Source organism: Caulobacter segnis, assembly GCF_023935105.1.
Classification (GTDB): domain Bacteria; phylum Pseudomonadota; class Alphaproteobacteria; order Caulobacterales; family Caulobacteraceae; genus Caulobacter; species Caulobacter segnis_B.
On record NZ_CP096040.1, the window covers coordinates 1619505 to 1674175 of the forward strand.

At 67.6% G+C, this 54671-nt stretch carries 57 protein-coding genes, 2 tRNA genes and 2 pseudogenes (2 of these 61 cut by a window edge); 22 read left to right on the forward strand and 39 right to left on the reverse strand.

Annotation, left to right across the window (positions count from 1 at the left end):
• On the reverse strand, positions 1-65 hold the 5' portion of the coding sequence (locus MZV50_RS07845; protein WP_252633859.1) for a DUF983 domain-containing protein. It extends 328 nt beyond the left edge of the window; the window shows 65 of its 393 coding nt (coding positions 1-65); its start codon is at positions 63-65; its stop codon lies beyond the left edge, outside the window.
• A 272-nt stretch (positions 66-337) separates the two neighbouring features.
• Between MZV50_RS07845 and MZV50_RS07850 the strand changes: the two genes are divergently transcribed.
• On the forward strand, positions 338-505 hold the full coding sequence (locus MZV50_RS07850; RefSeq protein WP_252633860.1) for a hypothetical protein: 168 nt from the start codon (positions 338-340) through the stop codon (positions 503-505).
• 18 nt (positions 506-523) lie between these two features.
• Here MZV50_RS07850 and MZV50_RS07855 read toward each other — a convergent pair whose 3' ends face one another.
• Both MZV50_RS07855 and MZV50_RS07860 read right to left on the reverse strand, forming a co-directional pair.
• Positions 524-661 carry an entericidin A/B family lipoprotein gene (locus tag MZV50_RS07855; RefSeq protein WP_252633861.1) on the reverse strand — a complete coding sequence of 46 codons (138 nt, stop codon included), beginning with the start codon at positions 659-661 and terminating at the stop codon, positions 524-526.
• Positions 662-742: 81 nt separating this feature from the next.
• Positions 743-1141, reverse strand: a complete 399-nt coding sequence (locus tag MZV50_RS07860) for a beta/gamma crystallin family protein (protein ID WP_252633862.1) — start codon at positions 1139-1141, stop codon at positions 743-745.
• A gap of 243 nt (positions 1142-1384) precedes the next feature.
• Here MZV50_RS07860 and MZV50_RS07865 point away from each other — a divergent pair, with 243 nt between their 5' ends.
• The gene (locus MZV50_RS07865) at positions 1385-2152 is read left to right on the forward strand and encodes a class I SAM-dependent methyltransferase (protein ID WP_252633863.1); all 768 of its coding nucleotides are present in this window, start codon (positions 1385-1387) and stop codon (positions 2150-2152) included.
• Positions 2153-2173: 21 nt separating this feature from the next.
• On the opposite strand, the gene MZV50_RS07870 is transcribed toward MZV50_RS07865, so the two are convergent.
• Positions 2174-3259 carry a L,D-transpeptidase family protein gene (locus tag MZV50_RS07870; protein WP_252633864.1) on the reverse strand — a complete coding sequence of 362 codons (1086 nt, stop codon included), beginning with the start codon at positions 3257-3259 and terminating at the stop codon, positions 2174-2176.
• Positions 3260-3336: 77 nt separating this feature from the next.
• Between MZV50_RS07870 and MZV50_RS07875 the strand changes: the two genes are divergently transcribed.
• Positions 3337-3984 (forward strand): peptidoglycan-binding domain-containing protein, encoded by a 648-nt coding sequence (locus MZV50_RS07875; protein WP_252633865.1) that lies wholly within the window; start codon positions 3337-3339, stop codon positions 3982-3984.
• Positions 3978-4412 carry a D-alanyl-D-alanine carboxypeptidase family protein gene (locus MZV50_RS07880; RefSeq protein WP_252633866.1) on the forward strand — a complete coding sequence of 145 codons (435 nt, stop codon included), beginning with the start codon at positions 3978-3980 and terminating at the stop codon, positions 4410-4412. The genes MZV50_RS07875 and MZV50_RS07880 overlap by 7 nt, the downstream gene beginning before the upstream one ends.
• Here the strand turns inward: MZV50_RS07880 and MZV50_RS07885 are convergent.
• Positions 4342-4962, reverse strand: coding sequence for a glutathione S-transferase family protein (locus MZV50_RS07885; RefSeq protein ID WP_252633867.1), 621 nt, complete (start codon positions 4960-4962; stop codon positions 4342-4344). The genes MZV50_RS07880 and MZV50_RS07885 overlap by 71 nt on opposite strands.
• Complete coding sequence (locus MZV50_RS07890; protein ID WP_252633868.1) at positions 4959-5147, reverse strand: hypothetical protein; 189 nt, start codon at positions 5145-5147, stop codon at positions 4959-4961. Before MZV50_RS07890 ends, MZV50_RS07885 begins: the two co-directional genes overlap by 4 nt.
• A gap of 76 nt (positions 5148-5223) precedes the next feature.
• Between MZV50_RS07890 and MZV50_RS07895 the strand changes: the two genes are divergently transcribed.
• Positions 5224-5781: a hypothetical protein gene (locus MZV50_RS07895; protein ID WP_252633869.1), complete on the forward strand. Its 558-nt coding sequence runs from the start codon at positions 5224-5226 to the stop codon at positions 5779-5781.
• A gap of 45 nt (positions 5782-5826) precedes the next feature.
• The gene (locus MZV50_RS07900) at positions 5827-6612 is read left to right on the forward strand and encodes a hypothetical protein (protein WP_252635205.1); all 786 of its coding nucleotides are present in this window, start codon (positions 5827-5829) and stop codon (positions 6610-6612) included.
• A 4-nt stretch (positions 6613-6616) separates the two neighbouring features.
• On the opposite strand, the gene MZV50_RS07905 is transcribed toward MZV50_RS07900, so the two are convergent.
• The 6 genes from MZV50_RS07905 to lepA form a co-directional block, all read right to left on the reverse strand.
• Positions 6617-6769, reverse strand: coding sequence for a hypothetical protein (locus tag MZV50_RS07905; RefSeq protein WP_252633870.1), 153 nt, complete (start codon positions 6767-6769; stop codon positions 6617-6619).
• Positions 6770-6937: 168 nt separating this feature from the next.
• The gene (locus MZV50_RS07910) at positions 6938-9958 is read right to left on the reverse strand and encodes a TonB-dependent receptor (RefSeq protein ID WP_252633871.1); all 3021 of its coding nucleotides are present in this window, start codon (positions 9956-9958) and stop codon (positions 6938-6940) included.
• 369 nt (positions 9959-10327) lie between these two features.
• Positions 10328-10606, reverse strand: coding sequence for a DUF2249 domain-containing protein (locus tag MZV50_RS07915; protein ID WP_252633872.1), 279 nt, complete (start codon positions 10604-10606; stop codon positions 10328-10330).
• A gap of 77 nt (positions 10607-10683) precedes the next feature.
• Positions 10684-11361, reverse strand: coding sequence for a NifU family protein (locus tag MZV50_RS26480; RefSeq protein WP_354668927.1), 678 nt, complete (start codon positions 11359-11361; stop codon positions 10684-10686).
• Between the two features lie 6 nt (positions 11362-11367).
• Entirely contained in the window at positions 11368-11892 is a 525-nt protein-coding gene (locus MZV50_RS07930) for a CopD family protein (protein WP_252633873.1), read from the reverse strand.
• Positions 11893-11993: 101 nt separating this feature from the next.
• Positions 11994-13802 (reverse strand): translation elongation factor 4, encoded by a 1809-nt coding sequence (gene lepA, locus MZV50_RS07935; protein WP_252633874.1) that lies wholly within the window; start codon positions 13800-13802, stop codon positions 11994-11996.
• 160 nt (positions 13803-13962) lie between these two features.
• Here lepA and MZV50_RS07940 point away from each other — a divergent pair, with 160 nt between their 5' ends.
• The gene (locus tag MZV50_RS07940) at positions 13963-14661 is read left to right on the forward strand and encodes a DUF1134 domain-containing protein (RefSeq protein ID WP_252633875.1); all 699 of its coding nucleotides are present in this window, start codon (positions 13963-13965) and stop codon (positions 14659-14661) included.
• 38 nt (positions 14662-14699) lie between these two features.
• Here MZV50_RS07940 and MZV50_RS07945 read toward each other — a convergent pair whose 3' ends face one another.
• From MZV50_RS07945 to infC, 12 genes are all read right to left on the reverse strand, one after another.
• Positions 14700-15227, reverse strand: a complete 528-nt coding sequence (locus MZV50_RS07945) for a TIGR00645 family protein (protein WP_252633876.1) — start codon at positions 15225-15227, stop codon at positions 14700-14702.
• A gap of 151 nt (positions 15228-15378) precedes the next feature.
• Positions 15379-15969 (reverse strand): peptide-methionine (S)-S-oxide reductase MsrA, encoded by a 591-nt coding sequence (gene msrA / locus MZV50_RS07950; protein ID WP_252633877.1) that lies wholly within the window; start codon positions 15967-15969, stop codon positions 15379-15381.
• A 55-nt stretch (positions 15970-16024) separates the two neighbouring features.
• Positions 16025-16312 (reverse strand): hypothetical protein, encoded by a 288-nt coding sequence (locus MZV50_RS07955; protein WP_252633878.1) that lies wholly within the window; start codon positions 16310-16312, stop codon positions 16025-16027.
• Positions 16297-16593 (reverse strand): hypothetical protein, encoded by a 297-nt coding sequence (locus MZV50_RS07960; protein ID WP_252633879.1) that lies wholly within the window; start codon positions 16591-16593, stop codon positions 16297-16299. Before MZV50_RS07960 ends, MZV50_RS07955 begins: the two co-directional genes overlap by 16 nt.
• Positions 16594-16714: 121 nt before the next feature.
• Entirely contained in the window at positions 16715-16867 is a 153-nt protein-coding gene (locus tag MZV50_RS07965) for a hypothetical protein (protein WP_252633880.1), read from the reverse strand.
• A 266-nt stretch (positions 16868-17133) separates the two neighbouring features.
• On the reverse strand, positions 17134-19572 hold the full coding sequence (gene pheT, locus MZV50_RS07970) for a phenylalanine--tRNA ligase subunit beta (RefSeq protein ID WP_252633881.1): 2439 nt from the start codon (positions 19570-19572) through the stop codon (positions 17134-17136).
• 10 nt (positions 19573-19582) lie between these two features.
• Positions 19583-20656, reverse strand: a complete 1074-nt coding sequence (gene pheS, locus MZV50_RS07975; protein ID WP_252633882.1) for a phenylalanine--tRNA ligase subunit alpha — start codon at positions 20654-20656, stop codon at positions 19583-19585.
• Positions 20657-20894: 238 nt separating this feature from the next.
• Positions 20895-21251: a 50S ribosomal protein L20 gene (rplT, locus tag MZV50_RS07980; protein WP_004625089.1), complete on the reverse strand. Its 357-nt coding sequence runs from the start codon at positions 21249-21251 to the stop codon at positions 20895-20897.
• Positions 21252-21266: 15 nt separating this feature from the next.
• Complete coding sequence (gene rpmI, locus MZV50_RS07985) at positions 21267-21467, reverse strand: 50S ribosomal protein L35 (RefSeq protein ID WP_013080314.1); 201 nt, start codon at positions 21465-21467, stop codon at positions 21267-21269.
• Between the two features lie 121 nt (positions 21468-21588).
• On the reverse strand, positions 21589-22782 hold the full coding sequence (locus MZV50_RS07990) for an MFS transporter (RefSeq protein WP_252633883.1): 1194 nt from the start codon (positions 22780-22782) through the stop codon (positions 21589-21591).
• An 89-nt stretch (positions 22783-22871) separates the two neighbouring features.
• Entirely contained in the window at positions 22872-24803 is a 1932-nt protein-coding gene (locus MZV50_RS07995) for an alpha/beta hydrolase family protein (RefSeq protein ID WP_252633884.1), read from the reverse strand.
• A 142-nt stretch (positions 24804-24945) separates the two neighbouring features.
• On the reverse strand, positions 24946-25467 hold the full coding sequence (gene infC, locus MZV50_RS08000; protein ID WP_172263415.1) for a translation initiation factor IF-3: 522 nt from the start codon (positions 25465-25467) through the stop codon (positions 24946-24948).
• A 261-nt stretch (positions 25468-25728) separates the two neighbouring features.
• On the opposite strand from infC, the gene MZV50_RS08005 reads away from it, so the two are divergent.
• The gene (locus tag MZV50_RS08005) at positions 25729-26331 is read left to right on the forward strand and encodes a YitT family protein (RefSeq protein WP_252633885.1); all 603 of its coding nucleotides are present in this window, start codon (positions 25729-25731) and stop codon (positions 26329-26331) included.
• Between the two features lie 9 nt (positions 26332-26340).
• Here MZV50_RS08005 and MZV50_RS08010 read toward each other — a convergent pair whose 3' ends face one another.
• A complete protein-coding gene (locus tag MZV50_RS08010; RefSeq protein ID WP_252633886.1) occupies positions 26341-27306 on the reverse strand; it encodes a glycosyltransferase family 9 protein in 966 nt (321 codons plus the stop codon).
• Positions 27303-28475: a glycosyltransferase family 4 protein gene (locus tag MZV50_RS08015; protein WP_252633887.1), complete on the reverse strand. Its 1173-nt coding sequence runs from the start codon at positions 28473-28475 to the stop codon at positions 27303-27305. The genes MZV50_RS08010 and MZV50_RS08015 overlap by 4 nt, the downstream gene beginning before the upstream one ends.
• Before the next feature lie 55 nt (positions 28476-28530).
• Between MZV50_RS08015 and MZV50_RS08020 the strand changes: the two genes are divergently transcribed.
• Entirely contained in the window at positions 28531-29403 is an 873-nt protein-coding gene (locus MZV50_RS08020; protein ID WP_252633888.1) for an alpha/beta fold hydrolase, read from the forward strand.
• Between the two features lie 2 nt (positions 29404-29405).
• Here the strand turns inward: MZV50_RS08020 and MZV50_RS08025 are convergent, their stop codons facing one another.
• Complete coding sequence (locus MZV50_RS08025; RefSeq protein WP_252635207.1) at positions 29406-30266, reverse strand: SDR family oxidoreductase; 861 nt, start codon at positions 30264-30266, stop codon at positions 29406-29408.
• A 158-nt stretch (positions 30267-30424) separates the two neighbouring features.
• Between MZV50_RS08025 and MZV50_RS08030 the strand changes: the two genes are divergently transcribed.
• From MZV50_RS08030 to MZV50_RS08050, 5 genes and pseudogenes are all read left to right on the forward strand, one after another.
• A tRNA-Gly gene (locus MZV50_RS08030) sits at positions 30425-30499 on the forward strand.
• A 48-nt stretch (positions 30500-30547) separates the two neighbouring features.
• Positions 30548-30622, forward strand: a tRNA-Gly gene (locus MZV50_RS08035).
• Between the two features lie 100 nt (positions 30623-30722).
• Positions 30723-32492, forward strand: coding sequence for a DUF885 domain-containing protein (locus tag MZV50_RS08040; protein ID WP_252633889.1), 1770 nt, complete (start codon positions 30723-30725; stop codon positions 32490-32492).
• A gap of 1 nt (position 32493) precedes the next feature.
• Positions 32494-33435 carry a sugar kinase gene (locus tag MZV50_RS08045; protein WP_252633890.1) on the forward strand — a complete coding sequence of 314 codons (942 nt, stop codon included), beginning with the start codon at positions 32494-32496 and terminating at the stop codon, positions 33433-33435.
• Positions 33436-33647: 212 nt separating this feature from the next.
• Positions 33648-34027, forward strand: a pseudogene (locus tag MZV50_RS08050) (DUF6456 domain-containing protein); the annotation flags it as partial.
• A gap of 10 nt (positions 34028-34037) precedes the next feature.
• Here the strand turns inward: MZV50_RS08050 and MZV50_RS08055 are convergent.
• The 9 genes from MZV50_RS08055 to MZV50_RS08095 all read right to left on the reverse strand — a co-directional run bounded on the left by MZV50_RS08055 (position 34038) and on the right by MZV50_RS08095 (position 42845).
• Positions 34038-34787, reverse strand: coding sequence for a glucose 1-dehydrogenase (locus MZV50_RS08055; protein ID WP_252633891.1), 750 nt, complete (start codon positions 34785-34787; stop codon positions 34038-34040).
• A 760-nt stretch (positions 34788-35547) separates the two neighbouring features.
• Complete coding sequence (locus MZV50_RS08060; RefSeq protein WP_252633892.1) at positions 35548-35982, reverse strand: hypothetical protein; 435 nt, start codon at positions 35980-35982, stop codon at positions 35548-35550.
• 110 nt (positions 35983-36092) lie between these two features.
• Positions 36093-37211 (reverse strand): hypothetical protein, encoded by a 1119-nt coding sequence (locus tag MZV50_RS08065; RefSeq protein WP_252633893.1) that lies wholly within the window; start codon positions 37209-37211, stop codon positions 36093-36095.
• A gap of 813 nt (positions 37212-38024) precedes the next feature.
• On the reverse strand, positions 38025-39020 hold the full coding sequence (locus MZV50_RS08070; protein ID WP_252633894.1) for a HEPN domain-containing protein: 996 nt from the start codon (positions 39018-39020) through the stop codon (positions 38025-38027).
• A 686-nt stretch (positions 39021-39706) separates the two neighbouring features.
• A complete protein-coding gene (locus MZV50_RS08075; protein WP_252633895.1) occupies positions 39707-40024 on the reverse strand; it encodes an ArsR/SmtB family transcription factor in 318 nt (105 codons plus the stop codon).
• Positions 40025-40103: 79 nt separating this feature from the next.
• Positions 40104-40553 carry a PA2169 family four-helix-bundle protein gene (locus MZV50_RS08080; RefSeq protein ID WP_252633896.1) on the reverse strand — a complete coding sequence of 150 codons (450 nt, stop codon included), beginning with the start codon at positions 40551-40553 and terminating at the stop codon, positions 40104-40106.
• A 59-nt stretch (positions 40554-40612) separates the two neighbouring features.
• Positions 40613-41563, reverse strand: coding sequence for an oxygen-dependent tRNA uridine(34) hydroxylase TrhO (gene trhO / locus MZV50_RS08085; RefSeq protein WP_252633897.1), 951 nt, complete (start codon positions 41561-41563; stop codon positions 40613-40615).
• Positions 41556-41996: a SufE family protein gene (locus MZV50_RS08090; protein ID WP_252633898.1), complete on the reverse strand. Its 441-nt coding sequence runs from the start codon at positions 41994-41996 to the stop codon at positions 41556-41558. The genes trhO and MZV50_RS08090 overlap by 8 nt, the downstream gene beginning before the upstream one ends.
• 54 nt (positions 41997-42050) lie before the next feature.
• The gene (locus tag MZV50_RS08095; RefSeq protein WP_252633899.1) at positions 42051-42845 is read right to left on the reverse strand and encodes a sensor histidine kinase; all 795 of its coding nucleotides are present in this window, start codon (positions 42843-42845) and stop codon (positions 42051-42053) included.
• A gap of 197 nt (positions 42846-43042) precedes the next feature.
• Between MZV50_RS08095 and divJ the strand changes: the two are divergent.
• Positions 43043-44802 (forward strand): annotated as a pseudogene (gene divJ / locus MZV50_RS08100) (cell cycle sensor histidine kinase DivJ).
• An 11-nt stretch (positions 44803-44813) separates the two neighbouring features.
• Here divJ and MZV50_RS08105 read toward each other — a convergent pair.
• On the reverse strand, positions 44814-45704 hold the full coding sequence (locus MZV50_RS08105) for a hypothetical protein (RefSeq protein WP_252633900.1): 891 nt from the start codon (positions 45702-45704) through the stop codon (positions 44814-44816).
• A gap of 66 nt (positions 45705-45770) precedes the next feature.
• Here MZV50_RS08105 and MZV50_RS08110 point away from each other — a divergent pair, with 66 nt between their 5' ends.
• Positions 45771-46100: a DUF1491 family protein gene (locus MZV50_RS08110; RefSeq protein ID WP_252633901.1), complete on the forward strand. Its 330-nt coding sequence runs from the start codon at positions 45771-45773 to the stop codon at positions 46098-46100.
• Positions 46101-46239: 139 nt separating this feature from the next.
• A complete protein-coding gene (locus MZV50_RS08115) occupies positions 46240-46620 on the forward strand; it encodes a hypothetical protein (protein WP_252633902.1) in 381 nt (126 codons plus the stop codon).
• A 22-nt stretch (positions 46621-46642) separates the two neighbouring features.
• Here the strand turns inward: MZV50_RS08115 and MZV50_RS08120 are convergent, their stop codons facing one another.
• A complete protein-coding gene (locus tag MZV50_RS08120; protein ID WP_252633903.1) occupies positions 46643-46780 on the reverse strand; it encodes a hypothetical protein in 138 nt (45 codons plus the stop codon).
• 262 nt (positions 46781-47042) lie between these two features.
• On the opposite strand from MZV50_RS08120, the gene MZV50_RS08125 reads away from it, so the two are divergent.
• The 4 genes from MZV50_RS08125 to MZV50_RS08140 all read left to right on the forward strand — a co-directional run bounded on the left by MZV50_RS08125 (position 47043) and on the right by MZV50_RS08140 (position 53124).
• The gene (locus tag MZV50_RS08125) at positions 47043-49424 is read left to right on the forward strand and encodes a TonB-dependent receptor plug domain-containing protein (protein WP_252633904.1); all 2382 of its coding nucleotides are present in this window, start codon (positions 47043-47045) and stop codon (positions 49422-49424) included.
• 248 nt (positions 49425-49672) lie between these two features.
• On the forward strand, positions 49673-51208 hold the full coding sequence (locus MZV50_RS08130) for a tetratricopeptide repeat protein (RefSeq protein ID WP_252633905.1): 1536 nt from the start codon (positions 49673-49675) through the stop codon (positions 51206-51208).
• A gap of 9 nt (positions 51209-51217) precedes the next feature.
• Positions 51218-52816, forward strand: a complete 1599-nt coding sequence (locus MZV50_RS08135) for a peptide chain release factor 3 (protein ID WP_252633906.1) — start codon at positions 51218-51220, stop codon at positions 52814-52816.
• 80 nt (positions 52817-52896) lie between these two features.
• Positions 52897-53124: a DUF6289 family protein gene (locus tag MZV50_RS08140; protein ID WP_252633907.1), complete on the forward strand. Its 228-nt coding sequence runs from the start codon at positions 52897-52899 to the stop codon at positions 53122-53124.
• Positions 53125-53157: 33 nt separating this feature from the next.
• On the opposite strand, the gene MZV50_RS08145 is transcribed toward MZV50_RS08140, so the two are convergent.
• On the reverse strand, positions 53158-54399 hold the full coding sequence (locus tag MZV50_RS08145; RefSeq protein WP_252633908.1) for a pyridoxal phosphate-dependent aminotransferase: 1242 nt from the start codon (positions 54397-54399) through the stop codon (positions 53158-53160).
• Between the two features lie 171 nt (positions 54400-54570).
• On the opposite strand from MZV50_RS08145, the gene MZV50_RS08150 reads away from it, so the two are divergent.
• Positions 54571-54671, forward strand: partial view of a methylglyoxal synthase gene (locus tag MZV50_RS08150; protein ID WP_252633909.1) — the start only. The gene runs 280 nt beyond the window's last position; the window shows 101 of its 381 coding nt (coding positions 1-101); the start codon lies at positions 54571-54573; the stop codon falls past the right edge of the window.

Sequence of the window (54671 nt, forward strand, 5' to 3'; positions counted from 1 at the left end):
AGGAGGCCTCGCTTGAGGCCGGTAAGCAGCGGAGACGCGGAGCTGGGCTCAGACATGACGCTCATATGCGCCTTCGGGCGCTGCGAGAAAAGGGCGACTTGGCGTCGCACGGCGACGTTTTGTCCGGGGTGTCGATAAGTAAAGCTGAACTATTTCGCCACATTCGCGGCGGATTTGGCGTCAAAGCGGCGTTCGCTGATCTTCACGACGATTTCTGGTTAATAAAGGATACCTTTCGGAGCAACGTTCCGGGAATCCAAGTCCTCGATCCGAGGTTTCCGGAACTGCCCGGATCAGCCCAGCGTTGATCGCCTGTTCTACAGAGACGAGGCGAGACATGGCCGAGGCCGTACAGAAGCCGATCGAAGGACCTTTGCGGCCGCCCCGCGCGGGCGAGGCGGCGTCCAAGGCCGAGCACGCTGTCCGCCACGCCCCGGAGGGCGCCGTCGCCGCGCACGAGAAGCGGACGATCGGCGCGGAAACCTCGCGGGAAGAGGACGCCTAGCGTCCGCCCGGAACTCGCCTAGTTCTTGGCGTCGCGAGCGGCGCCGGCGACGGCCTTGCCCGCGGCCGAGACGTCGCGACCAGCGCCTTCGATGGTGTTGCAGGCCGTGACCAGCAGGGCGGCCGCGGCGGCGGCGAGGACGACGATCTTGCGCATGAATTCAAGCTCCACTTCGGAAAAGCGCGGGACCTTAACCGTGGGGGGCGGCGGGCTTCAAGAGCCCGACGCCTCTCGGGATCAGCGAATTCTGCGGATCGAGCTGAAGCGGTCGTTCTGCTTGTTGGGTAGCACCCCCGCGTCGTAGTCGTAGCGCCAGCAGCGCCCCTGGAAGTAGGCGTGTTCGCAGAACTCCCACTGGCCGCGCATGATCCGCAGCGACGAGATGCGGTCGTTGAATCCAATCCGGGTCAGGTCGGGCTCGTCACCCCGGATCGGGCGGGATTCGCCGCCGAAATCGCGATGCTCGAACACCACCAGGTCGGCGCCCCAGCGGCCGCGCCGGTCATCACGCCGGTCGTCGCGGCGCTCATAGCGGTCATCACGCCGGTCGCCGTCCCAGGAGCGGTCCTGGGCGAAAGCGCCGGTGGTCAGCAGGGTGGCGGCCCCACAGGCGATCAGAAAAGCAGTCTTGCGCATCGTATCGTCTCCTTGGCGCCCGGTACGAACTGGTCCGAAGATCCTGGGCATCGTCCAGGTCAGCTAGCCGGCGTCCAACTGAACGGCGGCTGAACGGCCAAGGTCCATCGTCGAACGTTAGACGTCGATTTCGTCGCGCGGGCGGCGCGTTTGGGCGAACCTTGCCGAAACTTCATGATAACGCCGTTCGCCCGGCGCTCGCGGCCTGCTACGACAGGCGCGCAACAGGGAGGAGGCGCGCTCATGGCTCGCAAGCATCTGGTTTCGGTTCTGGCCGTTGGCGTCCTGGCCTTCGGTGCGTCAAGCCTCGGCGGCGCCGCGCTCGCCCAGGTTCCCGCCAACATCGCTAAGGCGCTGGCCGATCCGGCGCGCCCGGCGGCCGACACGGCCCGCGACGCCGCGCGCCATCCGGGCGAGGTCCTGGCCCTGGCCGAGGTGAAGCCGGGCGACACCGTCGTCGACTACATCATGGGCGGTGGTTATTTCACGCGCCTGATCTCCGCCGCCGTCGGCCCGAACGGGACCGTCTACGCCTACCAGCCGGCCGAGTTCATCAAGTTCAAGGCCCAGTACGGTGAGGACCAGAAGGCCGTCGCCGCGGCGCTGTCGAACGTGAAGCCGCTGAATGGTCCGATGACGGCGCTGGACCTGCCCGACAACGCCGATGTCGTAATCACGGTCCAGAACTATCACGACATGCACCTGAAGCCGTTCCCGGTGGACACGGCGGCCAAGGCCAACGCCGAGATCTTCAAGTCGCTGAAGCCGGGCGGGGTGTTCCTGGTCATCGACCACGCCGCCGCCGCCGGCTCGGGGATCACCGCCGCCGACAGTCTGCACCGCATCGACATCGCCGCCGTGAAGAGCGAGGTCGAGGCCGCCGGCTTCAAGCTGGAAGCCGAGAGCCCTCTGCTGGCCAGCAGCGCCGATCCGCATACGGCCAGCGTCTTCGACCCCGCCATTCGCGGCAAGACCGACCAGTTCATCCTGAAGTTCCGCAAGCCGAAATAGCGTCAGGCGGCCAGGGCTTCCCTAGGAGACCCTGGCCTCCGCACCCATGAAGATCACCTTGGCGCCCTTGTTCACCGCCGAACCCAGCTCCTTGGCGTCCCAGTTGGTCAGGCGCACGCAGCCGTGCGAGGCGCGCTTGTTGACCAGCTTGGGGTCGGGGGTGCCGTGGATGCCGTAGGTGTCCTTGGTCAGGTCGATCCAGGTCGAGCCGACCGGGTTGTTGGGCCCGGCCTTGATGGTGAGCTTGGCCTTGGGCTTGCCGAAGGTCAGGCGCGAGGGGTCATAGGTGTAGGTCGGAGCCGGAGCCAGGGTGCGGACCGCCCACTCGCCGGACGGGGCGGGGCGCTCGGTGCTGCCCACGGTGGCCGGATAGACCGCCAGCTCGACGCCGTCCTTGTCGAAGGCGCGGACCTGGCCCAGGGCCTTGTCGATCTCGATGCGGTCGACCTTGCGGTCCAGGGTGTCCGCGCCGGCGGCCGTGACCACGATGTTTGTCCCCGCCGCGCCGAAGTCGACGCCGGGATTGAGCAGCTGTAGCAGCGCTTCGTCCATGTGGAAGCGCTCCGCCAGCATCTCCAGCGGCGTGTGGTAGTTCATGGCCGGCAGCTGGGCCATCGCCTCGTAGTCTTCCTTCGGCAGCTCGGGCGAGAACGGGCCGGCCACGTCCTGGGCGGTGATCTGGTAGTCGACCAGCACGGCGCCGCCATCGGCCGCCGTCAGGGTGTCGACCAGCGCCTTGTCGATCTCGCCGGTGGCGGGCAGGTCGCGCGAGGCCTGGAAGGCCTTGATCGCCAGGGTCAGGTTCGTCCCATCGCGGCCATCGATGACCCCCGGCGAGAAGTGGGCGCGGTCCAGCAGGGTCTGGACCCGGATCAGCAGGTTGCGGTGGGCGTCGGGGTCGCTTGCGGCGGGATCGAAGGTCGCGGCATTGATCGTCTGGGCGATCGGCGAGGCGGCCGCCACGGCCGGCGGCGCGGGAACCACGGGCGTGGGGGCGGGGCTCTTCTGGACGGTCTTGGCGGGCGCGGGCTTGGCCGGCGGGTTGTCGTCACAGGCCGAAAGGGCCAGCACGGCGATCAGGGCGAAACGGGAAACCAGGCCGGTCATGCGGACTCCGAACGGGAACAAGTCTCCTGCTTCAAGGCTTGAGCCATGGCTGAGTTCCACCGTTCGCGAGGATCGACTTGAAGGCGCCGCGCCGTCTGCTCTGGGCTCTGGGCCTGCTGTTGCTGGCCTTTGGCGGCTTCTGGCTGTGGGTGTATTGGCCGTCCGGCGCTCCGTCGCCCAGGCCCGGCCAACCGCATGACGAGACCGGCTACATGCCCTCGCAACACGTGTCGTCGATCGACCCGCCCGGCGCGCCGCCGCCCGTGGTCGGGGCGCCCGAGCGCTGCGATGGAACCGACGCGCCCGACACCGCCGCCGCCGTCAACGCCGCCTCCCTGTCCACCCTGGCCTGGACGCCGTTTGGCAAGCCCGAGACGGGCTGGGAGATCTACGCCCCGCGCATCGCCGCCGAGATCGGCACCACCTGCGGTCCGGGCTCGAACGGCTTCGCCTCGGCCCTGGCGCGGTGGCAGGGCGCGCACGGCCTGCGCCAGACCGGCGTCGTCGATCCCGAGGTGTTCGGCGCCATGCTGGTCCGCTGGCACCTGGCCCGGCCTTTCGTTCGGGTGAACCGCGACGGCGTCTGCCCCGGCGCGCCGCCCGAGGCCAATCTGGCGCTGGCCAAGCCGGAGGAGAGCTACGGCGGCAAGGAAATCCGTCTGCGGCCCGGCGCGCTTGAGGCCTACCGGCGGATGGCCGGCGAGGCGAGGGGGCGGGCGTGCTGACCCGACCGGACGCCCTGCGGATCTTCTCGGGCTTTCGCGCTCCGGACGCCGACGCCCAGCGCTGCGCGCGCGACAGGAACTGCCAGGGGCTGATCCGCACCATCTGCTCGGCCCACCGCACGGGCCTGGCCATGGACGTGGTGATCGACGCCGCGCCCGGCTTCGGTCCCGACAGCTCGGCCGACGCCAACCGGCTGGCCATGGCCCGCTCGCCGCTCTATCGCTGGATGGTCGTCAACGGCGGCCGCTTTGGTTTCGTCAACTATGCCTACGAGCCCTGGCACTGGGAGTGGACGGGCGAGCCCATGCTGCCGGGCGCGCCCATCGCCAGCCTGCCCAAGGCGGGTTCGGAGCCGGTCACGGAACCTCCGGAAGGCTCCAGCGCTGGAAGGCCGGCCGCAGCTTCAGGCGCTCGTAATAAGCGCTGACCGCCGGCCAGGTCTCGCGCTCGATCGGCGAGAACAGCCAGCGGTGCACCGACAGGCCCAGCACGATGTCGGCCAGGGTGAACTGGTCACCGGCGACGTAGCAGCCGGTGTCGACCAGGCGCGCGCTCAGCAGGCCCATGACCGTGTTCCAGGCCGTGATGCTGGCCTGGATCTGCTCGGGATCGGTGAAGCCCGGCGTCTTGCGCACAAGGCCCGCGAAGGCGTAGCGCCAGGCCGTATTCAGTTCGGTCGCCTGCCAGTCCATCCACTGGTCGACCAGGGCGCGCTGGCGCCGATCCTCGGGGAACAGCGGCGTGCCCGCGCCAACGTAGCGGCAGATGGCGTTGCTTTCCCAGATCGGCCCGTGCTGATCGATCAGCACCGGGACCAAGGCGTTGGGATTGAGCTTGAGGAATTTCGGGTCGCTGGTCGACGAAAAGCCATGGCCCCAGTCCTCGCGCTCGTAGGCGACGTGCAACTCGTCCAGGGTCCACAACACCTTGCGGACATTGATGGACGAGGTGCGACCGAGGACCTTTGGGATGGTCATCGAGTCATCCAGGGCTTGGACTTGCCGGTCGGGGCGGCGGCGCTGGCGCGCTCGACCTTGCCGCTGGAGGCCTTGGGCCCGTGGCCGTGCTTGCCCTGGGCGGCCTTCTTCAGGCGCAGGGCGCGCTGCATGGGCGTTTCGCCATCTTTATCTTTGGGCGCGGGAGCGTCGATCTTGTCGGTCATGAACGCGATGTAGGCCCCAAGGAAGGTATTGAGAAGGCGCCTTGAGAAGGTCGCGCTTGAACGTCAATCTGGAAAGATGTCGTTCCGCCGTTCGGTTCCCGTGCTGATCGCCGTCGTCGCCGTGCTGGCGGGGCGGCCCGCGCTCGCGCAGGAGGCGCCCAAGGCCGGCTCCAACGAAGTCTCGCCGGTGCTGATCCTGCCGCCGACCCTGCCGCCCAAGCTGGTCTCGACCTATCCGGCCCAGGACCAGACCGTGGCGCCCGGCGTGCTGATCCTGAAGGTCGCCTTCGATCAGCAGATGTCGCCGGCCAGTTGGAACTACGCGCCGGCCGAAGGGGCGGAGCCGATGGATTGCGTGAAGACGCCGCGGCTGTTGCCCGACCAGAAGACCTTCGTGCTGCTGTGCCGGGTGCTGGCCAACCGGACCTATGGCGTGACGCTGAACGCCCAGCGCGCTGGCGGCTTCGCCAATCTGGGCGACAATCCCGCCCAGACCGCCGCCCTGACCTTCAAGGTCGACTCCGATGACCCGGTCACCACGGTGCGCCGCGCCATGGAGGCGGCCAAGCTGCTGCCGGACCAGATGCCGGTGCAGGACGCGCCGATGGCCGTCGCGTCGGGAGCGGGCCGCTAGCTCAAGCTTGTGGCGCGTGATCGCGCCTTGCCGCATCATCGTCCGATGACGGGGGAATCGGTCGGGCGCGAATGGACGGGGGCGGACCTCGCCGTGGTGGTGGGGGACTATGTCGCCCAGCTGGAGAAGACCCTCGCCGGCAAGCCGGTCGACCGCGCCACCCACGACCGCGCCGTGCGCTTCGTCACCGGCAAGTCGGACATGCCGATCAGCTGGAAGCAGGGCGAGATCTCGGCGGTGCTGTCGCTGATCGGCCTGCCGACCCTCAAGGACATGCCGCCCCGCTGGTCGTATGACGAGGCCCTGCTGGAGGCGGTCGAGGCCCAGCTGGCGGCCAAGCCGACCCTGCTGGCCGTCGCTGTCCGGCCCGCGGCCCTGTTCGCCGCGCCCCCGGCCATCCCGCTGATCGAGGCCGCCCCGCCCAAGCCGATGCCGATGCCGATGGACGAGCAGCTGATCCGCGTCATCCAGCGCTTCGACATGTCGGGCCGCGAGGCCGACGACCGGTTCCTGCGCGGCCTTGGCGTGGCCAGCGTCGTGGCGCACGAGGCTCGCCGCCTGGCCGAGCGCGGTCGCCCCGACCTCGCCGACGAAGTCCGCCCGACCAACGACCGTGACCCCGAGGGCTGCGATGTGATCGGTTTCGGCCTGGACGAACGCCCGCGCCTGCTGGTGGTCAAGACCACCCTGGCCGGAGACCTGGCCCCGTTCAGCCTGACCCAAGCCGAATACGCCCTGTCCGACGCCCAGCCGGACGCCTTCCGCGTCCGCCGCGTCTACGACCTGCTGGGCGAGGCCCGCTTCTATCGCCTGAAGCCGCCGTTCGCCTGAGGCCTCAGGCGTCGTCCTCGGTCGCCTGGTCCCGGCCGGCGTCCTTGACGTGGCTCTGCGGCTGGCCGTTGGTCGCGTTGTGGGCGGCGTTGGCCAGCGCCTGGTCGTCCGGCGTCACGATCTGAGTGACGGCGTCCGTGATCTGATTGTTGGCCAAGTGGGGAAGCCAAGGCGGCAGCCTCGCTGCGGGTTCCGATGGCGAACCCTGCGCCCGGGGCGCGCGCCCAGGAAGTGTTTTTCCTCACGCTCGGCGCCGGATCGATCCCAAAGAAAAGGCGCCGGTCTTTCGACCGGCGCCAGGCAGCCTTGGTAGGGCTCAAGATCTCTAGAAGGTGTACGACGCGCCCATGAAGAACTGGCGGCCGGTGGTGCTGAACACCCGCTGCGAGCGGCGCTGCTTGCCGCTCCACTGGTCGGCTTCCTGGTTGGTGATGTTCAGAGCGTCGAAGGTCAGCTTCAGCTTGTCGGTCAGCTTGTAGGACAGCGAGGCGTCGACGTTGGTCGTCGCGTAGCTGCCGTTGGCGTCCGGCACTTCCGACTTGAAGGGCAGGGCCGTCAGGTACTCGTCGCGATAGGCCACCGAGACGCGGGCCGACAGCTTGTCGTCCTCGTAATAGACCGTGGCGTTCACCGAGTGCGGCGAGACGTTCAGGAACTGGTCGTGGATCTGCGTCGCCGGCGTCGTGGCCGTGCCCGACGACAAGTAATAGAGCACCGAGCTGTCGACATAGGTGTAGTTCAGCATCGTGCCGGTGTTCTTCAGCAGCCCGGGCAGGAAGTGGAACGGCTGCTGGTAGTTGATTTCCAGACCGCGGATATAGCCGCCCTGGGTGTTGCGCGAACGGGTCACCAGGTACGGCGTCGACGCGTCCTGGCCGGCCGGCAGCAGGGCCAGGGGCAGGCCGGTATTGCCATAGGCTTCGGTGGTGGCGATGGTCTGGATCGAGCTCTCGATCTCCTTGTCGAACACGGTGGCCGACAGGATCGTGCCCTCGCCGGGGTACCATTCCAGGCTGAAGTCGTAATTCTTGGCGCGGTAGGGATCCAGGAACGGGTTGCCGATCGAGGCCGTCTGGGCGCCGAAGGTGGTGTTGACCGAGCCGCCCGGCGTCAGATTGCCGAAGCTGGGACGGGCCATGACCTTGGCCGCGGCGAAGCGGGCGACCAGGTTCTCTCGCACGTCCAGCGCCAGGTTCAGCGACGGCAGCCAGTCGCTGTACTTATTATTGACCGTGATCTGCGAGGTCAGCGAGGTGTAGCCGGTGGCGTCCAGGTCGGTCTTGACATAGCGCACGCCGACATTGCCGCGCAGGCGGTGGCCGTTCAGGATCTCGGTGTCGAAGTCCGTCTGCAGGTAGGCGGCGGTGTCCTTCTCCTCCACCTGGCGGTTATTACCGAGGGCCGAGTTGATGGCCAGGGTGAAGTCGCCGTACTTGTTGGCGCAGTTGCACAGCAAGCCGAGCTTGCTGATGTAGGCGTCGACGTCGGGCACCACCCAGCTGGTCACCGAGCCGGCCGGCAGGCCCAGTTGCTTGCCAAAGCCCGTGATCGTCTCGCTCAGCGGGGCCGAGCCGGGGAAGTCGGCGGCGAACTGGGTGAAGTTGAACGGGATGGTGCCCGTCGCCGTCACACCCGTCGCGCCGTTGTTGCCGTACAGGCGCTGGACCTGCTTGGTCTGGAAGTCGAACGACTTCAGCGCCACGCCGGCCTTGATCGTGAAGACGTCGTTCAGCCGATACTTGGCGTTGGCCTCGGCCGTGGTCAGGGTGTTGAACACCGCCGCCTTGACCACACGGATGTCGGGCGTCAGGCCCGTGCCGGCGTTGGTGAAGGTGACGTTGGCCGGGTTGGTGACGTCGTAGCCGTAGTTGATGAACGGCCGCCGGGCGTCCTGGCGCGCGTCCCAGACATACCCGGCCTTGTTGAAGCCGTCATAGGACATCAGCACGTCCCAGGGCTGCTTGAAGTCCGACCCCGAGTGGCCGACCTTGACCTCGGCGCTCAGGCGGTCGTTGAAGCGGTGGTCCAGCGTCAGGCCGATCTGGTGGGTCTTGGTCGTGGTTTGGCTGCGTTCCTCGATGTGCTTGATGTCGACATTGTTGATCTTCATGTAGTCGACCTGGCCGGTCGGCAGCACATGGGCGTCCATGATCTGGGCGTCGACCCGGCCGGCGAACAGCGGGAAGGCCGCGGTGGCGCCGTTGACGTTGCGGTTCAGCGAGGCGTTCGACAGGGCGTAGTCGGTGCGGTCCTGGTCGAACTTCGAATAGACCAGGTCCAGGGTGATGTCGGTCTTGTCGGTCGGGCGCCATTGCAGCGCGCCGGTCATGCCCAGGCGCTTCTGGTCCAGCTCGAAACGGCCAAGGCCCGGGTTGCGCGGCAGGAAGACGTTCGGCTGGTTGATCGCCGCGTAGGCGGTCGGATCCGACGGCAGGCCCGAGAAGCACTGACCGGCCGGACGATTGCCCGAGCCCGACAGCGGGTTCACGTACGGGATGGCGGTGTTGACCACCTGGCTGCCGGCCTGCGAGGCGATGTCCACCGCCGTGCCGCAGAAGCCGTTGTTGGCGTCTGAATAGTCCGACTGCGAGGTGTCGCTGTAGCCTTCTTCCTGCTGCTTGCGCTCGTTGTAGGCCAGCGAGAACAGGGCGCCGAAATTGCCCCAGGTGTCGCTGATCAGGCCGGCGAAGCGCGGAGCCTTGGACTTGTTGTTGTCGTAGTAGGCGGCCTGGGCCGAGGCGGCGGCGCGGAAGCCCTTCTTGTCGAACGGACGGCCGGTCTGCAGGTCGACCGTGGCGGCCAGCGAGCCCTCGTCCATTTCGGCCGACTGCGATTTGCTGACGGTGACGCTGTTGAACAGCTCCGAGGCGAAGGTCGAGAAGTCGAAGCCGCGCGAGCGGTTGATGCCGGCGACCACGCCTAGGGTCGAGCCGGTGGTGGCCGAATATGCCTCGATGCCGTTCAGGGTGGTGCGCACGAAGTCGCCGCCCAGGCCGCGCACGGTGATGTTGCGGCCCTCGCCGCCGTCACGGGTGATCGAGACGCCCGGGATGCGCTGGATCGACTCGGCCAGGTTCGCGTCCGGGAAGCTGGCCATGTCGTCGGCCTTGATGACGTCGACGATGTTGTTGGAAATGCGCTTGGTGTTGATCGCGCTGGTCAGGCTGGCCCGGAAGCCGGTGACGACCACCTCCTCGACCGCCGTGTTGTCCTGCGCGGCCGGCGCGGCGGCGGGCGCGGTTTGCGCCGAGGCCGCGACGGCGGTCAGCAGCGACGCGCCCAGCGTCAGCGCCAACAGCGAGCTTCCCGAACGCAGGATGCGATTGTTCTTGGACCGTGAGCCCATCTTCCGTTTCCTCTCCCTGACCGCGCGAGCGGCCTTTGTTGATCGTGTGGGGCCGCCTTCGTTGGCGGCTCTCCGTTGGGAGGGCGGGTACGTTTTACGAGCCGAAGCTCGAGGTTACCGTGTGGCCCATTATTCTCATATATTGAGAGCGCATCCCAACTTGTAGTCAGGATACGCCTGTTCGGCGACAGCGCCAGCGTAAATTGGCCTTGGCCGCTACGTTATTGCGGATTTGCAACACGCGCTCCCGCTATCTGGGAGCAGGTCGACCAAGGGTTGGTGGAGAGCGGGCGTCCGACCGGTCTGGTTGGACCAGCGGACGCCCTGCCGGACGTTTTCGGCGTGTCCCGGCGTCCGTTTTCCGGCCGGTCAGCCCTGCTTGATGAAGTCGATGATCACGCCGGCCTCGCTCTTGTCCTGATAGACGACGGCGACCGTGTCGCCGAAATGGATCTGCATCTGGCGCAGCAAGGGCAGGGGATCGTGGTCGTTGACGAAGCGCATCGCCTCGCGCGGCTCCAGGACCTCCAGCGCGCCGAAGATGGCGGCGTGGCGGAAGCGCTTGGCGATGGCGCGCGCGTCGAAGGGATAGACCGCCAGCACGGGAACGCTGGCTTCGGTCTGGGTCGGGGATTGGGTCTGGCTCATGAGGCTCCTCCATCGAAGGCGCCTTGGTAGACCCTCGCTCGCGCCCGATCGTTGGCGGCCGACAAGCTCGCGCGGCGTCAGGGCCGCGGCTTGCCGTTGCGCGTGAACAGCGTGCGGGGCGCGCGGGCCGGTGCGTCGCCCAGTTCGTCCAGCATGCGCTTGAGCCGTTCGCCAAGGGTCGGGGCGGCGGTCGCCGAGGAAGGCTCTTCCTCGACCCGGGTCACCTCGGGGACGAAGCGCTTCACGACCTGCTCGACGCGCGCCTTCAACGTCATGCGCGACGAGGGACAGCCGCCGCACGCCCCCAGCATGCGGATCCACAACACCCCTGTCGCGGCGTCGAAACGCTCGAAGACGATGTCGCCCCCGTCCCGGGCCACGCCGGGGCGGATGTGCAGGCCCAGAACCTGCCGGATCTCGCTGACGATCTCGTCGTCCGAGATCCCGGCCTCGACCTCGGGCGCGCGGTCGGCCAGGGCGGGTTCGCCGCTGGTCAGGTGCGCGGCCAGGGCCAGCAGCACCTGGGCCTTCAGCTCGCCCCAGCCCGGCCCGTTCGCCTCGCGCTGGACCGTCAGGAAGTCCTCGGCCAGCAGGCAGCGCCTGACGCCGGGGATGGCGAACAGGCGGGCGGCCAGCGGTGAGCGAGCGGTGGTGGCCGCTTCGGGCTCCAGGGACTGGGTCCCCCGCGCGCCGGGGATCCGCACGAGAAACTTCAGGGCGTCGGGGTTGGGCGTCTGTTCGGTCAGGATCAGCATGGCGGGCTACAGTCCGTGGGCGCCGGCCACGGCGCCGAACACCGCCGCCAGGCTGGCCGCCAGCAGGGCCCAGTGCATCAGCGTCAGCCGGCGAAAGGTTCGCGCGGGATCGCGGCCTTGCGCCATGCGCCGATGCAGAACCAGCGGCTCGGCGACGAACAGGATCAGGGCGAAGACCATCCACACCCCGACCATCGCGTGCAGCCACCAAGCGGTGGGATCGGAAAAGCGCGGCCACAGCTCCAGACGGCGAACCATCCAAAACCCGGTGACGCCCACGACCGCGACGCAGGCGCGCGCTACCCAGGCAAAGCGCCCCTCCAGTCGCTGGAAGACCTGAAGCCGCCGCGCGGGCGCGTGGTCGGCCGCCAGCGCGGGCAGCAGCACCGTGGTCACGAAGACGACCCCGCCGATCCAGATCACCACGCCCAGCACATGCGCGGCGCGGACCAGCGCCAGTTCCTGCACCATGGCGACCTCCTGCGGCGCAGTGTGGCCCGGCGCCGAGGGGCGCTCGTTGTCCTGGCGCAATGAAGGGCGCTAACGCCTGGCGGGTCTCCCGATAGCAAACGCCCCCGTCGGCTTCCGCTGACGAGGGCGTTCAAACACTTACGACTGGGTCGGCCCGCCGATCAATCCTCGTCCATCTTCAGGGCGGCGATGAAGGCTTCCTGCGGGATTTCGACCTTGCCGAACTGGCGCATGCGCTTCTTGCCGGCCTTTTGCTTGTCCAGCAGCTTGCGCTTGCGCGAGGCGTCACCGCCGTAGCACTTGGCGGTCACGTCCTTGCGCAGGGCGCGAACGGTTTCACGGGCGATGATCCGGCCGCCGATGGCCGCCTGGATGGGGATGACGAACATGTGCTGCGGGATGAGTTCCTTCATCTTCTCGCACATGCCCCGGCCACGGCTCTCGGCGCGGTCGCGGTGGACCAGCATGGAGAGGGCGTCGACCGGCTCGGCGTTGACCAGGATCGACATCTTCACCAGGTCGCCGACGCGGTAGTCCTCGAGCTGGTAGTCGAAGCTGGCATAGCCCTTCGAGATCGACTTCAGGCGGTCGTAGAAGTCGAAGACCACCTCGTTCAGCGGCAGGTCGTAGACGACCATGGCGCGATTGCCGACATAGCTGAGTTCGCGCTGCATGCCACGACGGTCCTGGCACAGCTTGATCACGCCGCCGAGGTATTCGTCGGGGGTGAAGATGGTGGCCTTGATCCAGGGCTCGGAAATGTTCTCGATCTGCATCACGTCCGGCAGGTCGGCCGGGTTGTGCAGCTCGATCTCGTCGCCGTTGCGCATGTGGATCTTGTAGACGACCGACGGAGCGGTCGCGATCAGGTCGAGGTCGAACTCGCGGGACAGGCGCTCCTGGATGATCTCCAGGTGCAGCAGGCCCAGGAAACCGCAGCGGAAGCCGAAGCCGAGGGCGGCGCTGCTTTCCATCTCGTAGGTGAAGCTGCCGTCGTTCAGGCGCAGCTTGCCGACGGCGGCGCGCAGGTCCTCGAAGTCGGCGGCGTCGACCGGGAACAGGCCGCAGAACACCACCGGCTGAACTTCCTTGAAGCCCTTGAGGGCTTCGGCGGTGGGCTTCTTCTCGTCGGTGATGGTGTCGCCGACGGCGGCGTCGGCCACTTCCTTGATCGAGGCGGTGAAGAAGCCGACCTCGCCGGGGCCGAGCTCGGCGACGTCGGTGGCCTTGGGCGTGAACACGCCGACCTTGTCGATGCGGTGGGTGGCGCCGGTCTGCATCATGCGGACCTGCTGGCCGGCCTTCAGCGTGCCGTCGAAGATGCGCACCAGCACGACCACGCCCAGATAGGCGTCGTACCAGGCGTCGACCAGCAGGGCCTTGAGCGGCGCGTCGCGCTCGCCCTTGGGGGCGGGCAGGCGGGTGACGATGGCTTCCAGCACGTCGTGGATGCCCAGGCCCGACTTGGCGCTCGCCAGCACGGCGTCGCTGGCGTCCAGGCCGATCAGGTCCTCGATCTGGGCGCGCACTCGGTCGGGTTCGGCGGCCGGCAGGTCGATCTTGTTGAGGACCGGGACGATCTCGTGGTTGTTGTCGATGGCCGAATAGACGTTGGCCAGGGTCTGGGCTTCCACGCCCTGCGAGGCGTCGACGACCAGGATCGAGCCTTCGCAGGCGGCCAGGCTGCGGCTGACCTCGTAGGCGAAGTCGACGTGGCCGGGGGTGTCCATCAGGTTCAGGACATAGTCCTCGCCGTCGTCGGCGCGGTATTTCAGGCGCACGGTCTGCGCCTTGATGGTGATGCCGCGCTCTTTCTCGATGTCCATGTTGTCGAGAACCTGGGCGCTCATCTCGCGCGCGGTCAGGCCGCCGGTCTCCTGGATCAGGCGATCCGAGAGCGTCGATTTACCGTGGTCGATGTGGGCAACGATCGAGAAGTTGCGGATCTTGTCGAGAGGCGTCGAAGTCATGGCCGTGCGCATAGCACATTTGGCCCGCTTCGCGAGAGCCTGAGCGTGGTTGGGCCGCGTCACCGCGCGCGCATGCTTAACCGCTCGTTAAGTTTGGAGCCGCAAACCGGTCTCAATGGCTTGCAACACTGTTGCAATCAATTCGATCCGGAGGCCCTGCATGGACCGTCGCAAGCTGATCCTCTCAAGCGCCGCCGCCGGCCTTTCGGCCGTGGCGAGCGAGGCCATGGCGCGGCAGTCCGAGCGTCTCCCGCCGCCGACGCCGATCCAGGACGCCGCGCCGAACCCCGGCTACGACGCCAACACGGCGCCGCCGCCTGGCCAGAACCCGCCCCCGGCCGGCTCGACCGGGCCGAACTACCAGACGGGCGGCGCCTCGACCTATTCCGCCGACGAGATGGTGCGCGCCACCTCGGACTTCCTGGGCGTGACGGCCGAGAGCGCCGGCGCGGCGGTCGAGCGGATCTTCAAGGACAAGGGGCAACCCACGGCCTACGTCGCCGGCGAGGAGGGCTCGGGCGCCTTCGTGGCCGGCCTGCGCTATGGCCGCGGCCTGCTCTACATGAAGGGCCGTCCGACGCTGGAGGTATTCTGGCAGGGGCCGACGGTGGGCTGGGACTGGGGCGGCAACGCCAGCCGCGTCTTCACCCTCTGCTATAACCTGCAGTACCCCGACGCCATCTTCCGCCGGTTCCCGGGCGTGGAGGGCACCGCCTATCTGATCGGCGGGCTGGGCGTGAACTACCAGAAGGCCGACGAGATCACCCTGGCCCCGATCCGCGCGGGCGTTGGCCTGCGCCTGGGCGCGAACGTCGGCTATCTGGGCTACAGCCGACAGCGGCGCTGGCTGCCGTTCTAAAGAGATGCTCCCCCGCGTCACGGGGGAGCATCCTAAGGTCAGTGCTTCTCGACCTTGCCGTTCAGCCAGTCCATCACGGCCAGCAACACGCCGGAGACGACGAACGACAGGTGCACGATCACTAGCCACATCAGGCGGGCCTGGTCGAAGGCCAAGCCCGGTTCGGTCAGCTTCAGGAAGGCCTTCAGCAGGGCGATCGCCGAAATCGCCACGATGGAGGCGATCAGCTTCATCTTCAGGCCCGAGAAGTCGACCGTGCCCATCCAGTCGGGCCGGTCCTCGTGGCTTGCGGTGTCGATCTTGGAGACGAAGTTCTCGTAGCCCGACAGGATGACGATCACCAAAAGGTTGGCGGCCAGCGACAGGTCGATCAGCGACAGCGCCAGCAGGATCGCGTCCTCGGGCTTCATCGACAGCACGGTTGGCAAGGCGTGCGCCAACTCCTGGAAGAAGACGACGATCAGCGCCGCCAGGGCGACCACCAGGCCGACATAGAACGGGGCCATCAGCCAACGCGAGGCGAACAGGCCGCGCTCCAGCCACGTCTCCAACAGGGGTTTCTTCATTCGCGACTCCTTCGAGTCGCCGAACCTAGGGCGCGTTCGTGACGCGCGCCACCATCAGCCGCCCCAGACTTGGCGAAGGCGGGCGTCTCGCCCCACGGGCGGCTTAGCCGCTCCGGACCTGGTATGGCGGGCGTTCCGCCCGCAGCGCGGCTCAGCCGCCCCAGACTTGACGAAGGCGGGCGTCCCGCCCGCAGCCGGTGCGATAGAGCGTGTAGTCCAGCGAATGCCGCTTGGCGTAATCGCGGTGATATTCCTCGGCCGGGTAGAAGGTCTGCAGCGGCAGGATCTCCGTCTTCATCGTCCCGGTCTTCAGGCGCTTGGCGGCCTCGTCGCGCGATTTCTCGGCGATGGGACGCTGGGCGGGAGTGACGAACAGGGCGGGGCGGTACGAGGGGCCGCGGTCGCAGAACTGGCCGCCGTCGTCGGTGGGATCGACCAGCTTCCAGTAGCGGTAGAGCAGGAAGCCGTAGTCCAGCTTGGCCGGGTCGTAGGTGACGCGCACCGACTCGTAGTGGCCGCTCTTCTCGCTGGTGACGTCGCGATAGGTCGGGTTTTTGACGTGGCCGCCGGTATAGCCGCTCTCGACCTTCAGCACGCCGGGAATGCCGCCCATGTCGTGCTCCATGCACCAGAAGCAGCCGCCGGCGAACACGGCGGTCTCGGACTTCAGCGTGGCGGCGGCCGAGGCGCTGACGCCCAGCAGGGCGAAGGCGGCGGCCAGGAGGGTGAGCAGACGGCGCATCGAGGTCTTTCCAGCAGGGAACCTGAACTCAGATACGCACGGAAAACCGGAAAGGTTACGCGCGCCAGCCGAAACCGACGCCGCGCACCGATGGACAGGACGCCAGGCGCGAGGCCAGGACCTCGGCCCGGGCGTCGCCCTGGTCGTCGATCTCGAGCCTAATGGCCAGGTGCTGGCCCTCGGGAGCGGCGGACAGGGCGCGCAGGCGGGTCTGCTGCACCGAAGCCACGCCCAGCACCCGCATCAGGGCGTCAGGCGTGTCGTCGGCGGTGACGAAGAAGAGGCGGCGTTTCTCTTCGTCGGGTTTGGCCCCGTCTACGAGCGCGCTCACGGACGGAACCACTGGTGCTCGACCGAGGCCGAATTGACGCCGGGCCAGGCGGCCAGGTCACGGGCCAGCAGGCGGGCGGCCTGGTCGCCCAGGTGGCGGACCTTCAGCGAGGCTTCGACGATCTGGCCGACCGGCTTCATCGTCAGGCCGCACAGTTCGGCGCCGCTGTCGGCGAGGCTGGCGCGGACGGCGTCCAGGGCGCTGGGCGCATCCTGGGCGGCCAGCAGAAGCTGGTGGACGGTGACGCCTTCCTGGTCGCTATGGAAGGCTGGTGGGGAGGGCAGGTAGCTCATTGGGGTTGGTCCTTTGCATGAGAGCTTTTGGGACCGAGGAACCGCGCAACAAAAAACCCCGCTCGTGGGAGCGGGGCTTTTGGAGATCTTGCGATCCTTCGGCTTGGTTTTGGTAGGGTTCCTACCGCTGCTTGCGCCGATTTTGCCCCGTCCGAATGGGAACGGTTTTAATCTTGGTGTTAATCATGTTCCACATCGACACCGCGCACGACATCGCGGCCACGGCGGCGAGGCCGGTGGTCACGAAAGCGGCGAAGGCGAAGGTCGATTGCATGTGGAAACGATGAGTCCCGTTAGCGCTTCTTACAGGTAGCGTGACAGTCGGGCTTGCGCAAGGTCACGACTGCGTGAGGGACGTTCGGTCGCGGGGGAAGCGGGTTTTGCCCTGATCGGGGCGGGGCGCCTGGAAACTCAGCACTTGCCCCCACCGGACCTCGCGTAGCGAGGTCGTCCGCCCCCTCTGGGGGCGGAAGGTGCGCCGCGAACCTTCTTCCCCCATGGGGGAGGAGGGCCGAAGGCCCGCAGGGGGCAAGTGTCCGATTAAGACCGCAGCTTGCCGCCCGCCTTCTCGGCCGCCGCGACGACCTTGGCCGACAGGGCCTCGATCTCGGCGTCGGTGAGGGTGGCGTCGCGCGGCTGCACCACGATCTCGATGGCCACCGACTTGAAGCCGTCCGGCAAGCCGGGGCCTTCGTAGACGTCGAACACGCGCGCGGCGGTGATCAGCGCCTTGTCGGCGCCGGCCGCGGCTTTCACGAGGTCGCCGGCCGCCTTGGTCTTCTCGACCAGGAAGGCGAAGTCGCGGGTCAGCGGCATCAGGGCCGAGGGCGAGAAGGCCGGACGGGTCTTGACCGACTTCTTCTTCGGCTCGGGGATCGCCTCCAGGGTGATCTCGAAGCCGTAGACCGGGCCGGCCACGTCCAGGGCCTTCAGCACCGCCGGGTGGATCTCGCCGAACTCGGCCATCACCGCCTTGGGACCCAGCTGCAGGCGCGCCGAGCGGCCCGGGTGCCACCAGGACGAGGCCGAGCCCTGCGCCGTCTGAAGCGAGGCGACGGGCGCGCCCAGCTCTTCCAGCAGGGCCAGAAGGTCGGCCTTGATCGTGAAGACGTCGCCTTGGGCGGCCTTGTCCCAGCCCCGCGGGGCCTTGGGGACCAGGATCGCCGAGACCACGGTGCGCTGATCGTTCGGACGCTCGCCGTGGAAGGTCGGGCCGATCTCGAACAGGGCCGCGTCGGGGAAGCCCTGGCGCGCGTTGCGGCCGGCCGCTTCGATCAGGTTGGGCAGCAGCGACGGGCGCATGCAGTCCAGTTCCGAGGCGATCGGATTGGCCAGCACCAGCTCGGCCTGGCCGCCGCCGAACAGCTGCGCGGTCTTGCGGCTGGTGAAGCTGAAGGTCACGGCTTCAGAATAGCCGGCGGCCGCCAGCGCCCGACGGGCCGTGCGGGCGCGGGCCTGCTTGGCCGTCAGGATGCCGCCGACGGCGCGAGGCGCTTCCGGCAGGGCCGTCGAGGGCAGGGCGCCATAGCCGGCGATGCGGGCGACTTCTTCCACCAGGTCGGCCTTGCCCTCCACGTCGCGGCGGAAGGTCGGCGGGGTCACGCAGACCTCGCTCTCGGCGTGAGTGGCGAACGCGGTCGGCGAGACGTCCTTGGGGGCGTCCAGCTTGAAGCCGAGATCGGTCAGGATCTTCAGCGACTTTTCAGGGGCGATCTCCAGGCCCGACAGTTGGCCGACATAGGCCGGGTCGAACAGGATCGCGCCCGGCGCGGCCGGGGCCTCGCCGACCAGCAGCACCTCCGACGGCTCGCCGCCGCACAGCTCCAGGATCAGCTTGGTGGCCAGCTCGATCCCGTCGACCAGCGAGTGGGTGTCGACGGTGCGGGCGAAGCGGTATTGGGCGTCGCTGGCGATGCCGGTGGCGCGACCGGTCTGGGCCGTGCGAATCGGATCGAACCAGGCGCTTTCGAGGAAGACATCGACGGTCTCGTCCGAGCAGCCGGTGCTCTCGCCGCCCATCACGCCGCCCAGGCCGATCGGACGCTCGCCCGACGCATCGGCGATGACCGACATCTCGGGCGTCAGTTCGTAGGTCTTGCCGTCCAGGGCGATCAGGTGCTCGTCGCCGTGGACGCCATGGCGGCCCAGGCGGGTCGAGATCTCGGTTCCCGACAGCTTGTGGGCGTCATAGACGTGCAGCGGCCGCGCGCGGTCGTAGGTGATCAGGTTGGTGATATCCACCAGGGCGCTGATCGGCCGCAGGCCGATGGCGGTCAGGCGATCGGCCAGCCACTTGGGCGAGGGGCCGTTCTTGACGCCCCGGAAGTAGCGGCCGGCGAACACTGGGCAGGCTTCGCCGTCGACCTTGACGGTGATCGGCGACGGATAGGTCCCGGGGATCGGCGCGATCGACAGGTCCTTCAACTTGCCCACGCCGGCGGCGGCCAGGTCGCGGGCGATGCCGGCGACGCCCAGCCAGTCGGGGCGATTGGGGGTCACTTCGAAGTCGATCACGGCTTCCAGGCCCAGGGCGTCGACGGCGCTCGTGCCGACGGCCAGGCTGTCCGGCAGCTCCATGATGCCATCGCTCTCGCTGGCGTATTCCAGCTCGGCGGCCGAGCAGAGCATGCCGTTCGAGACGACGCCGCGGACGGGCTTCTCGACCAGGGTCACGTCCAGGCCCGGCACATAGGCGCCGATCGGGGCGTAGATGGTGGTCAGGCCCGGACGCGCGTTCGGCGCGCCGCAGACGATCTCCTTGCGGCCGTCGACGGTGTCGACCTGGCAGACCTGCAGACGGTCGGCGTTGGGGTGGCGCGCGGCCTCGACGATCTTGCAGACCGTGAACGGGGCCAGCTTGGTCGCCGGATCGATGACGTGCTCGACCTCGAGCCCGGCCATGGTCATGGCCGCGACGATCTCGGGAACGGTGGCGGTGGTCTCAAGGTGATCCTTGAGCCAGGAGAGGGTGAATTTCATCGTTCTGGTCTCAGCTCAGGCCCGAGGCGGCGTTCGGCGCGGCGAAGGCGCTGAAGCCGTAGTGCGACAGCCAGCGGACGTCCGACGACCACATGTCGCGCAGGTCCGGCATGCCGTATTTCAGCATGCCCAGGCGATCGACGCCCATGCCGAAGGCGAAGCCCTGGTACTCGTCCGGATCGATGCCGCAGGCGCGCAGCACGTTCGGGTGAACCATCCCGCAGCCCAGGATCTCGAGCCACGACGTGCCCTGGCCGATCTTGATCTCGCCGCCCGAGCGGTCGCACTGCACGTCCATCTCGGCCGACGGCTCGGTGAACGGGAAGTGGTGCGGGCGGAACTGGGTGGTGACCGCGTCAGTCTCGAAAAACCGCGCCAGGAAGGTCTCCAGGGTCCACTTCAGGTGGCCCATGTGGATGCCCTTGTCGATCACCAGGCCCTCGACCTGGTGGAACACCGGGGTGTGGGTGGCGTCGTTGTCCACGCGATAGGTGCGGCCCGGCGCGATGATGCGGATCGGCGGCTTCTGCGACACCATGGTCCGCACCTGCACGGGGCTGGTGTGGGTGCGCAGCAGCATGCGTTCACCCGTCTCCTTCGTATTGAAGAAGAAGGTGTCATGCATCTCGCGGGCCGGGTGCTTGGGCGGGAAGTTCAGGGCCGTGAAGTTGTGGAAGTCGTCCTCAATGTCCGGGCCCTCGGCCACGGCGAAGCCCATCTCGGCGAAGATGGCGACCATCTCGTCCATGGTCTGCATGGTCGGGTGGACGCTGCCCTTGCGGCGATGCGGGGCGGGCAGGGAGAGATCCAGGGTCTCGCTGGCCAGGCGCGCGTCCAGCTCGGCGGCTTCGAGCGCCGCCTTCTTGTCGGCGATGGCCTCGGCGACCTTGTCGCGCAGGGCGTTGATCGCCGCGCCTTGCGTCTTGCGATCCTCGGGGCTCATGGCGCCCAGGGTCTTGAGCAGGCCCGAGATCGAGCCGGTCTTGCCGACGGCGGCCACGCGGACGGCGTCGAGCGCTTGGAGATCGCCAGCGGCGGCCACCTGGGCCAGCACTTCGGCTTCGAGAGTGTTGAGATCGGTCATGACGGGCATCCGTCTAGAGGATTTCGAGAGGGTTGAAACTAGGGAAGAAGCCCCAATTCCGCTCATTCCCGCGAAAGCGGGAAACCAAGCCGCGTTGGCTCCTCGTCCGCGTCCGTCCCGCTTGCTCAGCTTGGGTCCCCGCTTTCGCGGGGATGAGCGGGGTAAGGCGCAGCAAAAAGCCCCCTGGCTCGCGCCAGAGGGCTTTGCAAGATCGGTCGGGTCGGAACCCAAAAAGACCTTAGGCCAGGGCGGCGCGAACCTTGTCGGCGATGGCCTTGAACGCAACCGGATCGGCGCCGGCGATGTCGGCGAGGACCTTACGGTCGATCACGATCCCGGCCACATCCAGGCCGTGGATAAATTGCGAGTAGGTGAAGCCCTCCAGACGGGCGCCAGCGTTGATGCGCTGGATCCACAGCGAACGGAAGGCGCGCTTGCGCACCTTGCGGTCGCGGTAGGCGTACTGGCCGGCCTTGTCGACCGCGGCCTTCGCCGTACGGATGGTGTTCTTGCGGCGCCCGTAGAAGCCCTTGGCTTGCTCGAGAACCTTCTTGTGCTTGGCGTGGGCGACGACGCCCCGTTTAACGCGAGCCATGTGTCAGCGCTCCTCTTAAAGGCCGTAGGGCAGGTAGGTGCGGATGATCTTGGCGTCGGCCTCGCTCATCACCTTCGTGCCGCGCTGTTGGCGGATGTACTTGCCATTGTGGCCGATCAGGCGGTGGCGTTTGCCGGCGACGCCGGCCTTCAGCTTGCCCGTGGCGGTCAGTTTGAAGCGCTTTTTAGCGCCCGACTTGGTCTTCAACTTCGGCATTTCGCGTCGGAGCTTTCGCCCCGTCCTCTGGAAGCATGACGAACCGCCATGGCATGCCTAATGGCCAGGCGGTTCCGGAAAGGCGGGGTTACTACTGGAAAGACTCGCCAAAGGCAAGGGCTTAGGCCGCCGCCTTGGCGCGGCGGGCGATGATCAGGCCCAGCCAGACGGCCGGGATCATCAGGGCCGCGCCGAACCAGTAGGGGCCGCCGCTGGCCAGGCCGAACAGCGGGCCAGCCAGCAGCGGGCCGCCGATGCGGGCTAGCGAGCCGGCGGCCATGTTCAGGCCCAGCATCTGGCCCTGCCGGTCGGGCGGGCTGGCGCGCGAGATCAGGGCCGCCACGCAGGGAAAGACCAGCGACTGGCCGAAGGCGGTGCAGCCGACCGCGACCATCGCCAGGCTGGCGTGAGGCGCGAACGGGGTCAGCAGCAGGCTTATGGCGATGATCGACAGGCCCGTGGTCAGCACCCGACCCTCGCCGAAGCGGCGAGCCAGGCGGCCGGTCAGCACGCCCTGGCCCAGCGAGGCGATGACGCCGATCACGGCGAAGCACAGGCCGACCTCGCGCGGGCCCCAGTCGAAGCGGGCGTTGGCCCACAGGCCGAAGATCGATTCCATGCCCGCGAAGGCGCCGGTCGAGACCAGGGTGACCAGCAGCACGCGCGACAGCACCGGGTGGGCGGCGGCTTGGCCCAGGGCCTCGCGGCGTCCAGGTTGCTTGGCGCCTGGCGCGGAGGGCGCGCGGCTCTCGGCCACGAACAGCAGGACGCCCAGCACCGCCAGCGCCGCCATGCCGGCGGCCACGAACAGCGGGATCTGAAAGCCCAACTGGCCGGCGCTGGGGTGGGCCAGCAGGCCGCCCAGGGATGGCCCGATCACGAAGCCGGCCCCGAACGCCGAGCCCAGCAGGCCCATGCGGCCCGCGCGCTTCTCGGGCGGGGTGACGTCGGCCATGTAGCCCTGGATCGTCGAGATGTTGCCGCTGCCGAAACCGCCGACCAGGCGCACGGCCATGGCGATCCAGATGTTGGGCGCGAAGGCTAGGGCGACATAGGCGATGGCGTTGGCCAGGATGGTGACCATCAGCACCGGCCGCCGGCCGATGCGATCCGACAGCCGGCCCCAGAACGGCTCGCCGAAGAACTGGCCCAGACTGTAGGCAGCGAACATGGTCGTCACCTGCCACGGCGCGGCGTTCATCGCCTTGGCGTAGAAGGGCAGCAGCGGAATGACCACGCCGAAGCCCACCAGGTTGATGAAGACAACCAGGAGCAGGACGGCCAGGGCGCGAGCGCTGTGAGCGGGATCGGACATCAGGGGGCGGGGTTTACGCCCGAACCTTCGGCTTGGCGACCCTGGGAAACCCATGATCGCCGGGCGAAGCGTCGCGCGTTCGGCTCACCTTACTCCGGCGGGTTGTGCTTCTCGATGAAGGCGACGGTTTCGGTCAACATCTTCAGGCGCGTGGCGCTGCGCGACAGCCAGTGGTCCTCGCCGTCCAGGGTGACGAACTGGACCGGCTTGCCGGCCTTCTTCAGCGCATCGGCCATGGCTTGGCTCTGGTCATAGCGGACCACGGTGTCGTCCTTGCCGTGAATCAGCAGGATCGGGATGTCGACCTTGGCCGCCTGCTGGGCGGGCGAGATGGCGGTCAGGTCCGGGTCCTTGGCGCCGTCCGCGCCCATGAAGCGCAGCCAGTAGCGCTGCGAGGCGCCGGCCTCGCCATTGTTGACGCGGATGTTGGTCAACAGGAACTTCCTCAGGTCCGCCGGGCCGGCCACCGAAACGGCGCAGCGATAGACGCCCCGGTCCAGCGTGGCGCCGGCCAGGGCCGCGTAGCCGCCATAGCTGGCGCCGACCACGCAGACGCGCTTGGGGTCGATGATCCCCTGCTTGGCCAGGTCGCGGACGCCGTCCGACAGGTCGGTCTGCATCTTCTTGCCCCACTCGCCGAACCCCGCCTTGACGAAGTCCCAGCCGAACCCCTCGGAGCCCCGGAAGTTGGGCTGCAGCACCGCGTAACCGCGCGAGGCCACGGCCTGGCTCCACCAGTCGAAGCCCGGTTCGTCGCGACCCTCGGGGCCGCCGTGCGGCAGCACGATCAGCGGCAGGTTCTTGGGATCGCGGCCCTTGGGCAGGGTCAGGTAGCCGCTGATCTCCAGCCCGTCGGCCGCCTTGTACTTGATGGCGCGTACGGGCGAGACCTGATCGGCGGTGACGCCCTGATAGACCTCACCCAGCCAACTGGCCTGCTTGGTGTTCAGGTCGACCAGGGCGTAGGCCGGGCCCATCTCGGCCGAGTCGACCTGGACCACGACCCGCTTGCGGTCCTTGGACCATGAGACCAGCGAGACTCGGTCGCCCTGGAACGCCTTGACGACGGCGTTCCAGGTCTTCTGGCTGCCCGCGTCGAAGAAGGTGTAGGTCAGTTCGTCGCCCTTCAGCGTGGCGCCGCCCAGCAAGGCCAGCGTCGCGGGGTCGTAGATAAGGCCGCTGAGGTCGCTGGGCAGGTCGGTATGCTGATCGACGCCGCTGTACTCGCGCAGGAAGTCGTTGCCCTTGTCGTCGGCGCGCGAGACCAGGACCGACTTGCCGTCGCGGCCGAAGCCCGCGATGCCGTACGAGCCCATCGGCGTGTCGGCCTCGTCGACCGTGCGCCAGGCGCCGTTCAGCTTCATCCGCAACGACCAGCGGCCGCGCTTGCCGTCGTACACCGACTGGGCCGCGGGTTCGCCCGTGGCGTCGACCAGCCAGTCGTCGGCGTCGGCGCGCGCGCCGTAGTCCAGCATCCGCGTCGTGTTGTTGCGCAGATTGACGCGATACAGGGTGTTGACGCCCCGGTTGTCGACAAAATGGATGCCTTCCAGGAACACGATGGGCTCGCCGTCGATGGTTCGCACCATCGGCGCGCCGACGATCACATTCATCGAGTCCTCCTGATTGCGCAGGAGGGGGACCAGCTTCTTGGTCTTCCAGTTGAAGTCCGAGGCCATGTAGTACTCGCGCGCCGGACCCATCAGGCCGCGCACTTCCTCGGTCTGGGAGACCACCAGGATCAGGTGGTCCTCGCCGGCCCAGGTGATGCTGCGCAGCTTGGTCTGGCCGACCGCGACCCGGGTCAGGGCCTCGCCGCCGACCTCGCGGATCATCAGGTAGCGCTGCTCGCTGTTGGTCAGCACGACCGCCAGCTTGGAGCCGTCGGGCGAGATCCTCACCGTCTCGATGTTCGGGAGCTGGCCGTAGATGGCCAAATCGGACTTCTTGTCGGCCGCTAGCACGGGGGACGACGTCAAGGCGATGCAGGCCGCCACCGCGACCCCGAAGGATTTGAACACGCGAAACTCCCCCAACCGCGCCCAACTCTATCAGAGGATGTGACCGTGTCGAGGCGTTCGAAAACGTGTGATCGTGAGGTGGGCAAAACAAAACGCCCCGGCCGAGGGCCGGGGCGTTTCGGTGTCTAACGGTGATCGGATCCTAGCGCGGCGCCAGGATCATGATCATCTGCCGGCCTTCCATGCGCGGCTCGTATTCGACCTTGGCGACCTCGTCGAAGTCGGCCTTGACCTTGAGCAGCAGCTTCATGCCGAGCTCCGGGTGCGCCATTTCGCGACCGCGGAAGCGCAAAGTGACCTTCACCTTGTCGCCTTCCTCGAAGAAGCGGGTCATGGCTTTCGCCTTAACCTCGTAATCGTGGATGTCGATGTTCGGACGGAGCTTGATTTCCTTGAGCTCGACGACCTTCTGCCGCTTGCGCGCCTCGTTCTTCTTCTTCTGCTCCTGGAACTTGAACTTGCCGTAGTCCAAGATCTTGCAGACGGGAGGATTGGCGTTCGGAACGATTTCCACCAGGTCCAGGCCGGCTTCCTCGGCCGCTTCCATGGCGGACGCGGTCGGCATCTCGCCTTGCTTCTCGCCGTGTTGGTCGATCAGCAGGACGCGGGGGACGCGGATGTCTTCGTTGATACGCGGCCCATCCTTGACGGGCGGCGTTTGCATAGGACGGCGAATAGGGCGGCTCCGGGGCAGTTGATAAGGGTATAGCTGAACGCATGCGCGCCGCGCTGGGCGCGCCGCGAGAAACTGATATATGACGCGCCGGCCGCGCGGTATCAAGCGAAGGCCGCCAAAGAGACGCCGGCCAGGTCTAGTTTTTTTGACCAGAGCCGCCCCCCCTGGAGGGGCTGCAGCGTTCGAGGGGATGGAAACGACCGGACGGGGACGAATTTTCCCGGATCCAGACGCCCGCCCTCGACCTTCATGACCCAGCATCGCCACACCGCCCTGGAGGACGTCCACGCCCTCCTGATCGGCTCCAGTTTCATCGCCGTGGGCCTGACGCTGCTCAAGGCCGCCGGCCTAGTCACGGGCGGCGTAGCCGGGGTGGCCCTGATCATCTCGTATCTGAGCGGCGGCTGGCCGGTGGGCGTGGTGTTCTTCGTCCTGAACCTGCCGTTCTACGTGCTGGCCCAGCGGACCCTGGGCTGGACGTTCACGGTCAAGACCCTGGCCACCAACCTCCTGCTTGCGGGCCTGGCCTGGGGCATGCCGTACTGGCTGAAGGTCAGCCACGTGGACCCGATCTTCTCGGCGGTGTTCGGCGGCACCATCATCGGCATGGGCATCCTGGCCCTGGCGCGGCACCGCTCCAGCGTTGGTGGGATCGGGGTGCTGGCGCTCTATCTGCAGGAGCGGCGCGGGATCAGCGCCGGCAAGGTGCAGATGGCGGCCGACTGCCTGGTCGTGGCCGCGGCCTTCTTCGCGATCCCGTTCGACAAGCTGCTGCTGTCGATCGCCAGCGCCGTGGCGCTGAGCGCGGTGATCATCGCCAACCACAAGCCCGGGCGGTACGCGGGCTATTGAGGTGGGCGTCTAGCGTCCCAGCAGCGAGATGGCGGCGCTGGCGACGGTGCTGACCGGCAGGGCCTGCAGGTCCGGCGAGCGGATCACCGCCACGTGGCCGCGCGGGGCGCAGAGGTCGGGGTCCGAGGCGTCGGAGAACAGGGCGATGGTCGGCGCGCCGGCGGCGGCCAGCAGGTGCGTCGGGCCGGTGTCGTTGCCGACGGCCAGGGCGGCCTTGGCGCCCAGCACGGCCAGCTGGGCGAAGTCGGTGCGACCGGTCAGGTCGCGCGCGCCGCCGACGGCCTTCTGGATGTGGCGAGCCATGGCGCTTTCCTGCGGACCGCCGATGATGACGATGTCCAGGCCGCGCGCCTTCAGATGCGAGGCCAGTTGGGCGTAGCATTCGACGGGCCAGCGCTTCTCGGGCCGGTGGGCCGAGCCGCCCGGCACCAGCAGCACATAGGGCTTGGGCGTGGCGGCGCCAGCGCGCGGCTCCTTCTGCCGGCGCAGGATCCATGACAGGTCCGGCGGCGGGGCGCTGCCAGGCTCGGTCGGGGCGTCGGGCCAAATGCCGGCGGCGCGCAACTGGTCGGCCTGGCGCTCCAGGGTGTGCATGCGCAGGCGGGCCTTGCCCTTCTGCGGCAGGGCGCAGCCGAAGGCGATGCCGTTCCACTGCGGCGGGAACGGGCGCAGTAGCTGAAAGTACCAGTTGGTCCGGCTGTTGGTCTGCAGATCGTACACCCGGTCGTAGCGCGCCTTGCGGATCCGGCCGATCATGGCGAACGTCTCGCCCAGGTCGCCGGGGCGGCCATCGGTCTCGACGTGGTTGAAATAGGGGCTGAGCTTGGCCAGCGCCTCGAAGGGCGGGGTGGTCAGCAGGGTGATCTTGGCCTTGGGATGGGCCTGGCGGATCTTCTTCATCGCCGCCAGCGCCAGGACGAAGTCGCCCAGGGCGCCCAGCTTGATCACCAGGACCTTCTTGATCTCCTTGCTCACGACGAACGCTCCAAGCCCAGTACGCGTGCATAGACCTCAAGGGTCGCTTCGCACATGGCGTCCACCGAATACAACCGTCGCGCCCGCGCCCGCGCCGCCAGGCCCATGGTCTGTCGGCCCGCGGCCCCGACCTCGCAGGCCAGCAGCAGGGCGTCTGCCCAGGCCTGAGCGTCGCCCGGCGCGACCAGCCACCCCGTCTCGCCCGGGACGACCGTCTCGCGGGTGGCGCCATGGTCCGAGGCCAGGACCGGGCGGCCCATCACCTGCGGCTCGACCGCCGTGCGGCCGAAGGCTTCCGGCTCCAGCGAGGGCGCGATGGCCAGGTCGGCCAGGAGATAGGCGGCCGGCATGTCGTCGCAGTGGCCGACCAGCCTGACGGCGTCCTCCAGGCCGGCGGCGGCGATGGCGGCCTCCAGCTCGGCGCGATAGCCCTTGCGGCCCTGGTCGTCGCCAGCCAGCAGCAGCAGGATCCGGTTCTCGCCGCGCGCCTTCAGCAGCGTCATGGCCTCGATCAGCAGCCCCTGGCCCTTCCAGCGGGTCAGGCGGCCGGCCAGCAGCACCTTCAGCCGGCGCTCGCCCTCCGCGACGCCCCAGGCCTTGCGCAGGCGCTCGATCCGCTCGACGCCGACGACGCCGGGTTCGAAACGCGACAGGTCAACGCCGCGCGGAATGGCCACGACCTTCTCGGGCGCGATGGCGTGCTCCTTGATCACGTGCTGGCGCGTGAACTCGGAGTTGGCGATGACCAGGTCGCCCTTGGTCATGACCGCGTTGTACCAGCGCTTCAGCTCGGACTTGGCGTTGTAGACCCCGTGATAGGTCGCTACGAACGGAACCTTGGTGGCATGCGCGGCCCACAAGGCGCTGAACGCCGGGGCGCGCGAGCGGGCGTGCACCAGGCTGACCTTTTCGCGCTTGATCAGGTCGATCAGCCGCGCGGCGTTGCCCAGCATGACCAGGGGATTCTTGGATTGGGCGGGCATCTGGGCCAGGCGGCCGCCGTCGGCCTCCAGGCGCGCGGCCATCCGGCCCCCCCGGGTCGCGACCAGGGCCTTGCCGCCTTGCGCCACCACCGCATGGGCGACATCAATCGTCGTTTGCTCCGCGCCGCCCGTTTCCAGCTCCGGCGTGACTTGCAGCAGGGTGAAATCGGCGGGTAGGTCGGGCACACGACTCTCGGCGAAAGCAACGCGGTTTTAGTAGCGAAAGGATCGAGGCGAAGCCATGACCGAATCCCGGGGCGCGCTCGTGCGCGAAGACGGCTCGAAACTCGCCTGGCGCCGCGTGGACGGCGAAGGACCAACGGTCGTCTGGCTCGGAGGTTTCCACTCCGACATGACCGGGACCAAGGCCGAGGTGCTGGCCGAGCAGGCCAAGGCGACCGGCGGCGCGTATGTGCGTTTCGACTATTTCGGCCACGGCGAGTCCGAGGGGGCGTTCGAGAACGGAACGATCAGCCGCTGGCGCGAGGACACCCTGGCGGTGATCGACGAACTCACTCAAGGACCGCTGGTGCTGGTCGGCTCGTCCATGGGCGGCTGGCTGGCGAGCCTAGCGGCGATCGCGCGGCCCGACCGGGTCAAGGCGCTGGTGCTGATCGCGCCGGCCCCGGACTTCACCGAGACGCTGATGAAGCCCAAGCTGCCGGCCAAGGCGCTGGCGGCGATCGCCGAACACGGATCATGGACGCGGCCGTCCGACTACGATGAGGACGGCTATCCGATCACCCGCGCGCTTCTGGAAGACGGCGCGCGGTGGTCGATCCTGCCGGGCCCGGTGCCGATCGATATCCCGGTGCGGGTGCTGCAGGGCGGGGCCGACCCGGATGTGCCGTGGACCCACGCCCTGGAGCTGGCCAACGCCCTGACGAGCGAGCACGTCGTCTTCACCCTGATCAAGGATGGCGACCACCGCCTGTCGCGCCCGCAGGACTTGGAGCGTCTGGTCGCCGCCGTCTCCGAAGCCAAGGGCCTGGCCGAGCCGGAGGAGGGCGATCTCGTCTCCCGCCGCTTGGCGCGGGCGGCGCGGCTGCGCAACGCGGCAGGCCTGGACGCGGTGGGGATCACGCCGCGGGCGCCGGCGATCGACGAGGAGTAGGCCTAGCCGCCCGCCTTCAAGATCGACGCTAGGCCCTCACGATAGGTCGGATAGGCGGGCCGCCACCCCAGTTCGGCCTTGGCGCGGGCGTTCGAGACGCGCTTGTTTTCGGCGTAGAAGCGGCGGGTGGCGGGCGATATGCCCAGTTCGTTGAAGGGCAGGTCCGGCGGGACCGGGACGCCCAGCAGATGGGCGGCGTGCTCCATGACGTCCTGCGGCGGCGCCGGTTCGTCGTCGACCAGATTGTAAATCCCGCCGGCGCGCGGCCGGTCCAGCGAGGCCAGCAGGCCCGTGACGATGTCGTCGACATGGATGCGGCTGAACACCTGGCCGGGCTTGACGATCCGCCGGCCTTCTCCGGCCCGAAGGCGGTCCAGCGCGCTGCGGCCGGGGCCATAGATCCCCGGCAGGCGGAAGGCGGTGACGGTCAGGCCCATGCCGCGCCCCACCTGGCGCCAGTCGCGCTCGGCGCCGACCCGGCGGGCGCCCTCGACCGACTGGGCCTTGAGCGGGCTGGTCTCGAACACCCACCGTCCGTCGAAATCGCCATAGACGCCGGTGGTCGACAGATAGCCGATCCAGTCAGGGAAGGCCTGGGCCTGGGCCAGGGCGGGGATGATCGCCTCCAGGGCTGGGCAGCCGTCGGGGCCGGGCGGCGCGGTGATCAGGATCGCGTTCACGCCCGTCAGCGCGGCGGTCATGGCCTGGCGGTCGTCCGGATCGGCCGGCGTGATTCCCTGGGCGCGAAGCCTGTCGGCCTGCTGCTCGTCCCGCGCTGTGGCGGCGATCTCCCAGCCGCGCGCCCGCAAGGCGCGGGTAAACGCCGCGCCGACATAGCCCAGACCGAATACAAACAGACGCAACGCCCAGAACTCCGCCCCGGAAACCCGGCCCGAACCGGTCTGGATCAAGCCTCCGAAAAAACCCTCTTCGCAACCCCTCAAAGGGCGCTTGCAAAGCGCTGAGCGCTCTGCCATAAGCCGCCTCCTCGTCGCGGGGCGCTTCTTTGAGCCTCGCCGATGCGGGCGTAGCTCAGTGGTAGAGCGCAACCTTGCCAAGGTTGATGTCGAGAGTTCGAATCTCTTCGCCCGCTCCATTCTCCCGGCTTCCGGGAAGTCTGGATGAGACCATATCTCGCGAATGGGCGGGCGTAGCTCAGTGGTAGAGCACAACCTTGCCAAGGTTGGGGTCGAGAGTTCGAATCTCTTCGCCCGCTCCATTCCCGATTTTCTTCCAGATATTAGATGCATCCGATCGGTCGTCGCCGATCGCTGATTCGCGTGTCGATCCGCGCGGGCCGTTGGCCTAAGCTGCGCCGCATGACTCGCATCGCATCCTGTCTTGTCGGCATGTGCTTGGCCGCGTCGATGGCCTCGGCCGCCTGGGCCGGCCCAGGCTCCGTCAACCTGACCAAGCTGGTCATCCGCTACGAGGCGCTGGGCGATCCAGGCGAGGATCCCGACAGCGGCGGATCGTCCGACGCCCGCTGGAAGCTGCCCGATGTCTCGGCGGCCGCCGACGCCGACCGCGCCGCCAAGCTGAAGCAGATCCGGGCGGAGCTGAACGCCATGGGCGACAGGGGCCTGGCCGACGACGAGCGCCTGACCCGCGACCTGCTTTTGTTCAGCCTGCGCGACCGCATCGAGGCGGCGGGCTTCGACGAGTCCCGCATGCCGTTCAGCAGCGACGGCGGCTTCGACGTCATGATGCTGTACCGGGCCAGCGGAACGACGCTGCGCGATGAGGGCGAGGCGCGGCGCTGGATCGCCCTGCTCAACGCCATGCCCGGCTGGTACGCAGCCAATATCGACAACGCCCGTCGCGGCGTCGCCAGCGGTTTCGTCCAAGCCGCGCCGACCGCCCAGGCGGTGCTCGAGCGCGCCCAGCGGGCGGCGGCGACGCCGCTGGCCGAGGATCCGCTGCTGGCCCCGCTGCGCGCGCTGCCGGACAGCATCCCCGCCGCCACCCGCGCGGCCCTGGTCGCCGAGGGCGAGACGGCGGTGGCCGACAAGGTCGCCCCGGCCCGAACCAGCTTCGTCAGGTTCATGGTCGAGGACTATGTCCCGCACGCCGCCAAAAGCCTGGCGGCCTCGGACCTGCCGGACGGCAAGCGCTACTACGCGTTCCTGGCCCGTCGGCACACGACGACGGACCTGACGCCCGACCAGATCTACGACATCGGCCAGGCCGAGGTGGCCCGCATCCGCGCCCGCATGGAACAGACCATGAAGGCCGCCGGCTTCCAGGGCGACCTGCCGGCCTTCATCGCCATGCTGCGCAAGGACCCGCGCTTCTACGCCACCAGCCGCCAGCAGCTCCTGGAGAAGTCCAGCGAGATCGCCAAGCGCGCCGACGGCCAGTTGCCGGCCCACTTCGGCGTGCTGCCGCGTCTGACCTACGGCGTACGGCCGGTGCCGGCCAGCATCGAGAAGGGCTACACCACCGGCCGCTATTTCGGCGGCGATCCCAAGGTCGGCCGGGCCGGCGGGCTGATGATCAACACCTCGGAACTGGACCAGCGGCCGCTTTACGAGCTGCCGGCCTTGGTGCTGCACGAGGGCGCGCCGGGCCACCACATCCAGACCTCGCTGGCCCAGGAGCAGGTCGGGGTCCCGGAGTTTCGCCGCAACCTCTACTTCACCGCCTATGGCGAGGGCTGGGGCCTCTATTCGGAGTGGCTGGGCGAGGAGATGGGGATCTATCGCGATCCCTACGAACTGTTCGGCCGGCTGTCGTACGAGATGTGGCGCGCCTGCCGCCTGGTGGCCGACACCGGCATGCACTGGAAGGGCTGGAGCCTCGACCAGGCCCGCGCCTGCTTCACCGACAACACCGCCCTGTCGCCGGTCAATATCGAGGTCGAGCTGAAACGCTACGTCTCTTGGCCCGGCCAGGCCCTGGCCTACAAGATCGGCGAGCTGAAGCTGCTGGAACTACGTCAGCGCGCCGAGAAGACGCTGGGCGACCGGTTCGACGAGCGGGCCTTCCACGACGCGGTGCTGCTGCACGGCTCGCTGCCGCTGTCGGTGCTGGAGACCCGCATCGACGCCTGGATCGCCCAGCAGAAGAACGACAAGAAGAAGGGCTGACATGGCCAAGATCACCGTCCTCGGCGAATGCATGGTCGAGCTGTCGCCGGAGGCCGCCGATGGATCTGGCGACGGCGGCGCCCCGCTGTACCGGATGGGCTATGCCGGCGACACCTTCAACACAGCGATCTACATGGCTCGGCTGGGCGACGAGGTCGCCTACTGCACGGCGCTAGGGCAGGGCGATCCCTTCAGCGAGGGCGTGCTGGCGACCATGCGCCGCGAGGCCATGGACACCCGCCTGGTCCGTCAGGTCGAGAACCGCCTGCCGGGCCTCTACGCCATCGTCCTGGACGAACACGGCGAGCGGAAGTTCCACTACTGGCGCGAGCGGGCCCCGATCCGCGACCTGTTCTCGGCCCACACCGCCAACCAACTGATCGAGGCGGCCAAGGCCAGCGATCTGGTCTATCTGTCCGGCGTCACCCTGGCGGTGATCGGCGACATCGGCCGGGCGCGCCTGAAGGACATCCTGGCCTATGTCCATTCGCTGGGGATCGCCGTGGCGCTGGACTTCAACTACCGCCCGGCCCTGTGGCCCAGCCCCGAGGCCGCCCGCGCCGCCCTGGACGGCGTGGTCCCCTCGTGCCGCTACGTGTCGCTGAGCAGCGAGGACAGCCGGCCCCTCTACGGCCGCGAGGCCGAGGACCTGGCCGGCGAGTGGGCCGCGGCGGGCGCCGAGGTCGTTGCGCGCGACGAGAGCCACGCGGTCAACGTCCACCGTCCGGACGGCCGCGTCGCGACGTCGGCGCCGAGCCGGGTGAAAGCCGTCGACACCACGGGGGCGGGCGACAGCTTCAACGCCGCCTACCTGTCGTCGCGCCTGGCGGGACTGTCGATCGCCGATTCGGTGACGCGGGCGCATGGGCTCGCGGCGGTGGTGGTGGGGTGCAAGGGCGCGATCGTTCCGGCGGCTTCAATGCCCGTCTGGCCGCGGGGATAGAGCCCACTCCGATTCAGCCTTTTCAATGGGTTATCCATTCGGGGTGGGAGTAAGATAGGAATATCTTCCTCCGTTTGGGATAATAAACCTATAGTAGCGTCCGCCGGCCATTCTCGCGGCTGGGGGGAGTGTATTCGCGCAGGTTAGACTTGTCCCGAATACAGATTAGAGCTGTTAAAGCTGCGAAACGCTCGCAGTTTAGACCCGGCTAGATCGCCTGGCTGGCCCGTCGCCGTGATCGCGCGGGCGGCCTTGGCTGACGGCGGTCGAGGCCGCGGCGGCCGAACGTCTGCGCGAGGAGTTCGAGAGCTTGGGTGCGTTGGGCGCACGACCATGCGCTGGGATCTGACGCAGCGCGTATCCGGTGGGCGGCCGGGTCTGGCGCCGGCCGAGCGGGACCACGCCACGCGGCAACGGATCGCGCGCCCAGGCCGAGGTCGGTCCCGGCCTGCGCGAGATCCCGGAGCGCGTCTGCCTGATGGGCTCGGCCCTGGAGCAGGCCGAGGCGGCGCTGAAGCTGCCGCGCCGGGCGGGCAAGAGGGTGTTGAAGCTCGCCCTGCAGCACCTGGCGCGGCATTATCGTATGGCGTGAGCGTCCGGACCTAGCGGTTGCCGCCGGCCACGGCGATGATCTCGCCGGTGATCCAGAAGCTCTCGGGCGAGGCCAGGAAGGTCGCCACCGGCGCTATGTCCGACGGCTGACCCATGCGGCCCAGCGGGGTCTGGGCGACCATCTGGGTCTCGAGGTCCGAACCGATGATGCCCATGGTGTGGGTGCCCTCGGTCTCGACCGCGCCCGGCGAGATGGCGTTGACCCGGATCTTGCGCGGACCCAGCTCCTTGGCCAGGACGCGGGTGATCGAGTCTACCGACGCCTTGGTGGCCGTATAGACCGAGGCGGTCGGGATATCGACCGTGGTGGCCGCCGAGCTGATGTTGATCACGCTGCCGCCGTCCAGGCCGAAGCGTTTGGCCGCTTCCCGGGTGGCCTGCAGCAGGCCCAGGACGTTGATGTCGAACTGCCGTCGGAAGTGGGCCTCGGTGATCTCCTCCAGCGCGGCGAACTCGTAGACGCCGGCGTTGTTGACCAGGATGTCGACGCCGCCGAACTTCGCCTGGGTTTCATCGAACAGCCGCGTGACGTCGGCGTCCTTGGCCACGTCGCCGTGGACGGCGATGGCCTTGCCGCCGGCGGCGGTGATCTCGGCCACCACCTTGTCGGCGCCCTCGCGGCTGGAGGCGTAGTTGACCGCCACGGCCGCGCCCTCGGCGGCTAGGGCTTTGGCGATGGCCGCCCCGATGCCCTTGGACGCACCGGTGACCACGGCGGTCTTGCCTGCAAGCTTGCTCATTGTCTCTCTCCGTTCGACCCATTGGCCGATCGCCTTCAGCGGCGAACGCTTCGACATTTAGATAATCATCGAAGTGATTCAATGCGTGGGGATGGGACAATTTTTCGAGGTGTTGTCGGTACAGGCTAGAAGTGGCCCAGAAACAGATTAGAGCTGTCAAAGCTGCGAAGCAGTCGCAAACGTGGCTCTAGCGGGCCTATCAGTTCACGAGATTGATCCCAGCGACGAGTAGGGCGGCGAAGATCGACATGCCGCCGAGAAGCCCTCCGAAGAGAAGGGCTCCAGGTTCGGACGGCGGCGGCGACCGTCATGCTCGGGTTCGCAGCAAGCAAACGGCTCACCCTATAGAGCGTGTTCGTATCGGGCTTTCCGCTCCCGGCCGGGCGACCGCGTTTGCCGGTGTGGGTGCGGGAGTTCAGCAGTTGGTCAAGGTCGATCATCAGTCGGGATCCTCTGGCTAGACGTTGCGTCCGTTCAGTTTCTTCCGCAACAAATTCGCCAAAGCCACCGGTGAATATTCCCGCCGCCGCTACCCGCTGGTCGCCAACGTGGTCAGAGCCACCCAGCAACCTGAGCGGCTAATCGCTTGAGTTTTTTCCAAAGCTTCAGTGCACGGTGAAGGCGAATAGTGGAGCGCGTGATGACCCTCAAGCCCGTCATGCGCCAAGACTGCACCATTCCGACATTTACCCGGCCCGACACCTAGCTCCGGTGCGTGGGCCCGGGCGAGTACCGCCGAAGCGGGCGAGCGTCGACGGTATTACTCGCGAATTTCAGCTCTCCGAGCAACCGCACCGATCACCTTGACGCCAGTTGCTGAAAACTCGGTAATTGCAGCGCTTAGCCTCCGCGAGCCGTCCTTGTGGCGGACTTCAGGTATAGCTCGCTGCACAGCACTGAGCTTCTGCTGAAAGGAAAGCATCAGCTTCTGATCGCGGCCGTCCTTGAGAATCGCGGAGACCTCGATGGACTTCCAGTGTAATTTGGTTGCGATCTCATCGCATTTTTCAAGGTCCGCCTTATTGATATCACCCTGCGATGAATTGACCTTCTGAACCGCAACGTAGAAATCAGCCACCAGTGTATTTATGTCCTTTAGATTCTGGGACACATACTCTGATTGGATTTTCTGCCTCTCAACCTTTTCATTGATCGCGGGTGCAATACTATAAGATCCCCAGGCAGCAATGATCACGACCGCGATATTCCATATCAGCGGGACCTTGTCTTGCCACAGGTGCTTCCAGCACCACACGATAGGTCGAGCGAACAAGGCCGTTGCTAGCTGCCTCGGAGTCATAAGATTCATTCCGTCTTATCGACTTGAGCCACAGTCTTGAGGCCAATCTTTTCCTTAGATTCCTGACCTATGTGATCAACCTTCGCCGCAGTTGGCTGATCTATACCGTTGACCATAAGATTGATCTGTTGCTGCATCTCAACGCTGATGGTTTGGTCTGCAGTTTTCGAGTTGGTAATCTGGACCGGCGTAGAGCTAGCCTTACAACCGCTGAGCATGCCGCTACCAGCGAGCGCGATGACCACGCTGACGAAGATCGCTAGCTTGCTATCTCTCGCTTTGAAATCGAGACGTCCGGGCGAGTTAAACGAGAGCCCGAAGTGCTCAATGTCTCTCGGGTCATAGTAGCGCTCGATGATCTCATCCATCGTGAGGCCGGAGAGGTCCTGCCCCCCGCCGGTTGCACGATAGGCAGCAACAGCGAACTCGATGAGCCGCGTCGGCTGACTAATTGCTGATGGATCGTTGCCCCTGTACGTAGGCGCAGTAATCGTCGACCAACTCTGCCCTTCCTTGACGAAGGAGCCGTACGCGTACTCAAAAAATCGCTCGGTCAACGCATTCCGAGCGACCTCTGCGATCGCTGGCGGCTTGCCGATATACTTTACAAGATCAAGCGGGAGTTCTTGCTTAAATCTGTTCGTTGAAAGCCAGTTGACGCGCCGAAAAAGGATATCGCCCCACAAGTAGGGGGGGATACGGGCGCGATCTTCCAGTCTAAGCGGCGCGGCGATCTCGCCGAAAAGCACTCGGGAATATGCACCGAAGCCCGGCACGACAACCAAGTCCCCGACCGCCATGTTGGAAGTTAGGTGCCGGACGGTCCGCAAGAAAATCGCGGTGGCGGTATCTGGGCTCTGCGGGAAGTCTGCCAAGTTGATGGTCGTGCCATCATCCCTGACGGGTCCTTTGTGCGACACCATGGAGACAGAGCGCCGGATATGCTGGCGCACAAGACCATCATCTTCGAGATCCCGTTGGGCTAGGTCCAGCCCAGGAAACTCGAGATAGACGCGACGCTCCTGCTCGAAGTCATCAAAGAACTTCCGGTTCTTGCCTGGCTGAACGATCCAGATGCGCTTCGAAGCGGGAATGATCGTCGTATTGATATCTACGGTGCTCAAGCTTCCCCCGCGAGCGATCCTGCACTGAAGCTCGCCATTGAAGTGCGACTTGGCGGGAGCGTCAACTTTGGACTGCAACCCGCGTGCGCGCGCACCCCGGATATGGGGACATCACGCGGACAACGGCGTTAGGGGGCAGTTGGGATGTGCTGCTCGCCTTCTATGTCTCCAGCAAGTGGACGCGTTTGGCAACATCTCAAAGTTATGGGTTGGAACTTGGTTGGCATATCCGTTCGGATATACTTGCAAAAATTATCCGATTGTCAGTCAAAGACTTGATTGGACTCGAAAAATTTACCGTAATTGCCTTTGCGGGCTACGATGCTTGTTCGAGGCGATCAGCAATACCGCTGGGCGCGCTCCTTTAATAGGGCGGCTCCAACATGTAATTTCCTAATGAAATCGTCCGCTTAGGCGGAGGGGTAGCGGCTCGGGCTTGCCGGCCCGAGCCATTTCCCCGGAAAGAATCCGGTCTCGTTTCAACCGCGATACAGGACTTTCCCCCGTCATCGCCAAATAGTCAACCGTCCTGCCGGACGGATTGCGAGCGTATGCCTGGGCTCCGCCTCTCCCAAACTCTGAGAGAGGAATCTCCAACGTGAACAAGCAATCGGCCTCAGTGGGCCCGCCTTTCAGTGGCCGTTCCGGTCCTTCCCACCAATCTGTCAGCGACACCATTCGGCTGACGCTCGGCGAGCAGCCGGAGCCCACGAGCCCGCGAGCGCTAAGCGCGATCGGTCGGATCATTATTACGCCGGATGATCGATCCATCCGGACCGTCATCACTGGGCGACGGCTCATCACGACAGGCGCTTAGCTGGAGGCCGCGTCCCGCAGCGCCTCCAATCGGGCTTCGCAAAGCTCTTTGACCAGGCTTTGGAGCAGCGCGATGCGCGCCTGGATCCAGGCCAATTCCTCAGTGGTGATCTTGTAGTGCGGCGAGTAGCGCGCCTTGACATAAGCGGCGCGCAGCAGCTCGAAACAGCGCTTGTGGAACTTGGTGTCGGTTGGCCAGACCTCGGCTAGGCGTGGATCCAGCGGCTCGGCCAGGCCGCGCAGGCGCACGAGGTTGTGGGACTTGGGTGCGTAGAGGGTAACGACCAGGAGTAGGCAGTAGTAGAGGCGCTCAACAGTCTGATGCAGGAGAAATGCCGCCTCCTTACTCCAACCTCTGGCAACGTCCTCGTTGGCATTGGTGAAGAATCGCGCAGCGCTCTCCATCCATTCATCGTAGTATTCTCGGCTTTCCTTGAGAGCGGCCTCAGACGAAAGCGGTGCAGGCTCAACTAGGTTGCAACCCGCCGCCTCGAACAGCACGACCCCGTCGCGGACGATGTCGGTGAAGAAGTACCGCCCAAGCCGCAGTTGCTCGTTCACGTCTTCAAGGTCGTGGACGATGAAGTTGACTGGCGTGCGCAGCCGCTGACCGGCCGAAAGCTCGTCGAGCAGGCGCTTCTCGGCCCCTTCCCAGAACTCCAGCGGGTCGGCCAGCTTCTCTTGGTCGACGACGATCAGCAGATCGTAGTCCGAGAAGTAGCGCCCGACTGGATCTTCGACCCAGTCGCCGCGCGCGTACGATCCAAACAGAATGATCTTGAGGATCTTGCCTTGGCCGAGCGAGCCAGATCGTTTGGCCACCTCCTCGGCAAAGCTCTCCTGCAACACCTCGACCACGAAGGCGAGCTCGCGCTGCTTGCCGGCCGGCAAATGATCGGTGGTGTTGGCCATGTTCGCTGTCTCGCCCGCCGCCCGGCGCATGGCAAGCGCCTCCTCGGCGCGCGCGGCGCGGTGATGCTCAGGCTTGGCCATCAGTCACCCAACACGGCAGACGCAGTACGATGGTGAATCCTACACGTTCAGGTTGGAGGACGCTATCGCCATGGAGATGTTTGTTTGGCGCCTGCGCGACGCGCCACCCGCGATGCGCCGCAACCGCACGACGCTAGGGGCGCCTACCCGATCAGGCTCGCCCAGGGCGCGGGAGCCGGCGGCGATGTCGCCGGTCAGGAGGGGGATCGGGTTGGTGGCGAGGTCGCTTCCGACCACCTTGGCCTCGGGGACTGTTCCTGGAGCGCCCGCGCGATGGCGGCGGTCAGGCGGCGCGAGGCGGACGCATCGTCCAGGATGCTGGAGTCGAGATGGAGGATCTGCATGGCGTGTTCCCGGAAAAAGGATCGAACGAGGCCGGAGATAAACCCGAGGCTCCGGTCGGTGCTCGAGGACTCCGACCTGGCGCTGCGGAATGTCGGCGGCAGCAAGCAACTGCTGATGGGGCAGCGGGCGCCGCTTGCGTGCGAGCAGGCTTTGGCGGCCGCAGCCTGAACCCGAAGATCGAGGCGATACATCCCACGATGATGAAGAACAGGACGATGCCCGCCAGTTCTTCGAACGTCACAAATCCCATCGGCGCCTCCAGCCTCGATAGGGCAGTCGGGCGCCGGGAGACACATTGTCCTAGGTCAAATCGCGCCGGGCGGCGCGGCCTCGGGCGCTCTTCAGATGTCCGCCAGCTGCGCCAGATACGCGTTCAGCACGTCGCGCTGCAGCACCAGGAAGGCGAACTTGCCCTGGCGACAGATGCGGATCAGGCCCGCGGTCTCCAGCTCCTTCATGTGGTGCGAGAAGGTGGCGGCGGTGACCGGCAGCAGCTGGGCGACCGCGCCGCAGGGCGTGGGCTCGCTCTCGGCGCCGATCTCCTTGAGGATCTGGCGCCGACGCGGGTCGGCCAGGGCCTTGGCGATCAGGTTCACCTGCCGCTCGCCCAGAACGACCTTGTCGGCGATGGGGCGCGTCGCGTCTTCCATGTCCCTCATATGCGTTGGGCGACGCCGCAACGCAAACGGGCGGGACATTTCGATCCCGCCCACTTGGCGATGCATCTGGGCGTTCGGCCTAGTGCTTCAGCATGTGCTTGATGTCGCGCATCTGGTCATGGCCGGACTTCACCGAGGTCCAGGCCTTCTCGATCACGGCGCGGGTCTGGGCGTCGACGTCGGTGTCCTGCAGAGCCTTTTCGTACTTGGCCTTGATGTGATCCTCGCCGGCCTCGACCTCGCTGACGACGGCTTCGTCACCCTTGGTCACGGCGTCCTTCAGGTTCAGGAACGCGCGGTGGGCGGCGGCCAGGATGGTGCCGTCGTCCTTGGGGTCACCGCCCAGGCGCCGGACTTCGTCCTGCAGCTCCGAGGCGATCGAGCGGCGCTCCTGGGCGCGGCGCTCGAACAGGTCCTTGTAGCGCGAGTTGTCGGCGTCCTTGGCGGCCTCGGCATAGCCGTCGGCGCTGTCGATGGTGGTCTCGACCAGGCCGTTGATGAGCTTGATGTGATCTTCGTTCGTGTGCATCGGGCGGCTCCTCGTTCAGGGAAGGGGAGCCGGGTCAACGCGGCGCGCGCTGGAAGAGTTCAGCTTGACCTTGCCGGGAATTTGGCGCCCACATGGTCGATGCCCAGGGTCTCGCAATGTAGGGCCTGACGGTGACGCTCGGCAGCGCGGGCCTTCTGGTTGTCACTGCGCCGGTCGTGGCAGGCGGGGCACGAGACGCCCTTGACATACAGCGGCGAGGCCTGGGCTTCTGGGCCGACCGGCATGCGGCAGCCCCGGCACAGGGCGTGGGTTCCCGGCGCTAGGCCGTGGCCGACCGCGACGCGTTCGTCGAACACGAAGCACTCGCCGCGCCACAGGCTTTCCGGTTCGGGGACCTGCTCCAGATAGTCGAGGATCCCGCCCCTCAGGTGGAAAACGTCTTCGATCCCCTCGGCCTTGAGGAAGGCGGTCGACTTCTCGCAGCGGATGCCGCCGGTGCAGTACATGGCGACCTTGAGCGGCGCGGCGTTGGGACCGCGCTGGGCTTCCAGGCCCTGGCGGTAGTCCCGGAACCAGGCGGGGAATTCCGAGAAGCTGGCGGTCTTGGGATCGACCGCGCCCTCGAACTGGCCGACCGCGACCTCGTAGTCGTTGCGCGTGTCGATCACCACGACGTCGGGATCGGCGATCAGGGCGTTCCAGTCGGCGGGCGCGACATAGGTCCCCGCATCGGTAGGATCCAGGTCGGGCTCGCCCAGGGTGACGATCTCCTGCTTCAGGCGGACCTTCATCCGGTAGAACGGCATGCGCTCGGCCCAGGCGGTCTTGGGCGCCAGATCGGCGCAGCCGGGCAGGGCGCGGATATGGTCCAGCACCGCCTCGATGGCGGCGTCCTCGCCAGCGATGGTGCCGTTGATCCCCTCGCGGGCCAGCAGCAGGGTGCCCTTGACCCCCAGCCCGCAGCACAGCGCCGCCAGCGGGCCCTGGATCGCCGCCGGGTCGTCGAACCGCGTGAAGCGATACAGCGCGGCGACGCGATAGCTAGCCAAGGGCGGGGTTTCCGAGCGCGTTTTTGGCGTCGTGCTGGATGCGGGCGACCATCGACTTCAGGCCGTTCGAGCGCTGCGAGGACAGGGCGCCGGACAGGCCTAGCCGGTCCATGGCCTGCTTGGCGTCGAAGGCGACGATGTCGGCAGGGGCGCGCCCCGAATAGAGGCGCAGCATGATCGCCACCAGGCCGCTGACGATGTGGGCGTCGCTGTCGCCGCGGAATTTCAGCGTCCCGTCAGCCTGGGGCTCGGTGACCAGCCACACCTGGCTGGCGCAGCCGCGCACCTTGTTCTCCTCCGAGCGCTCGGCGTCGGTGAGGGGCTCCAGGTCCTTGCCCAGCTCGATCACGTAGCGATAGCGCTCCTCCCAGTCGCCGAGGAGCTCGAACTCGTCGGCGAGGTCGTTCAGGGCGGTGTCGATCGCGTTGGTCATGGCGGGCAATTAGGGGGCTCGCCGGTCCAAGGCAAGCGCGAGCCCCGATACGTGTCAGCCCACGGGCAGGATCAACCGCGCCAGGAAGCCCGCGCCCAGGCTGGACGACAGCTTCAGCTGGCCGCCCATGGCCCGTGACAGCAGGTCGACGATCGGCAGGCCTAGACCGACGCCTTCGTTCTTTCGGGTGAGGGGCGAGCCGCCCTGTTCGAACGGCTGCAGCAGGCGCGGCAATTCAGCGCTCTCGACGCCGGGACCCTGGTCGCGGACCGTGATCTCGATCTCGCCGCCGATCTTGACGGCGGCGATGTGCACGACTCCCCCGGCGGGCGAGTGGGTGACGGCGTTCTGCACCAGGTTTATCAGCATGGTCCGCAGGCCCCGGCCGTCGGCCAGGACGGTGGGCAGAGCGCCTTGCCCGATCACATGGACGATCACGTCGCGACGCGCGATCTCCGCGCGCAGGCTCTCGATCACGTCCTCGATCGCCTCGTCCAGCCGCTCGGGCGTCATCTTGATGTCGGTGACGTGGCCTTCCAGGCGGGCCAGTTCGACGACCTGGTTGACCAGCTTCAGCAGCTTGACGCCGCTGTCGTGGACGATCGTCGCGTATTCCTTGTACTGCGGCGCGCCCAGCGGACCGTACAGCTCCTGCGACAGGATCTCGGAAAAGCCGATCACGGCGTTGAGCGGAGTGCGTAGCTCGTGGCTGACCATGCGCAGGAACGACCGCTTGCGATCGTCCAGGGCCAAGCGTCGACGCTCCTCGGCGGCCGCCCGACGGTCGGTCGGGGTGGGATCCGCGAGGGCGGAGGCGAGCGAAGCGTCCAGGGACGCCGGTTCTGGCATGGTGAGCTCCCGGACCTTCTGTCCGTGACGACTTGAGCCCGAGACTATCGTCGACGGCGCTTACGATTCCGTTTCCGTCCACAGCGAGTCCACGAAAGAAAGGTCGCTTGGCGATTGTACAGCCTTGGAGGCAGCGGTCACTCCGCGTTAAGGTTTGACGACGGCGAACCTGTCCGCCGGGCTAGAAGTCGACCGCTTTGGAATTCGAGACGTCGCCAGACCCGATCAAACGCCAAGCCGCTCACGCGGCGGGGTTCGATCCCGCGCACGCGTGGCGCCTGGGCTGGCTGGGGGCCATCGCCCTGGCGGCGGCCGCGGCCTTCTTCACCAGCGCCGGCGGCTGGCCCATCTGGACGGCCCTGGGCGCGGGGGCGTTTCCGGCCTTGGTGGCTTTGATCTTCGCGCGGGGCGGCGAGCGCACCCAATCGCTGCTGCTGGTCCTCTGGGCCGTGGGCGGCGCGCTGGCGGCGGTGCTGACCGGCGGCGTCTCCGGCGCCATGGCGGCCTGGTGCCTGGCGCCCGTGGCGGCGGCCTCGATCATGGACCAGCCCAAGCGCTTGGCCGAGGGCGCGGCCCTGGCCCTGATCGGCGGTTGCGTCGCGGCGCTCACCCAGCTTTCGGGCCTTGCCCCGCCGGAGCCGACCGGCCCGCTGGCCTTCGTGCTGGGCTTCCTGGCGCTCGTCACCACCGGACTGGGCCTGGCCGCGGGCCTGCTGATCGGCCGCCGTCGGCAAGGCGCGCGCGACGACCGGCACACGTCCGAGATCATCGGGCTGGAAACCCTGCTGGATGGCCTGCCGCTTCTGGCGATCGCCATCCGCGGGCAAGGACAGGTGACCACGACACGCGGCGCGGCGCCCTGGGCGTAGCCGCCGCCGACCTCATCGAGCGCGGCCTGACCGCCGCGGCCGCGCCGGGCGACCGCCAGCGCCTGACCGGCGCCATCGCCGTGGCCCATCGCGAGGGCGCGGCCAGCCTGACCTTCGCCCCGGCCCTGGGCGTCGAGCGCGTCGTGGCCCTGGACCTGGTCCGGGTCGCCCCGAACCAGCTGGTCGGCGTGCTGCGCGACATCACCGGCGACCGCAACCGCGAGGTCGCCCTGGACCAGGCTCGCGCCGACGCTGAGGCCCTGGCCGCCGGCCGCGCCCGCTTCCTGGCCAATATGAGCCACGAGCTGCGCACCCCGCTGAACGCGATCATGGGCTTCTCGGACATCATGCGGGGCCGCATGTTCGGCCCGCTCAGCGACCGCTACGGCGAGTACGCCGAGCTGATCCACGAGAGCGGCCGGCACCTGCTGGACCTGATCAACGACGTGCTGGACATGTCCAAGATCGAGGCCGAGCGCTTCGAGCTGCAGCGCGGGGTGTTCGACGCCCGCGAGGCGGTGCAGGCGGCCATGCGCCTGCTGCGCGTCCAGGCCGACGGCGCCAACGTCCAGCTGCGGGGCGTGCTGCCGCCGGGCGAGCTGGAAGTCGACGCCGACCGCCGGGCCCTGAAGCAGATCGTGCTGAACCTGGTCTCCAACGCCCTGAAGTTCACCCCGCGCGGCGGCCAGGTGACGGTCACGGCTCACGGTTATGACGGGGTGCTGGAGATCATCGTCGCCGACACCGGCGTCGGCATCAGCCCCGAGGACCTGGAGCGTCTGGGCCGTCCGTATGAACAAGCCGGCGGCGTCGAGCAGCGCGCCCGGGGCACCGGCCTTGGGCTGTCGCTGGTGCGCGCCTTCGCCAAGTTGCATGGCGGCGAGATGACGATCGAAAGCCGCCTGGGCGCGGGCACCAGCGTGTCCGTGCGCTTGCCGGTGCTGCTGGCCCCGCTACGCTCGGTGACGCTGGAGGCCATGCCTCAGCCCGCCCCGGCCGCCGACACGGCGGCCCAAGACGAGGGCGAGGACGAGCCCAAGCCGCCCGCTAGCCTGGGCGACAACGTCATCGCCTTCGCGCCGCGCTAGGCGTTGGGGTCCTAGCGCAGGAAGGCGCGCCCGGCGGCGAAGTCGCCGACCTCGACATAGGCTTTGCGGGTGACCTCGTCGCCCCGGCCGGCGAAGGCGAACTCGACCGTCACCGCCTCGCGCGGGTCCAACTGGGCGATCGCGTCGGCCGCCGCCGTCGGGAAGCGGAAGGCCAGACCCGTCTTGGCGCCGGTCGGCAGCAGGGTCAGGGGAGATTCCTCGCGGGTCTCGGCGTTGAAGACGATGCTGGCGTTGCGCGGCGCGACCTTGCCGGAGAGGTTGCGGCCGGCGCCGGGCGCGAAGTAGGGGCCCAGCGTGCGGCTGACGTCGCGGACGATGATCCGGGCGGTGTAGGGGCGCGGGCCGTTGTTGAAGGTCGCCACGGCCGTCACCGCCTTGGCGCGGCCGGCCAGGCCGAACATCAAGCGATCGCCGCCGAAGCTGGCGGGTTGCGACAGACGCCAGACGGGGATGGTCGCCGAGACCGAACGCTCGGCCTTCCATGACGCGACATCGCCCGGATAGGTCATGCTCAGCATCTGCGCATAGCCGTCGAACGCGGCCTTCACGCGGCTGGCGGCCAGGGTCAGGTCCTTGGAATCGCAGGCCGCACCGGCGGCCTTGGCGCGGGCGCGCTGCTCCAGCGCCGTGACCTGCAGTTCGCTGGCGCCCGAGCGCAGGGTCGCGCCGCGCGCCTGGGCGCGGGAGGCGTCGAGGGCGGCCGAGACGGTGGGGGAAAACAGCCGGCAGCGACCATCGGCCGCCGTCATCAGCGTGCGTTCGTAGAGCTGGTCGGCGGCGCTGGCGGCCAGCAGCGCCGTGGGGGCGGCCATGGCGGCCAACCCGATCGACACCCCGATCCATCGCGCCCCGCGACCTTTCTGGTCGTTGTCAGGCGTCATTTTCTCGTATGCTTCGAGACTTGAGGGGCAAACCGTAAGGCCCCGGGGTTTCGGTTCGGTTAGCGGATGCTTCTTTCGACGGATATCTGGGTGGGCGCGTTGATCCGCCGCGCCGAGCTGGGCGGCGCCTTCGCCATGGTGGCCCGCAAGGGCGACGCGCGGGCGGGGGCGGTGCTGGTCAAGGTGGTCGACCGCCGGGCCGGCACGGCGCGGCTCTACAGCGAGGCCACGCGCGGCGACGGCGAGCGCTTCTGGATGCAGCCGGTCCGCTCCGAGTTCGAACCGGACCTGGACGCCTATGCCGAGCGCGCCGCCCGGATCGACCCGGACGTCTGGGTCGTCGAGATCGAGGACCGGGACGGGCGCCACTTCCTGACCGAGCCCGTGGAAGCGTGAACAGCCGGGGCGTGCAACTGTGGACAACGCGACTCTAGAGCGGCGTTAACCCTGCTCCTAAACTCGCTCTAAAGCGTGTTCGACCCAGAATGGGCAGGCCTTTCCAACCCCGCCCAGAGCTACGCGCCCAGTCATCGCCATGCTTTTCCTTATGAACGACATCATCCTGAACTTCGACCCGGCCGAGCTGGCGCCGCCGATCACGCGTGAGCGTTTTCAGGCGTTGTCGCTCAACTATGTCGGGGAGCTGGGCAAGGAGCTGTTCGCGGAAGAGCCGCTCTTGCACCACAAGGATCAAGAGAGGGCCCAGCGCCTGGCGGCCCTAATCGTGGCCAAGGCGCCGGAGGTCAACGCGGCGCTGTTCATCGCGCCGGGACGGGGCTGCCGCACGGAAGATGTCCAGGTGCGCTATGCCCAGCTGAGCATCGAGATCATGGCCGCGCTGCTGCAGCGCCAGAATGCCGGCGCTCTCACCAACCTCGAAGCCGATCGTCAGGTCTGGCGGCGCCTGGCCGCCTAGAGCCCGCCGAACGCGCTTTGGTCTAGAACCGGACCAGCGTGAACAGCCAGCTCAGCGTCACGGCCAGGACGACCAGTCCGGCCAGGGTGACACCGACGCACAATGCGCTGCCAGCGGGATGTTGCCGGTCGTGACCGCGGTGATGGTCAAGCAGGGCCATCGTTCGATTTCCTCCATCCACCCGGCGATCTGACGTCGTCGGTGCGTGACAACGGAAGCATGACTCCAAACCCATCCTTCGAATAGGGGCTTTTTGTCGCTTCCTTGGGCGAAACCGACGACCGGAGGTCAGGGTTGCGCCTATCGTTTCGGCGAACGCCATTCCAAGCCTTCATCGAGCCGACATCGGTTCGTCGCCTGAACGACAAGACCCGTCGTTACGCCGCGCTGAAAACCAACAGTGCAGGTTCACGATGAAGCTTATGTCCACGGTCGCCTGGGGCGCGCTCGCCCTAGCGCTTTCCACCCCGGTCCAGGCCCGGCAAATCACCGCCGAAGGGGCCGCGACCGAGGTCGACACCGTCGTCGTCACCGGCACCCGTCGCGTCGATCGCACGGCGTTCGAGTCGGCCGCGCCGGTCGACGTCGTCAGCGCCGAGGCCCTGAAGAACACCGTCTCGGACGAGATCATGGACAAGCTGGCGGCCACGACGCCGTCGTTCAACGTCCAGCGCCTGCCGGCCGCTGACGGCCAGGCCTTCGTGCGCCCGGCCACCTTGCGCGGCCTCTCGCCCGACCAGACCCTGGTGCTGGTCAACGGCAAGCGCCGCCACCGCTCGGCGGTGCTGGGCGGTCGTGGCCAGCAGGGCGTCGACCTGGCGTCGCTGGGGACTAGCGGCATCGAGCGGATCGAGGTGCTGCGCGACGGCGCCTCGGCCCAGTACGGCTCGGACGCCATCGCCGGCGTCATCAACATCATCCTCTCGGACAAGACCGGCTTCGAGGGTTACAGCCAGTTCGGCCGCTACTACGCCGGCGACGGCGACAAGACCGAGATCGGCGGGCGCTATGGCCTGGCGATCGGCCAGGGCGGCAGTCTGGTCGGCGCGATCGACTACACCAACGCCGAGGCCACCTCGCGCACTCGCCAGCGCCCTGACGCCGTCGCCTTCCAGACCGCCAACCCGACCATCAAGGTCCCCAACCCCGTCCAGCGCTGGGGCCAGCCGGATCGCGAAGTGTGGCGCGGCTCGCTGAACCTGATCCTGCCGGTCGGCGACACCACCGAGGCCTACGCCTTCGCCACCTATAGCGACATGCACGGCGTCACCGACTTCAACTGGCGCAACCCCTCGACCGACACCTCGTACCGCACCAGCCCGGTCTTTCCGGGTTGGTCGCTGAACCAGATCTATCCGGCGGGCTTCTCGCCCAAGTTCGGCCAGGACGAGACCAACGCCTCGATCAACGGCGGGCTGCGCGGCGAGGCCATGGGCTGGTCGTGGGACGCCTCGGCCGGCTGGGGCAAGGACAAGGTCGACTACTTCCTGAACAACAGCATCAACGCCTCGTTCGGCCCGCAGTCGCCGACCAGCTTCGACGCCGGTTCGCTGATCCAGAAGGAAGCGACCCTGAACCTGGACGCCTCGCGGCCGCTGGCCTGGTCGTTTCTGGCCAAGCCCGCGAACCTGGCCCTGGGCCTGGAAGCCCGCAAGGAGACTTACGAGATCGAGGCGGGCGACCGTTATTCGTGGGACGTCGGCCCCGGCGCGCCCGCCGGCCTGCCCAGCGGCTCGAACGGCTTCCCGGGATACGCGCCCAGCCAGGCCGGGTCGTGGGACCAGACCAGCTACGCCGCCTATGTCGATCTGGACCTGCCGATCACCGACAAGTTCGGCGCCGACGTCGCCGTCCGTCACGAGGACTTCTCGGAGTTTGGCCAGACCACCGACGGCAAGATCGCCGCGCGCTACGAGTTCACGCCGAACTTCGCTATCCGCGGCGCGGTCTCGACCGGCTTCCGCGCCCCGACCGCCGGCCAGATCAACAACACCCGCACCTCGCAGGGCCTGAACACCACGACCCTGCTGCTGTTCACCTCAGGCCGCCTGTCGCCGATCAATCCGATCTCGGTCGCCCTGGGTGGCAAGCCGTTGGAGCCGGAAGAGTCCAAGAACCTGTCGCTGGGCTTCGTCTTCCGCCGGGGCGGCTTCACGGGTTCGGTCGACTACTATCGCATCGAGGTCGACAACCGCTTCGCCGTGTCGCCGAACTTCACGGTCACCCCTGCTCTGCGCGCCCAATTGGTGGCGGCCGGCGTGCCCGGCGCCGACAGCCTGACGACTGTCAGCTATTTCACCAATTCGTTCGACACCCGCACCCAGGGCGTCGACGCCGTCGCTTCGTGGCGCGGTGCGCTGTGGGGCGGACGCGCGGGCGCGACGGCGGCTTGGAACTGGAACGACACCAAGGTCACCCGCTCGAAGCTGACCGAGGTCTCCAAGCTGGCCCGCGTCAACCTCGAGGACGGCCTGCCGCAGAACGCCGCGAACGTGTCGTTCGACTACGCACGGGGAATCTTCAGCGGCATGGTCCGCGCCCGCTGGTCGGGCGAATGGACGGACGCCCAGGCCAACGGGACGGCCGACCTGATCCAGACCTTCGGCGGCCGCACCCTGGTCGATCTGTCGGTCAGCGCCCAGGTCACCGACGCGATCAAGCTGACGGTCGGGGCAGAGAACCTGTTCGACACCTATCCGACCGAGGCGACGTTCCAGGCCTCGCGCGGCCTGATCTATTCGCGCAACGCCCCCTACGACACCGACGGCGGTCTCTGGTACGCGCGGGTTTCGGCGAAGTTCTAGAACCGCTCGGTTCCGCCGCGCTGGCCTTGGGGTCCAGCGCGGCGCGGCCTTGCGCGGTGGCCGTGCGCCTGGCTATGCTCAATTAGAAATTGCAGTGGGAACGACGGTGAAGGTGTGGGCCGGGGCGGCGTCGGCCGCCATGATCGGCGTCGCCTGGGCCTCAACGGCCAGCGCCGAACCGAGGCGGCCCAGGCGATGCTGAAGGCGATACCAGCCGAAAAGCCGGCGGAGGACAAGAAGGGATGACCATGCGTGGATCGATGTCGCGGCGGAGATTCGCGACCGGCGTCGCCCTGGCTCCGCTCGTCCTTTCCGGCCCGGCTCGGGCTGAGGCCCAGGCGACCGGCGACTGGCTGCACACGCAGACCCCGTCCTTTGCTCTGTACGGCCGGATCGGCGAGAAGGCCCTCGTCGAGCTGGCGCGCGATCTGGAGGATTTCGCGGGGCTGCTGCGCGCCCTGCACGGCGTGGATGATCAGGCCGATGTCCGGCCGCTGCCGATCTACGTCACGCCGCGCCAGATCGATCTGCGGCGGGTGCAGCCGGACCTCAAGGCCAATGTCTCCGGCTTCTACAACGCCTCGATCGGCGACATCTTCGCCATCATCACCGTGGAGAGCGGCGCCGAGCGGGGACGCCAGGTGCTGTTCCACGAATACACCCATCACTTCATGAAGCAGCACGCGCCGGCCGCCTACGCCTCGTGGCTGGTCGAGGGCTATGCCGAATACTTCATGACGGCTCGGTTCAAGCCGGACGTCGTGGAACTGGGCGTCACCAGTCCTCGGATCGCCTGGCTGCGCGGCGCGGTCTGGTCACCGTTCGACGAGATCCTGGGGCGGCGGGCCTTGACCGGCCGCCGGTCGGACATCACCGCCTTCTACGCCCAGTCGTGGCTGCTGACCCACTACATGATGTCGGATCCGCAGCGACTGGCGCGCCTGACGCGCTACGCTGAGGCGGTGGCGAAGGGCGGGGATCCCGTCGCGTTGATGCCCGAGGCGGCCGGCGTCCCGTTCGACGACCTCGAACGGGTGCTCAAGCGGTACATGGCCGCCTTGCCGGGGCGACGCCTGCCGCGTCCGCCCGCTACGGCGCTGCCGCTGACGGTCACCCGGCTGCCGGCGTCGGCCGACGACCTGCTGCTGGAAAACCAGCGGCTGAAGATGGGCGTACCGTCCGCCGAGCGGCCCGAGGCGCTGGCCATGATCCGCCAGCGCGCCGCCCGCTATCCCGGCGATCGGCTGGCTGAGATGACCTTGGCGCGGGCCGAGAACGATTTCGGCGATCGCGCCAAGGCCCAGGCCCTGCTCAAGCATCGGATCGAGGCCGATCCGCGCGACGTCGAGGCGCTTCAGACCCTGGGCTGGTCCTGCATGTTGCAGGCGAACGCCGAGCGCGCCCGCGCCCCGGCGCTGCTGAACGAGGCGCGCGACTGGTTCGGTAAGGGCTTCGCCGTCGATCCGAACAACCCCCTGCTGCTCTACGACTACGCGATCAGCCGGCGTGGCGAGCCGGGCTATCCCAACGACAACGCGGTCAACGTGCTGCTGCGCGCCCAGCAACTGGCGCCGCAGGTGGCGCGGTTCCGCCTCGCCGCCGCCGACGCCCTGATGCGCCGAGACCGCTTCGACGAGGCCGCCGCCCTGGTCGAACCGGTGTTCAACGATCCCCACGCCGGCCCTCAGGCCGCCGAGGCCAAGCAGCGGTTCGAGGAGGCGATCGCTCGACGACGGCCGGCCCAAGCCGTCGAGGAAGGTGACAAGGAGGCTCCGGAGCGGTAGTTCCGCGCCATGAGCTCTTCCCCCGCCGCTGAAGCCGCCCGTCGGCGCACCTTCGCCATCATCAGCCACCCCGACGCCGGCAAGACGACCCTGACGGAAAACCTGCTGCTGGCCGGCGGGGCGATCCGGGCGGCCGGGGCCGTGCGGGCGCGCGGCCAGGCGCGGCGAACCCAGTCGGACTGGATGAAGATCGAGCGCGAGCGCGGCATCTCGGTCAGCGCCTCGGTCATGACGTTCGACCACGACGGCCTGATGTTCAACCTGCTGGACACCCCGGGCCACGAAGACTTCTCGGAAGACACCTATCGCACCCTGACGGCCGCCGACGCCGCGGTCATGGTGCTGGACGCCGCCAAGGGCATCGAGCCCCAGACCCTTAAGCTGTTCGAGGTTTGCCGCCTGCGCGACATCCCGATCATCACCTTCATCAACAAAATGGACCGCGAGGCCCAGGACCCGTTCGAGCTGCTGGACGAGGTCTCGTCCAAGCTGGCCCTGGATCCGGCCCCGCTGTACTGGCCGGCTGGCTCGGGCGGGCGGTTCAAGGGCATGCTGGACCTGCGCAACGACAGGTTCATCCCCTACGCCAAGAAGAGTTCGACCGACGAGGAAGGCCATCCCGACCCGATCGCGTTCAAGGGCAATGCGGTGGTCCAGTACCTGGACCCCGACGAGAAGGCCGAGCTGGAAGACAACGCCATGCTGGTCACCGAGGCCGGCAAGCCGTTCGACGTCCAGAGCTTCCTGGAAGGCCACATGACGCCGGTGTTCTTCGGCTCGGCGCTACGTCACTTCGGCGTCAACGAGCTGCTGGGCGGCATCGGCGCCTATGCTCCGCCGCCCAAGCCGGCGGCGGCGACCAAGGCCGGCGCTGAGACCCATGTCGCGCCGGGCGACGCCGAGGTGTCGGGCTTCGTCTTCAAGGTCCAGGCGAACATGGACCCCAACCACCGCGACCGGATCGCCTTCCTGCGCCTGACCAGCGGCCGCTTCACGCGCGGCATGAAGCTGAAGGCCCAGAACACCGGCAAGGCCATGAGCGTCAACGCGCCGATCATGTTCTTCGCCAGCGACCGCGAACTGGCCGAGGACGCCTTCGCCGGCGACGTGATCGGCATCCCCAACCACGGCGTGCTGCGGGTGGGCGACAGCCTGTCCGAAAGCGGGACGCTGCGCTTCGCCGGTCTGCCCAACTTCGCGCCGGAAATCCTGCGCCGGGTGCGGGTTAAGGATCCGCTGAAGGCCAAGCACCTGAAGAAGGCGCTGGAAGGTCTGGCCGAGGAGGGCGTCACCCAGCTGTTCCGCCCGATGATCGGCAGCGACTTCATCGTCGGCGCCGTCGGCCAGCTGCAGTTCGAGGTCATGGCCGACCGCCTGGCCAACGAATACCAGCTGGACGTGATCTTCGAGAACAGCCCTTACGCCGAGGCCCGCTGGCTGGGCGGCGACCGGGCCGACGTCGAGGACTTCGTCGGCAAGCACCGGTCGGCCATGGGCCAGGACATCGACGAGCAGCCGGTGTTCCTGGGCAAGTCGTCCTGGGAGATCGGCTATGTCGCTGAACGCTATCCCAAGGTGCGCTTCGAGCGGACCAAGGAACGGGCTTAGCCTAGGCGCGTATTCCTGCTTTTATTTTCCCAAGGTTGTGTCAGCCTTCCTGCGTCAATCGAGCAGCAGGAGAAGGCGTCATGAAGCGTTTCGTCACCAAGGGGGCGGTCATCGCCCTGCTGTCCGCCCTGGCGGTCGGCGGTCCAGCCGCGTCGCGCGCTTTCGACCAGGAGATCCTGGTCCAGTACTATGCCAACGAGGCCAAGACGATCCAGGTCGGCGAGAGCTATCACGGCTGCGATGGCACGAGCTACGGCTGGGGCTCGCGCACTACGATCATGGACCGCTACGTCACGCCCTGTCCCTGAGCGTGACGCGCGCTGGCGGATAAGGGGCCTGGACTACAGCGCCGCGAAGCCGTCCAGCTGGGCCAGCTGCCTGTGGTCTTCGAAGGCCATGGGGGGGCTGTCCATGACCTGCTTGAACGCCACCTTGAACTTGGCCATCTCCTCGGGGGTGCCGACCGAGACGCGGACGGCGTTGGGCCAGATCGGCCAGGTGCGCCCGATCAGGACGTTCTTGGCCTTCATCGCCGCGAACACCGCCTTGCCGTTGCGGCCGGTGTCGATCATGAAGCAGTTGGTCTGCGGATCGCCGATGACCTTGTAGTTGTTGGCCTTCAGCCAGGCCAGGGTGTCGCGACGGGTGTCGCCGATCAGCTTGCGGCGCTCCGGCACGAGGGCGGCGTCCTCCAGCGAGGCGCGGGCGGCGGCCGAGCCGGTGATCGGCATGGCGTTCTGGCCGAACGGGGCCAGCTTGGCCAGAAGGTCCGGCCTGGCGACAGCGAAGCCGCAGCGAATGCCGGCCATGCCGTAGATCTTCGAGAAGGTGCGCAGGACGATCAGGTCCTTGCCGGCCGCCACCAGGTCCAGGGTGTCCTGAGCGTCGGTCAGGTGGATATAGGCCTCGTCGACCAGCAGGATCGAACCGGCCGGCTTGTTCTCCAGCGCCCAGACGATGTCCTGCTTGGTGGTCAGGGTGCCGGTCGGGTTGTTCGGGTTGCAGATGTAGATGACGCCGGCCTGCGGGTCGGCCTTGACCATCGCCTTGACGTCGTGGGCGCAGTCGGCGCTGAGCGGCACCTTGACGATCTTGGCCTGGCTGGTCTTGGCCGCGAACATGCCCGCCTCGTAGGACGGATCGGCGGTGACGAAGCTGCGCGTCGGCGAGGTGAAGGCCAGGACGCTGTAGTGCAGGGGCTCGGACGAGCCGGCGTACACGGCGACGTTTTCCAGCTTCAGGCCGTTCTGGGCCGCGAAGGTCCGGGCCAGCAGATCGGTCTCGCCGTTCAGGTCGTAGCGGCCGCCGAGGGGCGCCACGCGGGCGATGGCGTCGCAGGCCGCCTTGCTAGGGCCCAGCGGGTTTTCGTTGGCGTTGATCAGCGTCATGCCGGGTGGCGGGGCGTTCGGGCTCTGGCCGTGCAGGGCCATACCGGAGGGCGGGGCCGCCGGAGCCGCGCTTTGGGCCGCGGCGTGCGCCAGCTGGGCTTCGGTCAGGATCGGCGCGGCGGCGGCGATGAAGGCCGCGCCTCGCAGGAAGGATCGGCGTCCCAGCGCCGGTTCGTCGGACATTCGCGTGGTCATGGTGGTTCTCCCCGTCGCCGCACCGGCGGCTCAGGACGAACCTTCCGCGCCGTGCGCGCAAGGGCGAGCGCGATGGAAAACGCGCCATGCTCAAGTCGCGTGCAGCGCGGCGCTTGCCATCGGCGTGCGGGCGCGAAATGAGTGCGACCTCCAAAGGTCCCGGAGTCGCCCATGCCCGCCCCCCTCGCCATCGGCCTCGTGGCTCACGACGACAAGAAAGCCGCCCTGGTCGACTGGGCCTTGGCCCATGCGGACTTCCTGAAGGACAAGGC

Coding starts and splice junctions, on each gene's coding strand:
- MZV50_RS07850 (WP_252633860.1), top strand. CDS start 338: ATGGCCGAGGCCGTACAGAAGCCGATCGAAGGACCTTTGCGGCCGCCC.
- MZV50_RS07855 (WP_252633861.1), bottom strand. CDS start 661: ATGCGCAAGATCGTCGTCCTCGCCGCCGCCGCGGCCGCCCTGCTGGTC.
- MZV50_RS07860 (WP_252633862.1), bottom strand. CDS start 1,141: ATGCGCAAGACTGCTTTTCTGATCGCCTGTGGGGCCGCCACCCTGCTG.
- MZV50_RS07865 (WP_252633863.1), top strand. CDS start 1,385: ATGGCTCGCAAGCATCTGGTTTCGGTTCTGGCCGTTGGCGTCCTGGCC.
- MZV50_RS07870 (WP_252633864.1), bottom strand. CDS start 3,259: ATGACCGGCCTGGTTTCCCGTTTCGCCCTGATCGCCGTGCTGGCCCTT.
- MZV50_RS07885 (WP_252633867.1), bottom strand. CDS start 4,962: ATGACCATCCCAAAGGTCCTCGGTCGCACCTCGTCCATCAATGTCCGC.
- MZV50_RS07890 (WP_252633868.1), bottom strand. CDS start 5,147: ATGACCGACAAGATCGACGCTCCCGCGCCCAAAGATAAAGATGGCGAA.
- MZV50_RS07895 (WP_252633869.1), top strand. CDS start 5,224: ATGTCGTTCCGCCGTTCGGTTCCCGTGCTGATCGCCGTCGTCGCCGTG.
- MZV50_RS07900 (WP_252635205.1), top strand. CDS start 5,827: ATGACGGGGGAATCGGTCGGGCGCGAATGGACGGGGGCGGACCTCGCC.
- MZV50_RS07910 (WP_252633871.1), bottom strand. CDS start 9,958: ATGGGCTCACGGTCCAAGAACAATCGCATCCTGCGTTCGGGAAGCTCG.
- MZV50_RS07915 (WP_252633872.1), bottom strand. CDS start 10,606: ATGAGCCAGACCCAATCCCCGACCCAGACCGAAGCCAGCGTTCCCGTG.
- MZV50_RS26480 (WP_354668927.1), bottom strand. CDS start 11,361: ATGCTGATCCTGACCGAACAGACGCCCAACCCCGACGCCCTGAAGTTT.
- lepA (WP_252633874.1), bottom strand. CDS start 13,802: ATGACTTCGACGCCTCTCGACAAGATCCGCAACTTCTCGATCGTTGCC.
- MZV50_RS07940 (WP_252633875.1), top strand. CDS start 13,963: ATGGACCGTCGCAAGCTGATCCTCTCAAGCGCCGCCGCCGGCCTTTCG.
- MZV50_RS07945 (WP_252633876.1), bottom strand. CDS start 15,227: ATGAAGAAACCCCTGTTGGAGACGTGGCTGGAGCGCGGCCTGTTCGCC.
- msrA (WP_252633877.1), bottom strand. CDS start 15,969: ATGCGCCGTCTGCTCACCCTCCTGGCCGCCGCCTTCGCCCTGCTGGGC.
- MZV50_RS07960 (WP_252633879.1), bottom strand. CDS start 16,593: ATGAGCTACCTGCCCTCCCCACCAGCCTTCCATAGCGACCAGGAAGGC.
- MZV50_RS07965 (WP_252633880.1), bottom strand. CDS start 16,867: ATGCAATCGACCTTCGCCTTCGCCGCTTTCGTGACCACCGGCCTCGCC.
- pheT (WP_252633881.1), bottom strand. CDS start 19,572: ATGAAATTCACCCTCTCCTGGCTCAAGGATCACCTTGAGACCACCGCC.
- pheS (WP_252633882.1), bottom strand. CDS start 20,656: ATGACCGATCTCAACACTCTCGAAGCCGAAGTGCTGGCCCAGGTGGCC.
- rplT (WP_004625089.1), bottom strand. CDS start 21,251: ATGGCTCGCGTTAAACGGGGCGTCGTCGCCCACGCCAAGCACAAGAAG.
- rpmI (WP_013080314.1), bottom strand. CDS start 21,467: ATGCCGAAGTTGAAGACCAAGTCGGGCGCTAAAAAGCGCTTCAAACTG.
- MZV50_RS07990 (WP_252633883.1), bottom strand. CDS start 22,782: ATGTCCGATCCCGCTCACAGCGCTCGCGCCCTGGCCGTCCTGCTCCTG.
- infC (WP_172263415.1), bottom strand. CDS start 25,467: ATGCAAACGCCGCCCGTCAAGGATGGGCCGCGTATCAACGAAGACATC.
- MZV50_RS08005 (WP_252633885.1), top strand. CDS start 25,729: ATGACCCAGCATCGCCACACCGCCCTGGAGGACGTCCACGCCCTCCTG.
- MZV50_RS08020 (WP_252633888.1), top strand. CDS start 28,531: ATGACCGAATCCCGGGGCGCGCTCGTGCGCGAAGACGGCTCGAAACTC.
- MZV50_RS08040 (WP_252633889.1), top strand. CDS start 30,723: ATGACTCGCATCGCATCCTGTCTTGTCGGCATGTGCTTGGCCGCGTCG.
- MZV50_RS08045 (WP_252633890.1), top strand. CDS start 32,494: ATGGCCAAGATCACCGTCCTCGGCGAATGCATGGTCGAGCTGTCGCCG.
- MZV50_RS08055 (WP_252633891.1), bottom strand. CDS start 34,787: ATGAGCAAGCTTGCAGGCAAGACCGCCGTGGTCACCGGTGCGTCCAAG.
- MZV50_RS08070 (WP_252633894.1), bottom strand. CDS start 39,020: ATGGCCAAGCCTGAGCATCACCGCGCCGCGCGCGCCGAGGAGGCGCTT.
- MZV50_RS08075 (WP_252633895.1), bottom strand. CDS start 40,024: ATGAGGGACATGGAAGACGCGACGCGCCCCATCGCCGACAAGGTCGTT.
- MZV50_RS08080 (WP_252633896.1), bottom strand. CDS start 40,553: ATGCACACGAACGAAGATCACATCAAGCTCATCAACGGCCTGGTCGAG.
- MZV50_RS08090 (WP_252633898.1), bottom strand. CDS start 41,996: ATGACCAACGCGATCGACACCGCCCTGAACGACCTCGCCGACGAGTTC.
- MZV50_RS08095 (WP_252633899.1), bottom strand. CDS start 42,845: ATGCCAGAACCGGCGTCCCTGGACGCTTCGCTCGCCTCCGCCCTCGCG.
- MZV50_RS08105 (WP_252633900.1), bottom strand. CDS start 45,704: ATGACGCCTGACAACGACCAGAAAGGTCGCGGGGCGCGATGGATCGGG.
- MZV50_RS08110 (WP_252633901.1), top strand. CDS start 45,771: ATGCTTCTTTCGACGGATATCTGGGTGGGCGCGTTGATCCGCCGCGCC.
- MZV50_RS08115 (WP_252633902.1), top strand. CDS start 46,240: ATGCTTTTCCTTATGAACGACATCATCCTGAACTTCGACCCGGCCGAG.
- MZV50_RS08120 (WP_252633903.1), bottom strand. CDS start 46,780: ATGGCCCTGCTTGACCATCACCGCGGTCACGACCGGCAACATCCCGCT.
- MZV50_RS08125 (WP_252633904.1), top strand. CDS start 47,043: ATGTCCACGGTCGCCTGGGGCGCGCTCGCCCTAGCGCTTTCCACCCCG.
- MZV50_RS08130 (WP_252633905.1), top strand. CDS start 49,673: ATGCGTGGATCGATGTCGCGGCGGAGATTCGCGACCGGCGTCGCCCTG.
- MZV50_RS08135 (WP_252633906.1), top strand. CDS start 51,218: ATGAGCTCTTCCCCCGCCGCTGAAGCCGCCCGTCGGCGCACCTTCGCC.
- MZV50_RS08140 (WP_252633907.1), top strand. CDS start 52,897: ATGAAGCGTTTCGTCACCAAGGGGGCGGTCATCGCCCTGCTGTCCGCC.
- MZV50_RS08145 (WP_252633908.1), bottom strand. CDS start 54,399: ATGACCACGCGAATGTCCGACGAACCGGCGCTGGGACGCCGATCCTTC.